This is a genomic window from Spirosoma aerolatum (assembly GCF_002056795.1).
GTDB classification, from domain to species: Bacteria; Bacteroidota; Bacteroidia; order Cytophagales; family Spirosomataceae; genus Spirosoma; species Spirosoma aerolatum.
In genome coordinates this window covers 3,119,531-3,177,201 of sequence record NZ_CP020104.1, presented here as the reverse complement: position 1 = coordinate 3,177,201, position 57,671 = coordinate 3,119,531, and the positions used below count along the sequence as shown (strand labels likewise).

At 46.8% G+C, this 57,671-nt stretch carries 42 protein-coding genes and 1 tRNA gene (2 of these 43 running past the window's edge); 13 read left to right on the top strand and 30 right to left on the bottom strand.

Translation table 11 applies throughout. The features are described from left to right. Positions 1–9, top strand: the final stretch of a protein-coding gene (locus tag B5M13_RS12840; protein ID WP_080056043.1) for a vanadium-dependent haloperoxidase. 1,329 nt of this gene lie to the left of the window's left edge; 9 of the gene's 1,338 nt are visible here — the last part of the coding sequence; its start codon lies beyond the left edge, outside the window; the stop codon is at positions 7–9. 174 nt (positions 10–183) lie between these two features. On the opposite strand, the gene B5M13_RS12835 is transcribed toward B5M13_RS12840, so the two are convergent. Continuing rightward, positions 184–1,887, bottom strand: a complete 1,704-nt coding sequence (locus B5M13_RS12835) for a tetratricopeptide repeat protein (protein ID WP_080056041.1) — start codon at positions 1,885–1,887, stop codon at positions 184–186. A 350-nt stretch (positions 1,888–2,237) separates the two neighbouring features. Continuing rightward, positions 2,238–3,155, bottom strand: a complete 918-nt coding sequence (locus tag B5M13_RS12830) for a coiled-coil domain-containing protein (RefSeq protein ID WP_080056040.1) — start codon at positions 3,153–3,155, stop codon at positions 2,238–2,240. Positions 3,156–3,314: 159 nt separating this feature from the next. On the opposite strand from B5M13_RS12830, the gene B5M13_RS12825 reads away from it, so the two are divergent. Further along, entirely contained in the window at positions 3,315–4,721 is a 1,407-nt protein-coding gene (locus B5M13_RS12825) for a chloride channel protein (RefSeq protein WP_080056039.1), read from the top strand. 49 nt (positions 4,722–4,770) lie between these two features. Here B5M13_RS12825 and B5M13_RS12820 read toward each other — a convergent pair whose 3' ends face one another. After that, complete coding sequence (locus tag B5M13_RS12820; protein WP_080056038.1) at positions 4,771–6,018, bottom strand: cation:proton antiporter; 1,248 nt, start codon at positions 6,016–6,018, stop codon at positions 4,771–4,773. A gap of 86 nt (positions 6,019–6,104) precedes the next feature. On the opposite strand from B5M13_RS12820, the gene B5M13_RS12815 reads away from it, so the two are divergent. After that, on the top strand, positions 6,105–7,499 hold the full coding sequence (locus tag B5M13_RS12815; protein ID WP_080056037.1) for a TIGR00341 family protein: 1,395 nt from the start codon (positions 6,105–6,107) through the stop codon (positions 7,497–7,499). A 20-nt stretch (positions 7,500–7,519) separates the two neighbouring features. On the opposite strand, the gene B5M13_RS12810 is transcribed toward B5M13_RS12815, so the two are convergent. The 4 genes from B5M13_RS12810 to B5M13_RS12795 all read right to left on the bottom strand — a co-directional run bounded on the left by B5M13_RS12810 (position 7,520) and on the right by B5M13_RS12795 (position 12,656). Then, positions 7,520–7,720, bottom strand: a complete 201-nt coding sequence (locus B5M13_RS12810; protein ID WP_080056035.1) for a hypothetical protein — start codon at positions 7,718–7,720, stop codon at positions 7,520–7,522. 108 nt (positions 7,721–7,828) lie between these two features. Beyond that, positions 7,829–9,196 (bottom strand): HAMP domain-containing sensor histidine kinase, encoded by a 1,368-nt coding sequence (locus B5M13_RS12805; RefSeq protein ID WP_080056034.1) that lies wholly within the window; start codon positions 9,194–9,196, stop codon positions 7,829–7,831. An 85-nt stretch (positions 9,197–9,281) separates the two neighbouring features. Continuing rightward, entirely contained in the window at positions 9,282–9,959 is a 678-nt protein-coding gene (locus tag B5M13_RS12800) for a response regulator transcription factor (protein ID WP_080056033.1), read from the bottom strand. 477 nt (positions 9,960–10,436) lie between these two features. Further along, on the bottom strand, positions 10,437–12,656 hold the full coding sequence (locus B5M13_RS12795; RefSeq protein WP_080056031.1) for a bifunctional alpha,alpha-trehalose-phosphate synthase (UDP-forming)/trehalose-phosphatase: 2,220 nt from the start codon (positions 12,654–12,656) through the stop codon (positions 10,437–10,439). A 290-nt stretch (positions 12,657–12,946) separates the two neighbouring features. Here B5M13_RS12795 and treS point away from each other — a divergent pair, with 290 nt between their 5' ends. Both treS and treF read left to right on the top strand, forming a co-directional pair. Next, the gene (gene treS, locus B5M13_RS12790; protein WP_080056030.1) at positions 12,947–16,321 is read left to right on the top strand and encodes a maltose alpha-D-glucosyltransferase; all 3,375 of its coding nucleotides are present in this window, start codon (positions 12,947–12,949) and stop codon (positions 16,319–16,321) included. A gap of 30 nt (positions 16,322–16,351) precedes the next feature. Further along, the gene (gene treF / locus B5M13_RS12785; protein WP_080056029.1) at positions 16,352–17,965 is read left to right on the top strand and encodes an alpha,alpha-trehalase TreF; all 1,614 of its coding nucleotides are present in this window, start codon (positions 16,352–16,354) and stop codon (positions 17,963–17,965) included. 66 nt (positions 17,966–18,031) lie between these two features. On the opposite strand, the gene B5M13_RS12780 is transcribed toward treF, so the two are convergent. From B5M13_RS12780 to B5M13_RS12770, 3 genes are all read right to left on the bottom strand, one after another. Next, a complete protein-coding gene (locus B5M13_RS12780) occupies positions 18,032–18,967 on the bottom strand; it encodes a universal stress protein (RefSeq protein WP_080056028.1) in 936 nt (311 codons plus the stop codon). 142 nt (positions 18,968–19,109) lie between these two features. Further along, entirely contained in the window at positions 19,110–20,873 is a 1,764-nt protein-coding gene (locus B5M13_RS12775; protein ID WP_170061125.1) for an alpha-amylase family glycosyl hydrolase, read from the bottom strand. 389 nt (positions 20,874–21,262) lie between these two features. Next, positions 21,263–21,336 (bottom strand) — tRNA-Arg (locus tag B5M13_RS12770). A gap of 480 nt (positions 21,337–21,816) precedes the next feature. Between B5M13_RS12770 and yiaA the strand changes: the two genes are divergently transcribed. Then, a complete protein-coding gene (gene yiaA / locus B5M13_RS12765; RefSeq protein ID WP_080056026.1) occupies positions 21,817–22,203 on the top strand; it encodes an inner membrane protein YiaA in 387 nt (128 codons plus the stop codon). Positions 22,204–22,499: 296 nt separating this feature from the next. On the opposite strand, the gene B5M13_RS12760 is transcribed toward yiaA, so the two are convergent. Together B5M13_RS12760 and B5M13_RS12750 are read right to left on the bottom strand one after the other, a co-directional pair. Then, positions 22,500–23,837 (bottom strand): sensor histidine kinase, encoded by a 1,338-nt coding sequence (locus B5M13_RS12760; RefSeq protein ID WP_080056025.1) that lies wholly within the window; start codon positions 23,835–23,837, stop codon positions 22,500–22,502. A gap of 196 nt (positions 23,838–24,033) precedes the next feature. Continuing rightward, on the bottom strand, positions 24,034–26,472 hold the full coding sequence (locus tag B5M13_RS12750; RefSeq protein ID WP_080056023.1) for a PAS domain-containing protein: 2,439 nt from the start codon (positions 26,470–26,472) through the stop codon (positions 24,034–24,036). A 419-nt stretch (positions 26,473–26,891) separates the two neighbouring features. On the opposite strand from B5M13_RS12750, the gene B5M13_RS12745 reads away from it, so the two are divergent. Beyond that, positions 26,892–27,863, top strand: coding sequence for an NAD-dependent epimerase/dehydratase family protein (locus tag B5M13_RS12745; protein ID WP_080056022.1), 972 nt, complete (start codon positions 26,892–26,894; stop codon positions 27,861–27,863). On the opposite strand, the gene B5M13_RS12740 is transcribed toward B5M13_RS12745, so the two are convergent. From B5M13_RS12740 to B5M13_RS12675, 14 genes are all read right to left on the bottom strand, one after another. After that, positions 27,860–28,447 carry a putative colanic acid biosynthesis acetyltransferase gene (locus B5M13_RS12740; RefSeq protein WP_155297244.1) on the bottom strand — a complete coding sequence of 196 codons (588 nt, stop codon included), beginning with the start codon at positions 28,445–28,447 and terminating at the stop codon, positions 27,860–27,862. The two genes, B5M13_RS12745 and B5M13_RS12740, sit on opposite strands and share 4 nt — an antisense overlap. A gap of 45 nt (positions 28,448–28,492) precedes the next feature. Next, complete coding sequence (locus B5M13_RS12735; protein WP_080056020.1) at positions 28,493–30,049, bottom strand: capsule assembly Wzi family protein; 1,557 nt, start codon at positions 30,047–30,049, stop codon at positions 28,493–28,495. 59 nt (positions 30,050–30,108) lie between these two features. Next, positions 30,109–31,371: a WcaI family glycosyltransferase gene (locus tag B5M13_RS12730; protein ID WP_080056019.1), complete on the bottom strand. Its 1,263-nt coding sequence runs from the start codon at positions 31,369–31,371 to the stop codon at positions 30,109–30,111. Between the two features lie 146 nt (positions 31,372–31,517). Next, complete coding sequence (locus B5M13_RS12725) at positions 31,518–32,714, bottom strand: glycosyltransferase (protein WP_080059910.1); 1,197 nt, start codon at positions 32,712–32,714, stop codon at positions 31,518–31,520. A gap of 135 nt (positions 32,715–32,849) precedes the next feature. Continuing rightward, positions 32,850–33,980, bottom strand: a complete 1,131-nt coding sequence (locus B5M13_RS12720; protein ID WP_080056018.1) for a glycosyltransferase — start codon at positions 33,978–33,980, stop codon at positions 32,850–32,852. Between the two features lie 9 nt (positions 33,981–33,989). Next, on the bottom strand, positions 33,990–34,622 hold the full coding sequence (locus tag B5M13_RS34540; protein WP_080056017.1) for an acyltransferase: 633 nt from the start codon (positions 34,620–34,622) through the stop codon (positions 33,990–33,992). Next, positions 34,612–35,268, bottom strand: coding sequence for a CatB-related O-acetyltransferase (locus B5M13_RS34535; protein WP_080056016.1), 657 nt, complete (start codon positions 35,266–35,268; stop codon positions 34,612–34,614). Before B5M13_RS34535 ends, B5M13_RS34540 begins: the two co-directional genes overlap by 11 nt. A 36-nt stretch (positions 35,269–35,304) precedes the next feature. Then, positions 35,305–36,378 (bottom strand): hypothetical protein, encoded by a 1,074-nt coding sequence (locus B5M13_RS12705; protein WP_080056015.1) that lies wholly within the window; start codon positions 36,376–36,378, stop codon positions 35,305–35,307. A 244-nt stretch (positions 36,379–36,622) separates the two neighbouring features. After that, positions 36,623–37,504 (bottom strand): beta/alpha barrel domain-containing protein, encoded by an 882-nt coding sequence (locus B5M13_RS12700; protein ID WP_080056014.1) that lies wholly within the window; start codon positions 37,502–37,504, stop codon positions 36,623–36,625. A 147-nt stretch (positions 37,505–37,651) separates the two neighbouring features. Further along, positions 37,652–39,007 carry a lipopolysaccharide biosynthesis protein gene (locus B5M13_RS12695; protein WP_080056013.1) on the bottom strand — a complete coding sequence of 452 codons (1,356 nt, stop codon included), beginning with the start codon at positions 39,005–39,007 and terminating at the stop codon, positions 37,652–37,654. A gap of 146 nt (positions 39,008–39,153) precedes the next feature. Beyond that, positions 39,154–41,490, bottom strand: coding sequence for a GumC family protein (locus B5M13_RS12690; protein ID WP_080056012.1), 2,337 nt, complete (start codon positions 41,488–41,490; stop codon positions 39,154–39,156). Positions 41,491–41,530: 40 nt separating this feature from the next. Continuing rightward, positions 41,531–42,217: a sugar transferase gene (locus tag B5M13_RS12685; RefSeq protein WP_080056011.1), complete on the bottom strand. Its 687-nt coding sequence runs from the start codon at positions 42,215–42,217 to the stop codon at positions 41,531–41,533. A gap of 56 nt (positions 42,218–42,273) precedes the next feature. Then, the gene (locus B5M13_RS12680; protein WP_155297243.1) at positions 42,274–43,101 is read right to left on the bottom strand and encodes a polysaccharide biosynthesis/export family protein; all 828 of its coding nucleotides are present in this window, start codon (positions 43,099–43,101) and stop codon (positions 42,274–42,276) included. Positions 43,102–43,448: 347 nt separating this feature from the next. After that, on the bottom strand, positions 43,449–44,570 hold the full coding sequence (locus tag B5M13_RS12675; RefSeq protein ID WP_245859979.1) for an acyloxyacyl hydrolase: 1,122 nt from the start codon (positions 44,568–44,570) through the stop codon (positions 43,449–43,451). A 301-nt stretch (positions 44,571–44,871) separates the two neighbouring features. On the opposite strand from B5M13_RS12675, the gene B5M13_RS12670 reads away from it, so the two are divergent. From B5M13_RS12670 to B5M13_RS12660, 3 genes are read left to right on the top strand one after another with little or no spacing between them, the layout of a single operon-like run. After that, positions 44,872–45,597 (top strand): hypothetical protein, encoded by a 726-nt coding sequence (locus tag B5M13_RS12670; RefSeq protein WP_245859976.1) that lies wholly within the window; start codon positions 44,872–44,874, stop codon positions 45,595–45,597. A gap of 54 nt (positions 45,598–45,651) precedes the next feature. Beyond that, positions 45,652–47,277: a hypothetical protein gene (locus tag B5M13_RS12665; protein WP_245859974.1), complete on the top strand. Its 1,626-nt coding sequence runs from the start codon at positions 45,652–45,654 to the stop codon at positions 47,275–47,277. 16 nt (positions 47,278–47,293) lie between these two features. Further along, positions 47,294–48,286, top strand: coding sequence for a glycosyltransferase family 2 protein (locus B5M13_RS12660; protein WP_080056010.1), 993 nt, complete (start codon positions 47,294–47,296; stop codon positions 48,284–48,286). A 9-nt stretch (positions 48,287–48,295) separates the two neighbouring features. Here B5M13_RS12660 and B5M13_RS12655 read toward each other — a convergent pair whose 3' ends face one another. Further along, positions 48,296–49,921, bottom strand: coding sequence for an ArnT family glycosyltransferase (locus B5M13_RS12655; protein WP_080056009.1), 1,626 nt, complete (start codon positions 49,919–49,921; stop codon positions 48,296–48,298). Between the two features lie 39 nt (positions 49,922–49,960). Next, on the bottom strand, positions 49,961–50,965 hold the full coding sequence (locus B5M13_RS12650) for a glycosyltransferase family 9 protein (protein ID WP_080056008.1): 1,005 nt from the start codon (positions 50,963–50,965) through the stop codon (positions 49,961–49,963). Positions 50,966–51,245: 280 nt separating this feature from the next. On the opposite strand from B5M13_RS12650, the gene B5M13_RS12645 reads away from it, so the two are divergent. Both B5M13_RS12645 and B5M13_RS12640 read left to right on the top strand, forming a co-directional pair. After that, positions 51,246–52,001 carry a tyrosine-protein phosphatase gene (locus B5M13_RS12645; protein WP_080056007.1) on the top strand — a complete coding sequence of 252 codons (756 nt, stop codon included), beginning with the start codon at positions 51,246–51,248 and terminating at the stop codon, positions 51,999–52,001. A gap of 317 nt (positions 52,002–52,318) precedes the next feature. Next, positions 52,319–52,597 carry a hypothetical protein gene (locus tag B5M13_RS12640; RefSeq protein WP_155297242.1) on the top strand — a complete coding sequence of 93 codons (279 nt, stop codon included), beginning with the start codon at positions 52,319–52,321 and terminating at the stop codon, positions 52,595–52,597. Between the two features lie 87 nt (positions 52,598–52,684). Here B5M13_RS12640 and B5M13_RS12635 read toward each other — a convergent pair whose 3' ends face one another. Further along, positions 52,685–54,373 carry an IPT/TIG domain-containing protein gene (locus B5M13_RS12635; RefSeq protein ID WP_080056005.1) on the bottom strand — a complete coding sequence of 563 codons (1,689 nt, stop codon included), beginning with the start codon at positions 54,371–54,373 and terminating at the stop codon, positions 52,685–52,687. Between the two features lie 42 nt (positions 54,374–54,415). Continuing rightward, entirely contained in the window at positions 54,416–57,313 is a 2,898-nt protein-coding gene (locus B5M13_RS12630) for a TonB-dependent receptor (RefSeq protein ID WP_080056004.1), read from the bottom strand. A 313-nt stretch (positions 57,314–57,626) separates the two neighbouring features. On the opposite strand from B5M13_RS12630, the gene B5M13_RS12625 reads away from it, so the two are divergent. After that, positions 57,627–57,671 carry the beginning of a hypothetical protein gene (locus tag B5M13_RS12625; protein WP_080056003.1) on the top strand. Its footprint extends 642 nt past the window's final position, so the window shows 45 of its 687 coding nt (coding positions 1–45); the start codon lies at positions 57,627–57,629; the stop codon falls past the right edge of the window.

The following is a 57,671-nucleotide window of genomic DNA, read 5'->3' as shown; positions in this document are numbered from 1 at the left end:
AAACGATAACCGAATCGAAAACCAATTGAACCGCAAGGGCGCAATAGACGCAAAGAATTAGTTCACCTTGCGTCTATTGCGCCCTTGCGGTTCAATGGAATCCTTGAAACAAAACCGCTACCGGAGATCAATGCTCTGGTAGCGGTAAGAATAAGGCATAATGAACCAACATAGAAAAAACAATTACTGAGAACCGGACGGTGGCGTAGCAATAGCGACCAGGTCTTTATTGTCGGGGAACCAGGTCAGTCCTTTTTGAAGCCATTCGTTGCGGGCAGCTTCATCTTTGGTGACCAGTTCGTTAAAGGAAATGAGGTATTTGAAGGCCAGCACCAAGTCATTTTTATAGCGAGTTCGTTCTTCGGGTTTATCGGCTATCATATTGATAAACTGCTCAAAATACGGTTTCGCTTTCCCATTCCGCACAGCCTCTTCAGGGGCATAGGCGTAATAATTCGCTTTGGCCCGGTACAGAACCGTAGGCGCATAGTCGGGAGACCCTTGCTGCGCCAGCGCCAGCGCCGAATCGGCCAGGGCAAACCGGACGGTATCGCGAGTAAGCTTCCCTAAGCTATCCCGTTGAAAGCCCAGCGTATAATTGCTCATGCCGTAGCGGAACAAATCCTGAACGTCGGCTTTGAAGCCATGCTTAGCGGCTGAATCGAGCGCGGCAACAGCTTCGGGGTGTTTTTTGGCTCGGTAATAATAGCGGGCAATATCGCTGTACAGGTTTTCGCTGGTATCGGCAGGAGCTGCTTTTTCCAGATAAAGCACACCCAGCGAATCGTCGTCCGTTGCTTCGGTTGCCAGATAGGCCTGCCCAAGGTATTTATAATCGTCGGGCATAGCTTTTTGCGGAGCTTTTTCCAGGAATGTATTCAGATTTTCGATGGCTTTCTGTGGCTGTTTCAGCGATGAATACGCCCAGCCTTCAATCCGGTACACAATTGGGTTTTGGCCCAGGGCCGTTCGGTTACTGTCGATCAAGCTGATGGCCCGTTGATAATCCTTCGCCAGGAAATGAAACTGTGCCTGCCGAAGCAATGATTCCTGCCGTTTATCGTTCGATACGTTTTCATATTGATCGATGTAGCTGGCGGCTTCCTTATACCGGTTGACCAGGAAGTATAATTCGGCCAGCTGGTTATAGGCTGGCGCATAGTTAGGGTTGGCCTCTATGGCTTTCTTGTAATTCTCAACGGCCAGATTCAAGTTGCGGCCCTGCCAGTAGATGTCGCCAATACGCTGATACACGCGCGAGGGATTCATACCTAATTCAATGGCACTTTCGTAGCGTGATACAGCCGTACCTGCGTCCCGATTCTGGTAATAGGCATCACCCAAAGCTAACTGAATAGCCGGGTTTTTCTTGTCACGGTCGGCTGCCCGATTAAGGAAATCGATAGCTTTGGCCGTATTGACAATGCGCGGATAAATAGGTTTGATAGATCCATTTCCTGGTGTCAGATAACCCGTATAGGCCTCCCCAATCCGATATAGAATCTCTGCGTTTTTACCTTTGCTTTTCGAAACAACCTCGTCAAGTTTGGGCTTGGCATTCGCGGTATCCTGTTTGACCAGATACGTTAAAGCAGCCCCCGTCTGATTCAGCGGCACACGCTTTTCATCCATCGGGATGCCTTTCTCAAACCAGATTCTGGCTGAGTCGGGCTGACCGGTTCGCAGGTACCCATAGCCCGTTTCGAAATAGGTTTGAGCAGACGGGTTTTGTTGTACGTTCTTTAGTAAAAGTTGTTTGGCCTCATCAAATCGGCCCAGGTTGAGTAAGGTATTCGCATCAGGGGGCGTTGTTTGGGCTAGTGCTATACCAGCCGGCGCAGCCGTCAGCGTAGCGAGTACCATGGCTAATTGAACATGCGTTTTCATAATCGTCGTTGTTTTAGGAATTGTGTCAATCCACTCGTTCTGGATTGCTTTTCTAAACTACAACGGAGGATTAAGAGCGGGCTTAAAGATTGCTTAGAATTGCCTTAGAAGGGCTTTTTATGATCGTATGCCTACCTGTTCGACAGCGCAAATGACCCGTTCTGCAACCCGATTGTCGGTGGTTTGAACAGGCAGCAATCCACTGGGATTTAGGTTCCAGCCATCGACAGGTTCGCTGTCGTTTAGGTTCAGTTTACAGCCGCCACATCGTCGGATGTCATCAGGTTTGTTTTAAAAGTAAGCGGTTCCCTAGATTGACGTATTGACTGATTTAGAACGGCTCATCGCTTTCAGAAGAACCAGAAACTATCCCGCAACCGAAACTCAACGGTGCCCAGGAAAGCTTCCCGGGTATAGATCGAGGCTCGGTACAGACCAGCCCGCCAGGTGTTGGCCGGACTGATCTGAAAGACAATACGCTGGGGAACCTGGGTGAACGATACCATTTGTGCAGCATGAACGGGTATAACATCGTTCAGATCAGGCAGTTCGACAGTTGTTGTTCGAATGGCAGGTATCATCGTTTCCCCTTTTTCATCGGTCAGGCTTAAAAAAACTTCCTGGCGCCCCTCCAGTTGAAGCTCAGCCGGAACCATACACGAAATAAGCAGGCTACGTGTTTTCCTGGCTTTGGCCGTAACCTTTGTATTGGCTTTTCGAGGTTCAACCAGAAAGGCGTTGCCCGTGAGCGTTGTGCGCGGAACTTTGCCCGCCATATCGGTAGTCAATTTCCTTACTTCCTGCTCCAAATCCTGATTCTGGCCAATGAGCAGCTTATTGGCATCCGTCAACCAGCCAATCTTATCCCGCGACGCTGCCAGTTGGTTCTCCAGACTATCGCGTATAAGGGCTAAGGAATCGCCTTGCTGTTTCAGCAATCGAATCGAGTTTGTCTGACTAAGTCGGGCTTGTTGAACTTTGTCTAGCTGTTGATCTTGCCGACTTAGCATGCTGTGGAATTGATTCAGCCGTTTGTCGAAATAGACTTTATCGTCGGCAGCCGTTTCAAGCTGACTCTTCAGATCGCGGATATCATCTTCGAGATGGAATTTGACTGACAGTAAAGAGTCTGCCCGTAATTCAATCTGATTATAATGAGTAGCCCAAACTCGATTGGTTCGCCAGTAAAGGCCACCAGCCAACCCGACAACGATAAGCAGCGCCAACGTCCAGGCCAGATTACTTGAATTGTGTCCAGTTTCCTGCATAAGTGGGTTGTTTAAGAATGGATAAATGGATGCTCAAAGCTCCGTTGGCCTGGTTACAGACGACTTAAAGAGATATTAGAATTTGCTTAGACCTGTGGGTTTCGTAAATCAACTCGATCAAAACAGCGTTACCTATTCAATAAACCTGTTTATAGCTGCATGCTTCCTAAATTAACTCGGTATGCTCTTGTGCTGGACTGGCTGGACCAGCATCTCATTCGCCGATTGTATACCGAACGGGTTCGTCGGGTCATTTTACAAAGCTTACCGTTTTGGGTGGCGTCGTTGCTGGTTGGTCTGGTAGCTGTTGGCTATGAAGAATTGTTTCTTTGGGCCGAACGAATCAGCTTTACGTGGTTGAGCCGACAGCCCTATCTGGTATTTGTCCTGACGCCCCTGGCCTTCGTAATGGCCTGGCTCACCGTTAGCCGATTAGCTCCAGCGGCACGGGGAAGCGGTATACCTCAAGTAATGGCCGGTATCGAATTATCAACCCCAAAAACACACGGGCGTCTTGCGTATTTACTTAGCCTACGAGTTGCTCTCGTAAAGGTACTGAGCAGTGTAGTGCTTTTACTTGGTGGAGGGGTAATCGGCCGTGAAGGGCCAACCATCCAGATTTCGGCGGCTATTTTTCGGGCTATTAACCGTTTACAACCTGCCGGATGGCCGCAACTATCCCGGCAGATTGCTTTAGTCACCGGAGGAGCGGCCGGGCTGGCGGCTGCGTTTAACACCCCATTGGGAGGGATTGTATTCGTCGTCGAAGAACTCACCCAAACGCATATCACCCGCTTCCGAACGGCCGTTTTTACGGCCGTCATCATTGCCGGAATGACAGCCCAGGCGATTCTGGGACCCTATCTGTACCTTGGTTTTCCAAAGATTACCTCAACAACAGGCTGGTTTTTAGGGATAGTCGTACTTGTGGCGATCTTCTGTGGGCTGGCCGGAGCTGCTTTCGCCAAAGTGCTGTTGTGGGCCAATACCTACCGCCGACGGTTTACAACGCTACCTGCCCAGGCGGGTTGGGTAGCTGGTTCCGGGCTGCTCTTAGCCGCACTGGCCTTCTGGGTTGGCACGGATGCATTTGGCACCGGAAAGCCTATCATTAACCGTTTACTGTTTCAAAACGACCATCTGACTCCCTGGTATCTGTTTCCGGTTCGCTTTGCGGGTATGACCCTTAGCTACTGTAGCGGGGCAGCCGGAGGGGTCTTTGCTACATCGCTTAGCGCGGGGGCTATCCTTGGCGATGGCTTGTCCCGACTGGTTCACGTGCCCCCTTCCGATACGAACTTAGTGATTCTGGTCAGCATGGTTAGTTTCCTGACGGGCGTTGTGCGATCACCCTTTACGGCCGCCATTCTGGTATTGGAAATGACCGACCGCCATTCGGCAATTTTCCAGTTGTTGCTAGGTGGACTTATGGCCCAGGGAGCAGCCTCACTGATAGACCCGGTGTCGTTCTATGAGCACCTGAAAGCCGGTTTCGTGACTGAAGCCCTGGCGCAGCCCGAGTCGGAACCTTCCCAGCAAACGTCCGAGGAAATCCAGGCAGACTAACGACCAGACTACTCGCCAAGGTTAATGAGTAAACTGATCCATTATACGACTAGGGAGACGTGGGATATAATCTTCGGATTAGCCGTTCCATCGTTAGCCCCTGTCCAATTACGGAGAAAAGCACAACCGCATACGTAATGGTAACCAGTAAGTCCTGGTTCGGAAGGTTGATAGGAATGGAAAGCGCCATGGCAATAGACAAGCCGCCCCGCAAACCACCCCAGGTAAGCATGACTGGCGCGTATTTGTCCAGATTAAGCCATCGATGGGCTACTACAAAGGGGAACCAGATCGATAAAAACCGGGCGCTTAGCACCAGTATGATAACGGCGGCACACAGGGGCCAATAGGCCATACGGAAATCGATTAGTAGAAGCTCGACACCCATCAACACGAAGAGTATGGCATTCAGGATTGAATCCAGTAGCTCCCAGAATTTATCAACATATTCTTCGGTGACATCGCTCATCGCTTCACCACGGGCTTTACCTCCCATCAGTAAGCCCGCTACGACCATCGCTAATGGCCCGGAAATATGAAGTTTTTGCGCCAAAAGATAGCCCCCCATAACTCCTGCTATTGTAATGAGTACTTCTGTTTGGTAATGATTGATCGACCGTACTAACCGAAATAGCCCATAGCCCAGAATCAGGCCAAACAGGATTCCTCCTCCCGCTTCTTCCAGAAACAACAAAGCGATGGTGCCCGCACTGATGCTTTCCATACCATCGACAGCAATCCGATAGATGGACGCAAAGACAACTACCCCTACACCGTCGTTAAATAGCGATTCGCCTACGATATTGTATTTTACGTTCTCTGGTAGTTTAAACTTGGCCAGGATGCCCAAAACGGCAATGGGATCAGTGGGAGAAATCAGCGCACCGAACAGTAAGCACAAGGGCCATGAAATCGCAAAGCCAAACCATCCTGCTAACCCATAAAGCCCTAGGCCGATGAGGGCAGTACTGATCAGGACGCCAACCAAAGCGAATAAGATAACCGATCTACGAACCTGCCGAAGCTGATCGATATTCGTATGAAATGCCCCCGCAAACAACAGGAAGCTGAGCATGACATCGAACAAAACCCGGCCAAAATCAATTTGAACCACTGCTTGCCGGACCTCGGTGAACCAGACAGGGCGAATCGTATTCAACCCAATAAGCAAGGCCGAAAAAGCCAGCGAAAGCACCATAATGCCAATAGCATCGGGCAATTTCAACAGCCGGGTATTCAGGTAAGCAAAGAGCGCCGAAGCAACAATCAGTAAGGTAGTCAGGGTAAATAGATCCATCGACAAAGCAGAATTACACAAGGATACATTAACTTTTGATTAAAAACCAGGTTGATTTAACTAATCCCTTAACCCACTACACGAAAATGATTACTGAAAATCAAAACAACCTCCGAGCAAACCGCTCTGACGTGTCTGCTCAGTTTAGTCGAATTCTTCGTGAACGATTTAGCCTGGACGAGGATAAAGCTGACGAAGAAGCCATAACGCAGTCGATCAGTAAAGGCATTGAATTTCGCGGAATTAACCTTTGGACACTCATTTTTGCCATTTTTATTGCATCCATCGGGTTGAATGTTAATTCGACGGCTGTTATTATCGGAGCCATGCTCATTTCGCCACTAATGGGCCCGATTATGGGCATCGGTCTGGGTATTGGCATTAATGATCTGACGCTGATCCAGCGAGCTATCAAAAACATCAGCATTGCCGTCTTTATCAGCCTACTCACCTCGACCATCTACTTTTTAATCAGTCCACTACACATTGCACAATCCGAACTGCTGGCTCGTACATCACCTACCGTTTGGGACGCCTTTATTGCTTTTTTTGGTGGGCTCGCCGGGATTATTGCCGGATCGCGCCGGGAAAAAGTAACGAACGTGATTCCGGGAGTAGCCATTGCTACGGCCCTGATGCCCCCACTCTGTACGGCAGGGTATGGACTGGCAACCGGCAATTTCTATTACTTCGCCGGAGCTTTTTACCTGTTTCTGATCAACTGCATCTGTATCAGCCTGTCTACATTCCTGATGGTGCGCTTTCTGAATTTCCATAAGAAAGAGTATCTATCCCCCGATGTTGAGCGCAGGGTTCGAAATACTATCTGGATAGCCGTCCTGATCGTTATTGTACCCAGCACGTACCTCGCCTATCAGATTGTCCGTAAAACCATCTTCGAGCAATCGGCCAAACGGTTTGTGTCCAACGAATGTGAATTCCAATACCGGCAGGTCATTAATTATGCAGCCCGGTATAATCGCCAACAGAGTAAGCTGGAACTAACCCTAGTAGGCGAGCCGCTACCAAAAGACTCCATTAATGAACTGAAGAACAGAATGGTGGCTTATGGAATCCAGGATGCTCAACTAGTGATTAAACAGGGGAGTTTTAAAGATACCGAGGTCGATATGAACGCGATTACAAATACCCTGGCCGACCAGATGATCAAATACAGTCAGGGGGCCATAGCCCGAAAAGATCAAACCATCGACTCACTTCAAAACTACATCAGGCGAAATCAGATTGCAGGTCTTCCAGTAGCTGACCTTCGTAACGAGCTCAAAACACTTATGCCCGATGTACGCACGTTTACAGCGACCAAAGCTCTGGTGATGAACACATCCAGTAGCCGACCCGACACGGTTACCCTTGTTTATGCGCAGTTTTCCCGGAAACATAAACCTACCGAAAAACGCCGAATCGAACGCTGGCTGCAGAGCCGCACCAAAAGCAAAAAAGTTAAACTACTGATCGAATGACGTAGTAGTTCGACAACCGGTTAGTGCAATAAGCGCGGAATATCGACGTACCAGGCCAGAAACAGGGTCAACAAAAACAGGGCGCACATCAGAATAAGCAGCCAATCGGGCTGAGGTGGCCGATCATCGTTGAACAAAGGATCGTTCGTCGGTCGTTTTCGGGTTGGCGTTGCGGGCCCTGGTGGGAAAAAAGGGGTATAAGGATGTGTTGTATGGATCATGTGTCTGGTTTATTTACAGCTAAGGGTAAGTTAGTAAACAACCAAATCTGCCTTCTTCGAATTAGTATTCGCTGATAAACTCCTTAGAATATCCTTAGAAACGGGTGGCTATTGCCGGGGAAGAATAATACTGAATACGGTCGGTTGACCTGCCGATGAACTGACCTGCACATGCCCCCGATGCAACCGAACGATACGTTCTACAAGCGACAGACCAATCCCATACCCGCGCACCTCAGCCGTTTTGCTGCTTCGGTAAAAGGGCTCAAAAATATACGGCAAATCAGCCGTAGGGATTGGCTTCCCCTGGTTCTGGATGCGGATGGTAACAGCGGCATCCTGGAAATCTACATTTACCTCTGCCCTACCATCATCCGAGAATTTACAGGCGTTTTCAGTCAGGTTTTTCAGGGCTGTTTCCAGCAACGTTTTATTGCCCTGAACGGATAATTGATCAGGCTCTTCGGGCAATGCGCCGAGTTGAACCGTGACAGCATACAATGGATTGATGGTTTTTACCTGGGCACGCACATCCCAAACAATTTCATCAACGCGAACTCGATCGGTCAGTAAGCTAACAGCATCATTTTGGTTTAGCTGTGAGAGTCGAAGCAGTTCATGCGTTAAACTGGCCAACTCAGTAACATCCTGCAACACGGAGCGAATGGTCTGCCGATAGGCTTCAGGGCCTCGCTCATTCAGCAGGCTAACTTCCAGTTGTGAACTGATGAGGGTAAGCGGGTTTTTAAGTTCATGCGACACATTGGCGACAAACATCCGTTGCAGTCGAAACGATTCGTTGACTCGGTCCAGCAGTTGATTGATGGTTTGCGATAAACGGCTTATTTCGTCATTGTCGTGGTGCAACGGCAATCGTTCGTCGCGGTTTTTGGGAAAAATGGCATTGAGTGTGCGGTCCATAGCCTGCACCGGGCGTAAAGCATCGTCGGCAAAAAACCAGCCTGAAAAAGCCGTAATAGCTACAATCAGGCAGAAAAGGCCCGTCAGCGACCAGAGTAACCGCCGTAAAAATTCATCGCCGTACATGTTCTCCGCACTGGCAATGACTACAAATTGGCCAGATGCCGTCATGAACCGGGTACCAACCACATAGTACTTATCCTGGCGGAATGCCTTCTCCCGAACCTGACGAATATCGCTCAGTATAGCTTGAGGAAGGGGTAGTGTAATCGCTTCGTTAGTCGATAAAATAATGGAATCCCGCTGGTCGAACGCAATGATCTTTTGGTTGGGTAGCTGATCTTTCCGAATTCGGGTCAATTGCCGAATCAGATCAGTATTCAACCGATGCCGAATCAGCATATCACCAATTGTGTTGGCTTTCCGATCGAGTCGACGGTAAAAGTCCGACGAAATGAAATACCAGCAAAAGGCGTATATACTCACAAATGCCAGCAATAAAATACTGGAAACCAGTCCGGTAAAGCGTATCGTCAAACGGTTTCGAATAGTCATAGGGCGTGGGGCGTGGGGCAGGGAGCGAGGAGCAAGGTATTACGGCCCTCAAACGCCACCTCGCTCCACGCCCCAACCTCCCTGCTCATTCTTCCTTAAACATGTAACCCATGCCAAACTGGGTATGGATCAGCTTCTTAGGGAAGTCTTTATCGATTTTTTTGCGGAGGTAGTTGATATAAACTTCGACGACATTGGTCCCCGTGTCGAAATTCAAATCCCAGACGTGTTCGGCAATGGCCGGTTTGGAAAGTACCCGTCCCTGGTTACGCATCAGAAACTCCAGCAACGCAAACTCCCTCGCCGTCAGATCAATCGGTTTGTCGTCGCGGGTAACGGTTTTAGCATCCAGATTCATTTCGATACCTCCATAGCGTAAGGTCTGGGCGGTCATGGCAACCTGCGTACCCCGCTTGGTCAGTGCCCGAACTCGGGCCAGTAACTCAGTAAACTGGAAGGGCTTGGTTAGGTATTGATCGGCTCCGGCATCGAAGCCCATAACCTTATCATCCGTTTCGCCCAGTGCCGTCAGAATCAGAATGGGTGTAGTAAGTCCTTCAGCCCGAAGCTGACGACAGAGTTCATAGCCATTAAGACCAGGCAAAATCAGATCTGTAATTATGGCGGCATAGTTGTTTTTTAACGCCAACCGTTTGGCAATCAATCCATCATAGGCAATATCGACCTCAAACTGGCTTTCTTCCAGTCCCTGTTGAATGGCCTGAAGTGTCTTGGCCTCATCTTCTACTACTAATAGTTTCATAGCTCAATAGACCACCGATGAGCAGCCTGTATGAAGTAGTAAACCACGAAACGAATTCATTGGTTAAAACTCTTCCATTTAATTCACTGACTAACAATAGCTTACACAATTCTAATTAAATTCTAAGGTCTGTTTAAGTAATTCCTTATTCGTTGCCACCACTTTGCCCCTACAAAGCGGTGAACATGCGCTTTCCCATGCATTGATCCATACCCTGTTTTTTTACTGGCAGGGTATGGTCAATGTTGTTTGGGTTGTTCACCTTAACGTTAGCTATCCTATGCTGCTATTTTTGATCGTAACCCTAGTCATATTGGCTATAGGCGTTCTTAGCTATTTTGCCAGCGCCTGGTACGGACTCAGAAGCTCAACTCTCGATAAGCTTCCACCGCACTACAGGCATTTACGCCAAAAACTAAATGAATCGCATACGATAGAAAATCGAGTTGATGACTCCAACCAGGTAAATAACTGATTTTAGGGCATTTCGACTACAACCTCACTCATTCGCTCCAACAGCATTTCGACATCGCGTTGCCGTGCCAGGCGGTAACGGGCAAATGAAATTCCAGCGCCTACTTTTACGGTATACGCCCAGTTGGGTAACTGCCGAAACATATCCTCATCGGTGGTATCGTCGCCAATACTCACGATAAAATCATAGGGTTTTTGCTCAAAAATGGCATTGGCAACGGTGCCCTTGCTATGTTGTGCGGTTTTAACCTCTACCACTTTACTCCCCTGAATAATCGTCAATGGTATTGAATAGGAAGCACTTCGCAATTGAGTAACCAAATCAACCGCCTGATTTTCAATATCATCAAGTTCACTTTTTCGATAATGCCAGGCAATAGAAGTTTCTTTTTCCTCGATGAATGAGCCGGGGGCTCGTTCAACATAGGGAGCCATCATCGCCCGAACCGAAGCGACCCAGTCATCACTTGATAAATCAAGTCGTTCCCAGGGCTGGTCTGGTTTTTGAAGAAAAGCGCCGTGTTCGGCAACCAGGTAAACTGGAATACCCGCGAATGTTTTTTCCAGAAACGCCCGATTACGACCACTGATAACAACCACATCGCTGGTTTCGGCCAAGCGCTGAATGGTTTTCTTTAAGGCATCAGAAGGACAAGCCAGCGCTGGATCATTTACAATGGGTGCCAGGGTACCATCGAAATCGAACAGGAGCAGACGCTGCTGAGCCTGTTCGAACGAACTGACAAATGAAGCAATTGGCAGATCCGTTTCCAGCTCAGACTCACTTTCGCGAGCACTCTGAAACGCCGATAGAAAATCATGACTCCAGCGGAACACATTATTATTTTGCAGGTGCTTACGCATGATTATCAGCCGCTGCTCCTGCTCGGCTTCGGGCATGGTAAGCCCCTGCTGAATGGCATCAGCGACTTCCTGTGTATCGGTCGGATTGATAATGATAGCCTCCCGAAGCTCCTGTGCTGCTCCAGCCAGCTCGCTCAGAATCAGTACACCCCGATGGTCGTGCCGACTGGCAATGAATTCTTTGCAGACCAGATTCATTCCGTCGCGAAGAGGGGTAATCAGGGCAACGTCACAGGCAGTATAGAGCGCCATTAGTTCGGTAAACGAGAGCGACGAATACATATAGACAATAGGTCGCCAGCCTATGGTACCAAATAGCCCATTGATCCGGCCAACTGTTTCCTCGATTTCGCGTTTAAGTTCCTGGTATTGACCGATTTTATCGCGCGAGGGCACCACCGTCATCACAAACGTAACCTGGTCATGCCATTCGGGATGCTGGACCAGAAACCGCTCAAAGCCCCGCAATCGATACATGATTCCTTTCGTATAATCGAGCCGATCAACCGAAAAAATAAGGCGGTTATGACGAAGCATAGCCTGGTCGCGCAACCGGGTCTGGATAACATCGTCATCCTGGCTGCTTTGATCGAACTTATTGAAATCGATACTGATGGGAAACTCTTTGACCAGCAGCGATCGATCGGCTAACACAATCCGTTGACCAATAATGGGCAGCTCCAGCACTTCGGCTACGCTCTGCATAAAGTGCTGCACATAATCGGCCGTATGAAACCCAACGACATCGGCACCCAGAACCCCTCTTAACAACTCCTGTCGCCAGGCACGAGGTAGGAGCTTGATGATTTCATACGTTGGAAATGGGATGTGGAAAAAATACCCAATCGACGCGTCGGGAATTGCCTGACGCACCTTATCAGGCAATAGCATCAGTTGAAAATCGTGAATCCAGATTAGGTCGCCGGGTTCGATCAGGTTATTCAGAACATCCATAAAACAAGTGTTGGCCTGTTGGTAGTGCTCGAAATCACTTTCCCGAAAGGAAGCATACGACGGAAAATAATGGAATAAGGGCCAGACAAGATCATTGCTAAATCCGTAGTAAAAGCCCGTGTGAACCGTTTCATCGATAAAAACCGGATGAGCCACAAACGTTTCGTTCTCAAAAACCGACGCATCCACATCCTGAAAGGCCGAATCGGCATGGCCTACCCAGTGAATTTTGGTCGGTAAGCCATCGGACGACTGACCCATCTGCCCGGCCATCGACAAAACGGCCGATACCAGACCTCCCGAATTCTGGACCAGTTCATAACCTTCCTGCTTTTCCCTGACGGTAAACGGTAATCGATAGGAAACAATAATCAGGCGTTTAAACGGAGTTTTAGATGTTGTCATGTAGGCTTGTTGCGTTACTGAACGCGCAGTGTGTACTACAAAAGACGTCTATCAGGCTTAGAACCGACTTAAGTAAATCTTAGAAACTTCTTAGAGAGGTTCTATCACAAGTTTGCTTTCCTGCTAAACAACAAAGCCTCAAAAGCGTTCTAAGTAATTTCTAAGCGGTCTATAAGCAGATTCTTAGCTCGAATCAAGAAGTTGCCAAAATACTGTTTGCCGATAGAGCTAGATTCAGCCCCAGTCTGGCTAGCGCTATCGACCATTCGAATCGTTTACTTCCAGAAATCATGACAGAAACGAACATAGATCTTCAGGGCAATCTCCAGTGGTATAAGGATGCCATTATTTACGAATTGCACATTAAAGCCTTTTGCGATGGCAATGGCGACGGCATCGGTGATTTTCAGGGTCTGCTTCAGAAACTGGACTACCTTCAGGAATTAGGCGTTACGGCGATCTGGCTGTTGCCCTTCTATCCGTCGCCCCTGCGCGATGACGGCTACGACATTGCGGATTACTACACCATTAACCCGTCGTATGGTACTATCGACCAGTTTAAAACGCTACTTCACGAAGCCCATCAGCGGAATCTGAAAGTTATTACAGAGCTGGTCATTAACCACACCTCCGATCAGCACCCCTGGTTTCAACGCGCCCGAAAAGCGCCAAAAGGATCGCCTGAACGCGATTACTATGTGTGGACCGACAACCCTACGCAATACAACGATGTCCGCATTATTTTCCAGGATTTCGAACACTCAAACTGGACCTGGGATCACGAAGCGCAGCAATACTACTGGCACCGCTTTTTTCATCACCAGCCGGATCTGAATTACGATAACCCGCTTGTTCAAAGCGAGATTTTTAACATCATCGACTACTGGTGCGAAATGGGTGTGGATGGCTTCCGGCTCGATGCCGTTCCGTATCTGTTCGAGCGGGAAGGCACCAATGGCGAAAACCTGCCCGAAACACACGCTTTCCTAAAACAGCTACGCCAGCACGTCGATGATCATTTTCCGGGGGTAGTGTTTCTGGCCGAAGCCAACATGTGGCCCGAAGATGCCGCGTCTTACTTTGGTGATGGCGATGAATGCCACATGAATTATCACTTCCCGGTCATGCCGCGTCTGTTTATGGCGTTGCAGATGGAAGATCGATACCCCATCACCGACATTTTCGATCAAACCCCCGCTATCCCCGAAAACTGCCAGTGGGCTATCTTTCTCCGCAACCACGATGAGCTGACACTGGAAATGGTTACCGACGAAGAACGGGACTATATGTACAAAACGTACATCAAAGATCCCCGATCCCGTATTAACCTCGGTCTCCGCCATCGACTGGCTCCCCTTCTGAGCAACAACCGGAAGAAAATCGAACTGATGAATTCTCTGCTCTTCTCGTTACCCGGTACACCCGTTCTGTATTACGGTGACGAAATCGGAATGGGCGACAACGTGTATCTGGGCGACCGCGATGGGGTTCGCACGCCCATGCAATGGTCACCTGATCGGAATGCGGGCTTTTCGGCTGCCAATCCGCATAAGCTGTATTTACCCACTATTCTCGATTCGGAGTACCATTACGAGTCCGTTAACGTTGAAACCCAGCGTCAGAATACCTCGTCGCTGTTCTGGTTTATGAAGCGGATGATGACGCTGCGGAAGAAATACAAAGCATTTGGCCGAGGGGATTTGAGGTTCCTGAACGTCGAAAATCCGAAAGTGCTGGCGTTTACCCGCACCTACGAAGAGCAGACTCTGCTGATTATCATCAACCTGTCGAAGTATGCACAACCTGCCGAAATTGAGCTGGATGGGTTCGGTGGGTATATACCCGTCGAGTTATTCAGCCGTAATGCGTTCCCGGCCGTTTCTGAACGGGAAATGTATTTCTTCACATTAGCTCCTCATGACTACCAATGGTTTGTACTGGAAAAAGCACCTGTAAATCAGACTAACCCGCTCCAGTTGCCCGAACTACACGTTGCTCTCTGGGGCCAAATTCTGAATCATAATACCCGCGAACGACTGGAAACGAAAGTGTTACCCGACTACCTGCTCCGAACCGACTGGTTCCAGGAAAAGAGCGTAACCATGCGAAGTGTTTCGATCCTGAACCATGCCCCACTGATGTTGCCGGTTGGATCGGCCTATATCCTGTTGCTTGAAGTGTCGTACGAGCGCGATCTGCCCGAAATTTTCCAGTTGGTCGTTGCCTTTGCCGATGAATTACAGTCCGCTCTTCTGCTGCATAGCTGCCCTCAGGCTGTACTGGCCGATCTGCATCTGGGTCATGAGTCGGGCGTACTCTGTGATGGGCTGTACTTACCTGACGTGCAGCAGGCATTACTCCAGAAGATAGCTGGGGAAAACAGGCCTGCAGAAGGTAACCTGGTACGCCAGAGTAAGCCAATGCTAACGGATTACGTAGTGCAGCACAACGCAATAAAGTCGAAACTGGCGGCTTCTGGCCCAGCCTATGCCTCTATTGTCTACGACCACTGTTACGTTCTGAAAGTATACCGGAAAGTAGACCGATCCATCAACCCGGATGCCGAGATGAGCTGGTTCCTTTCAGAAAAGGCTGGTTTTTCAAATGTCCCTCCGTTCGCGGGGATGCTTGAAATGCTTGTTTCTGGCGAACCAATCATGCTGGCCGTTATGCAGAAACTGGTAGCGCAGCATGGCGATGGCAAACAGTACGTACTGGAACGCATCAACAATTTCATTGAGCGGATTCTGGCCCGCAATTCAGCACAGTTGGCCGATGCGGTGAATGCCAGCCTGGGTACATTGAGTCAGCCCGTCTCCTTCGCTGAGCTTGGGCATGAAACCCAGGAGTTGATCGGGCATCGTGCCGCCGAGCAGGTGCGCCTTTTAGGGAAACGAATCGGACAGATGCACCGGGCACTGGCGTCTGACAAGACACTGGGAGATTTTGCCCCGGAAGAGTTTTCCCTGCATTATCAGCGCTCTTTATATGCCGGTTTTCAATCGCTGGTTCGCGAAAGCTACCAGACGCAGAAACGGAATCTTCAACGCCTTCCGGAAGATGTACGGCAGGATGTGGAACGAATACTAGGCCGAAAAGAAGAGGTTTTAGCCCTGTTCAAACGCATTTATGGTAAAAAACTGGTCAGCACAAAAATTCGTATTCATGGCGATCTGCAATTGGAAAAGATTCTGCTGACAGGAAAAGACATCGCTATTCAGGACTTCGGTGGCGAGTCGGGCCGGAGTTACAGCGAACGTCGATTGAAGCGGTCGCCCCTGCGCGATGTAGCATCCCTGATTCGCTCGTTTTACTACGTAGGCTACGAAGGTTTTTTACAGACAAATCAGGTTACGGCCAAAGACACGGTTCCCCTACTACCCTATGCCGAATTCTGGGCGCGTTGCATGAGCCGGTTTTTCATGGAAGCGTATCTGGATACAGTTCGGGGCAGCTCGTTCATTCCTGACGATCCCGACGATTTGCAAATGATGCTGGATACCTATCTGCTCGAAAAAGCCATCTCGGATTTAAATCGGGAGTTGAGTCATCGTCCCGATTGGGTACGCGTGCCGTTGCAGCTTATTCAATCGATTATAGACCGGTCGGGCACGCCAACGAAAGAGTTTGTGCCTGAGACAGTTGATGGGATAGGGTCGTTCTAATTGAACGCCCCTATCCATAAACGGAACTTCATGAAACAATACCATCGGATTCAATACTTTTTATTACTTGTTTTCTTTTTTGGTGGTCTACCCGCCAGTCAGGGGCAGCAGGTCCTCAAAAACTCCAGTCTAGAGCAACGATCCTTACCAGGTCCCGACGAGCAATTCGGTAAGTTATTTGAAGCCGTTCAGCTAAAAGCGGTTTTCCCCGATTCGAAAACATTTGCCGACTGCATTCCCAACTACCCGCCAGAAGCCATTCTGGCCAGCTACGAGAAAGCCCGGCAGCGTAACGACTTCAACTTAAAAACGTTTGTTTTACAGCAGTTTACGCTACCTACCAAGCCCGCATCGGGCTACACAAGTCGTATTGGTCAATCAGCGAGTCAGCACATAACGGATTTATGGCCTGTACTCACTCGCCCGGCCACGCCCCGGTCTAAATCAGGGGAACAGGTAGGATCGCTGATTCCCTTACCTAATCCGTACGTCGTGCCCGGTGGGCGTTTTGGGGAGATTTATTACTGGGATAGCTATTTTACGATGATGGGCCTTCGGGCTTCGGGCAAAACTGCACTTATCAGAAATATGGTCGATAACTTCGCCCACCTGATCCGTACGTTTGGTTTTATTCCCAACGGAAACCGAACGTATTTTCTGAGTCGGTCACAACCGCCGTTTTTCTCGTTCATGGTCAATCTGCTCACAGAAATTCAAGGGCGTCGGGCGTTACTCACCTATTTGCCTGAACTCCAGCAGGAGTATGCTTTCTGGATGGATGGCAAAGACCAGTTAACAACGCAACAACCGGTTTACCGACGGGTGGTACAATTGGCCGAAGGTGTGTATCTGAATCGTTACTATGACGACCAATCGACCCCGCGCCCGGAATCGTATCGGGAGGATGTTCAACTGGCCCGGCATGCCAAAAACCCATCGGTTCTTTTCCGACATCTTCGGGCTGCGGCTGAGTCGGGTTGGGATTTCAGCAGTCGGTGGTTTCGCGATGGTAAAAATCTACGCACGATTCATACGACCGATTTTATTCCTGTCGATTTAAATGCGCTACTGGTCAATCTGGAGCAAACATTGGCAGATGGGTACCGGCTAAAAGGCGATCTGACTCGTTCGAAAGCCTATGAGCAACTGGCCCAGCAGCGTCGTATGGCCATCCAACGCTATTGCTGGAATCCTAAAAGCGGATTCTTCTTCGATTATGATTTCGTTACCCGCAAACCATCGTCGGTTTATTCGCTGGCAGGCGTGTACCCTCTTTTTGTAAAAATTGCTACGTCGGCCCAGGCTGTAGCGGTGGCCCGCAGACTGGAACAATCGTTTCTGAAGCCAGGCGGCCTAACGACGACACTGCAAACTACGGGGCAGCAGTGGGATGCCCCCAACGGCTGGGCACCGCTGCAATGGATAACCATTCAGGGACTTCGCACGTATCATCAGGTTCCGCTCGCCAACAAGATCAAGACGTATTGGGTGGCCGAAAATCTGCGCGTCTACAGAGCGTCGGGCAAGATGGTCGAAAAATACGATGTGATTAGTACAGCAGCGGCCAAAGGCGGAGAATATCCCAATCAGGACGGTTTCGGCTGGACTAACGGCGTGTTAGTCAAGTTACTCAGTGAGAAATAGGAGGCCGTCAGGTCGATGTAGGAGTATTACTTAGGAATAAGCTACAGGCCTGTATCGACCTGACCACTAAGCGGGGTTTAGGGGGAAACTCAATTGATCCATTATCGGGAATAGTGGTATGGTTGCGCCACGGACCGGTTGACCAGGAACTGGGGTTTCTGGTTTCACGCATAACACAGGTCGTTTGGACTGACTGATAATCTGTTTAAAGAAAGGCCCGACGAACAGGTGTCGAATGTCGGCGGCCCGATCAGCCGTGATAACGATTAAATCGGCATTCTGTTCCTCAGCATGCTGCAAAACGGCCTCTACGGCATTGGTTTGTGCCAGTAGTGAATCTGTCTCAAGAGCGTCGTCTACGATCTGACTTGTCAACAATGCCATATCAACATCAATGGCTTTACCCGCTTCGGTATCCAATCCGTCGGCTATGCCTAGAACGGTAATATGCGCCTGATTTTCAAGCGCAATAGCCCGGGCAAATTCATATTTCACAATAGCCTCAGGAATAGGTCGAACTGGAAAAAGTAGTTCTTTAAACTCACCTACACTGGCCTGCTCGGGTATGGTTAGCACAGGACAAGCGCTCTGATTGATCACATGAAAGGCTTCGGAGCCCATGACGTAGTGTAACAAACCTGCAGGGCCATGTGTACCCATTACGATCAGGTCTGCCTTAAATTCGGTAGCCGCTTCTACAATTCGCTCAGCGATAGCTCCGATACGGCATTCGACAGAGTACTCAATCGAAAACTCACTCAGTAGGGCATCGGCCTGTTCCTGTAATCGCCGGGTTTCTCTATCAACTATATCCTCACGGGGCATCGATACCATGAAGCTATTTGTAGAAGGAAAAGTGTAATGCTCAGGGCTAATGACATACAGTAGCCGGATGTGAGCGTTGTGTCGTTGGCTCATGGCGACAGCCAGATTCATGATTTCCTGAGAACTATGATCCAGATCGATGGGAACCAGTATTCGCTTTATAGTTAAATCTTTCATACGTATAGACGTAATTAGGTACTATTGACAATATGCTGCCTCACCCTTAACGACGGCTTAATACCTACTTAGAAACTGCTTAGATTGGCCTATACCCCAAACGACTATGGCCGGATGGGTGGCTTCCGTACATGGTATTCCCTTAACAGTTTTGGGGCAGCACTTTATAAATTACGATTGATTCGGGCTGTAGTGTCAGCGTTGTAGTATTCGTCACCAACTCGGGCGACGGGCCCGGACCACCCCAGACCGGATCGGCCGAATCGAGCAGTTTCTGCCAGCCGTTGCCCAGATCAGGCAACGTAACAATCTGCTTTTCAGGCGAAAAATTCATCAGACACACCACCTCATTGGCCTTAAATGACCGGTGCATACGAATGGTTGGCTCTCCCTCCTTGTGAATTGTCCGGGTTTGCTTCGGATTGAGGTGATACAGGGCTGGTTGCTGTCGCCGGAGCGCCGTAAGCGACTGATAATACTGATACAGGGTGCGGCAGGGTTGTTCGCTCAGCATTTCCCAGGGCAACGCAGAAACCGACTGACTTTCCTGATCGATGAGCAGCGATTCAGGAGCCGAATCCATTGGAACCGGCTCGCCAGGAGCCAGTGTCTGAAATGGATTCATAGCCCCCCATTCTTCACCCATAAACAGGGTAGGTATACAGGGACTGACCAAAATATAGCCAGCCATCAGCTTCACGAATTCCGTAGAAAGTGACTGACCAGCATAGGCCTCCAGCAGGCTATGCTGTGCTTTATGGCCTTTCTGCGAAACAGACTTCAGCCCTTCTCCTACTCCATCACCCTGATCAAATAACTCGTTGAGTGCCTCCGAAAAGTGTGAATCATACAGATACGATTCCTGATAATGTCGGGTTTGACACCGCTTGGCGACCATCTCCAGATCAAAGGATATACCGGTTGCCTCAGCCATTTTTTCGGGCGATACCTGCTCTACAGGCAGATCCCAAGTCTGTAGATCGTTAACCGACAGACGTTGCGTCATATCGTGTTCAGCCAACAGGTAGTATTGCCGTCCGGTAATGCGGGTCAACGCACTCGTATGTGTTCGCATCTGATGGAGCAATTGGTCAGCATTGGACAAGGTTTGACTACCAGTCAACTGGAGCGCGTCGATATGAAACTCCCGGAACCACATGAGCATATTTTCGATGAGATAGCGCTCATGAGCCTCATAGGACAAAGCCGGTTTACGATTAGGCAAACGGGCCTGCGAATTGGCCAGCAAGCCAAAGTTTCCAAACTCTTTTGCAGGTTGTTCGACCCGATGATACACCAGATCCAGAATAACCGCAATTCCTTCAAAATGGCAGGCATTTACCAGTTGTTGCAGATGAGCCGGGCCACCGCAGGACGTCTGAATAGCGTATAAAAAAGGCGCTCCCTGCTGTCGATTGTTAGGATTCAGAAACGGGGTAACCGGCCTGAGCAGAATAGCCGTAACGCCCAGCTTCTTCAGGTGATTCAGTTTACGGATCAGCGCCTTCAAAGTACCTTCCGGCGTAAAGGTACAGATATCGAGTTCGTAAATGATGTATTCGTCGATAGGCGGATTGATCCAGTGCGCATCTTCCCAGTAAAAAGCTGAGGTATCAAAAGCCTCAGATGGGCCATAAACCCCCTGGGGTTGTATGAGCGACGCTGGGTCAGCGAATTCCTGCTCGTCGTTAATAACAAACGTGTATAAATCACCGGGCTTGATCTGATCGGTTTCGGTATACCAGTACCCGTCAGTATCCTTTTGTAACGGTAATTCCGATAAATTCGCAGGGCTGGTAACGGCTACCTTGGTGGCAAAAGGTGCCCATACATATATCCGGGCCGTATGCTCTGGGGTGAAGGTAAGGCCAAGCGATCGTTGCTGATAATCTATCGTGTTACTCATAGAAAAAGATGTTACGAGATGCTGGAGAAGCCTTCCAACCATCTACTGGCAAATTCTTCCTAACCACCGCACAGCTACCGGTAGACCGGGTGTCGATACACCCGGCATCATGGCATTGACACAACTCAATATGAATGACAATTTGAGTGTTTTCAACCTTGCCCCATCCGATGTCGGCTCGTTACGAACAAAGCAAATAACACCCCAACAGCTTAGAATCGCCTTAACCAGATCTTAGAAACTTCTTAGAAACAATAGCAACATAGCTTCAAAACAGATATGCCTTTTGTGCGAGATAATACCATTCACACGCGACTGAACACTTGCGTTGTTGTACCCAAAAGCAAATCAGCCAGTCAACATTAAAGTTAACTGGCTGATTACCTGAGTGATCCCGAAGCGACTCGAACGCTTGACCGTCTGCTTAGAAGGCAGATGCTCTATCCAACTGAGCTACAGGACCCTTATAGCCAACCTGCGAACGAGCACTATCCGAAAGGTTCGAAGTAGACGCTAACGTATCGTTGCGGTTGTAACTCATTTATTAGATGCGTCAAAAATACGTGCATTTCTATTATTTTACAAAAATGCCTATATGATTATGCTGCTGGGAGTCATTTTCGGGAATCATTCATCCAGCGCGTCATTTATTTACCCATTCCTACCGATTGTTGATTAGTCCTATCTTTCGTAGTCCGTCCTTTCCAACTTTGCACCAGTAAAACAAGGTGGTTTTATGCTACAACAAAGTGATTATCTATTGATTCCTCCGGCAACACCTCTCCTGGTGGCACCGGTTGGAAACGACATACCTGCTCATGGTCAATTTTAGCCCCATACATCCGGCCCATCACTTTTAATAAAACCCTAAAAACCAGCCTATTCTAAACTAGCCTGATAGCTATTTACTTTGCAACGTATTCACCATTAAATCACTACGAAAATGACTCAAAAACCCTCAATGGCCTTTGTTGGCGCTTCCTGGGTAGCGCTGGGCGCCGGTATGTTTGGTTTCTTAATTGGCCTTTGGCGATCCGACATGCTGCTCAATGAAAAAGGATTTTACTTCACCGTACTCATGTACGGTTTATTTTCAGTCGTATCGGTACAGAAGAGTGTACGGGATCGATTGGAAGGGGTACCGGTAACGGATATTTATTACGGATTAAGTTGGTTCTCTACAATTTTAGCCATCGTGCTGCTGACCGTCGGGCTTTGGAACGCGACCCTATTACCCAGCGAAAAAGGGTTTTATGCCTTTGCGTTTTTACTCGCGTTGTTTGGTGCCATTGCCGTACAGAAAAACACACGCGATGGCCAATCGGCCTAATCTGTCGATTCGTCTGGGATATATTTTTAGTCAGGCCTACTGGCTCATCTCAACCGCTTATTAATCATCCTGTTCGGCCTTATAAAGTAGGCCGTAACAGCGACTTTTGGATTGCCGTCCAATCAATAAGTTAACGATTGAGACAATTATTAACTAAAATGGCCCCGATTGCAAACTATTGGTTCAATAGCTAGCAAGCTCTTATGGGTTAGATTTAAACGCTGGGCTCGCCATGAGGTCAGCGTTTTTTGTCCCCTCATTTGGAGATCGCCCCTATCCTGTTCTATAGCCTGCCTTCAGGCACGCTCTATAGCTGACGGCTGTATGAGTGGAAGTACAACCCAGAACTTCCCATCTGCCTCCTGAATGACGGGGGCAGGTTGGCCCAGCATTTGATATTTAGAGAGAATATTTGACAGCCCCACCCCGTTGGATACGACACGGCTGGTTTTTCGTTGAATCGTATTACTTACCAGCAATCGACCCTTTTCGTCGGTTGAAATGTCAATAAAAAGGGGGTGATCTGGTAAAGCGCTATTGTGTTTTACTGCATTTTCGACTAGCAACTGTAGGGTCAGTGGTGGCAATTGATAAGTTTGGTAACGCTCCGAAATAGTAGTCATTAGCTGTATTCCATGACCGTGACGCGTACGTAACAAGTGATAGTAGGACTGAATGAACGAAAGTTCAGTAGCCAGATCAGTTAAGGGCTGCTCATTGGCCCGTAATAAATACCGATAAACGGTACTCATTTCTTCCAGAAAGACTCGAGCCCGATCAGGGTCTTCCTCAATTAAGGTGTCCAGCACATTCAGGCTATTGAACAAAAAATGGGGATTTACCTGCCCTTGTAATGCCTGAATTCGCATTAAGGCCTTTTCCTGCTCCAGTCGTTGTAATGACAATTCTGCCTCCAGTTGCTCGCGATGATGCTGTTCACGAGCCCGTGTAAATTCCTGCTCCACCAACGCATGACGTACGGCAAGTTGTCGTTGCCCATAGTTCATCCCCAGCGAAAAACAGATCAACTCTAGAATAAGCCCTACCTGTAGGTACACCAGGGAAATCGTCCAGAAAGGCCCCGATATATCATCTGCGGGATGCCCAAAGGTTAACCCCTGGCTTATCAACGAGCCGATCTGCATGAACAGGGTACCGGCCAGAAAATAGCGGGCTACCACGTCTTTTAGTTTCAGCAACTGATATACGGCATAAAAGCCACCTATTGCCAATAAAGCCCGAATCAACGAAAACGCTGCCTCATACCATTGGGGATGCCATTGGGGTAGTACAAAACAGATTATCAACTGAATGAGCACGTACAGAATGATCACGGCTCGGGCTATAGGGAACAACTTATACAAAGCCGGTAACCGCTGTCGAATATTCAGAAATGCATCGCCAAAATCGAAGTAGATATAGAAGGCAATCATCGAAGCTGTAGCCCGGATGAATAGGTGTAGTTGTGGAAATACGCCGTTATCGAACGTTTGCACCCGCAACAGCCACGCCAGCATATATAAGGTGTATAACCCATATATGCGCGTACGATAGGTAATCCACTGGATAATATTCAACAACAGGATGGCCGTAACCATCCCGGCAAACACAAACCCCCAGCTATGAAAAGTCATAGGGAAATTAACCAAAAGAGCAGTAAAAGCAACCCGTATAGACACCCTACCATCGCATTCAGCGACTCGGCAGATTCCAGTATACCCTACTACTTCGACCTACAAACATTGAATATACAGGCAATTATACAACCTAAATACGACAGGAAAGCCAGGTGGTTCGTCGTTTCTTAATCCTGTGCGATACGGTGTTACATTAAACCGGCAGATAGACACTAAATGTAGCCCCCCGGTTAGGCTCACTGGTAGCGGTAATTGCCCCTCCATGATTAGCAGCTACTTTCTGACAAATAGCCAAACCTATTCCAGTACCCACAAACTCCCGCTTGCTGTGCAATCGTTGAAAGACCTGAAAAATTCGGTCTTTGTATTTCTCATCAAAGCCAATCCCATTATCGGCTATATCAAGGCAATAATAGGCTTTCGACTGCCGCAGTACAGGCAACGAAAGTGGTAAATCTCTGGCCAATAACTGGCTGATCCGTATCTGAACAACTGGCCTGACACCCGGCTGATGAAACTTAATCGCATTGGAAAGTAAGTTCTGAAATAATTGTCCCAGCTGTAAGGCATCCCCCTCAATTACGGGTAACGGATCAATCTGAATAACTGCTTTTGATTCATCGACCGCAATCGACAGGTTTTCCAGAACTTCGCGAAGTACATCGTTCAAATCGACTCGTCGGTGCGTAACCTGCTGAGTCGAAATACGGGAGAAGGTAAGCAGATCTTTTATGAGCATCGACATCCGCGAACTGGCCGACGTTAGCCGATCCAGAAAGTCTTTTCCTTTATCGTCCAGCGACGCAGCATATTCCTGTTTGAGGAGCGTACTGAACTGCTGAATTTTGCGAAGCGGTTCCTGCAAATCATGGCTGGCCACATACGCAAACTGTTGCAGATTATCGTTCGAACGGATCAAAAGCTGGTTGGCTTCGGTAAGTTCTTCGTTGATGGCGGTTAATTCTTCATTGGTCGATTCCAGTTCTTCTGTACGCTCCTGTACCTGTCGCTCCAGCGTAAGTTGAACCTCCCGTTGCTGGGTAATGTCCTGTGCAGTACCGCTCAGTACGGCCGGATTTCCGTCGGCATCATAAAATACACGGCCCTGTGCATGAATAATCCGAACCTGGCCGGTGAGTTGGTTGATGATCGGGTGTTCATTCTCGTAATAACCTGATGATCCAGGCTGTATAGCCTCTTCAATGGCCTCAATTACCTGCTGTCGGTAGCGGGCAGGTAGCGGGTTAAAGTCCTCATTTTGCACTTTTGCCTTGTCGGAGAGGCCCAGCCAGTCCATAAATCGTTCGGAACATGAAAACGCCCGGGTAGATGCATCCAAACGCCAGGTAGCCAGCTTGGCCAGTTCAATTGCTCCCAGTAGAGTAGCTTCTGTATCCTCTAACTTTTGTTTGGCCTCAATCAGATCTGTCACCTCGGCACCCGTATTCATGACCCCATATATCTGCCCTTCGGCATTGTACAAGGGTGTAAAACTGTAGTTGAAATAAAAAGGCTGTAACCTACCATCTACGTCCAGATCGACGCGCTGATGTCGGGCGTGAAACGGAATACCTGTTTCATAGACGCGGTCTAGCTGAGCATAGATACCCTGGCTTTCCAATTCGGGCAATAGGTCGGCGTAACGCTTCCCCACTACATCAGGGCCCTTTCCCCAAATGGTAATAATAGCAGAATTAGCAAACTGAATCTGCATCTGTGGCCCTACATAAATACCGATCGGAAAAGGGGCACTTTCGATTATACTCCGTAACGCCTGCGCACTAGCGGCTACTTCCTGCTCCGCTTTTTTACGATCTGTAATATCCTGCAAGGTTCCATTAAATCGGTAGGCTACCCGATCAGGTGTAAACCAGGCTTTCCCTTTTGCCCGTACAATCCGTTCGTCTTTCGTGACGGGATGGACCAGCGTGTAGTCTATATCGTAGTGCCCTCCTGATGCATATTGTAAGGCCCACTGAATGGCTTCGTCGACGCGCTGTCGATCTTTTTCGGCAACAACGCTGGTCGCCAATGGTAAGGCAACCTGCCCATCAGCAGGTAATCCAAACCATTCCTTCAGACGTTCATTGGCCGAAAAGGCATTCGAAGCCGGGTCCAGATCCCAGGTTCCCAGTTCGGTGGCATCAATAGCAAAAGCAAGCTGGTCGTTGGTTTCTTTGAGTTTGTGGATGGTTTGAACGTTCTCAGTGGTTTCGGTGCAGGTTACAAGAACGCCATCAATGTGGCCCTCATCGCCATAAACCGGGCTGTAACTGAATGTCCAGTAAATATCTTCGAGTTTTCCGTTTCGATAGAACGGAACCAGTTGATCTTCGTACCAAACCGCGTCGCCAGTTGTCATCACCTGATCGATCAATGGACCGATAAAGGGCCAGATTTCTCCCCAAACGTCTTCGCCCCGTTTACCCAACGCCGGGTGTTTTCCTTCATGGCCAAAGCTGGGCCGGTAAGCGTCGTTATAGAAACAGATGTGCTCGTCGCCCCAAAAAAGAAACATTGGGAATGCCGAATGCAAGACAATACCCAAGGTAGTACGCAAACTCTGGGGCCACCGATCAGGGGAGCCTATGGCTGTTTGAGGCCAGTCATAAGTCCGGGTGAGCGCCCCCATTTCTCCTCCACCCTGCCAAAAGGCCCATTTATGTTCAGAATTCAATTTATTCACAGTACAGATGTCGTTGAGTCATAAACCCTTGTACCAACGGGTATGTTTTTTCAAGGCATTAATTAGCAGGTTACACAACTTCGTGACAGGCTATTCCCTAAGTCAATGCAGAAACAGGCATTTATTTGCCTTATTAAAACGCCGAAGATACTTCATTGTAGACTCCTAAACCTACTTCCATAAAAACTCCTATCTAGGGGTAAAATTTATTTTTGTTTTACAGTCTATTGAAAATAAAAACACTATATTTATTTAAGAATATTGCTTTATGGTATCTAATAAGATATATTTTTTAATAAAGATAAATATTCCCATCTGGCTAGTAGTTACGTTTCGGAGGACCGCAGGGTCGGTCAATTTCACTTATGAATGTACTGATTACGGGGGGGGCGGGGTTTATAGGGTCGCATGTAGCCGATCATTTACTCGCTATGGGTTGCCGGGTGCACGTACTGGATAATTTTCATTCGAATTATTCGCGTGAACAGAAACTCCTGAACATTCGCTCAGGAATGAGCCATCCGGCCTATTATCTGCACGAGGGCGACATACGGGACGCCACTCGTCTGACTGATCTGTTTCGGCAGAATCCGTTCGATGTAGTGGTCCATTTAGCGGCTTTACCCGGTGTTCAGGCTTCGCTCCAGCGCCCGGACGTGTACACGGATGTAAACATCAATGGCACCCGTACCCTACTGAACGTCATGCATCAGTTTGGTGTTCGGAAACTAATCTTTGGCTCTTCATCGTCGGTTTATGGCGATCATCCCGCTATGCCCCTTCAGGAAGACTGCCAGCATCTGTTCCCGATTTCGCCTTATGCGCTCACCAAATATAAAGGGGAGCAGCTCTGCCGACAGTATCACGAACAATATGGCATGGAGATCACCTGTCTACGTTTTTTTACTGTCTATGGCCCCCGCCAGCGTCCTGACATGGCTATTTACCAGTTTTTAGAAGCCATCCGCCAGCAGCATCCGCTGACCATTTATGGTAAAGGTACTAGCCGTGATTATACCTATGTAGCCGATATTGTACAGGGAATCAGTAAAGCCATGTTTCGGATCGATGGTTTTGCGATCTATAACATTGGCAGCGGGAGCTATGTATCGTTACGTCAGTTGATTACCTTAATGGAAAGCGTGTCCAATCAAAAAGCGCTTATCATTCAAAAACCAGACAGACCTGGCGACGTAGCCCATACCTGGGCCGATTTAACGCTATCGAAGCAAAATCTGACTTATCAGCCTACCACGAGCCTGTCTGATGGTCTCCAGCAAATGGTCGACTGGTTAGCCAGCCGAAATGCACAGGCTACACTAAGTTATAGTAGCTAAACAACCCAGGCTTTTTGAATCTCTTCCGGATAAGTGGCCAGTTGTTTGCGGTCTTTGAGCGGTTTGGCTGGGGTACCAACACATACTTTATTGGCTGGTAACGACTTCAATACGGATGATCTGGCCCCAACGACCGTACCTTTTCCAATCGTTACACCGGGTGCCACGTACACATCGGTTGCCAGCCAGCATTCATCTTCAATAACGACGGGTTCGGTAAAAATGGCAAAATCAGCATTCAAATAGTCGTGCGAACCGGTGCAGATATAGCTCTTTTGCGAGATAATTACATTAGCTCCAATCGTAATAGGTCCTAAACTGTATAGTACGACATCATCACCGATGCGGCTCGAATCGCCAATGGTTACTTTCCACGGAAACTGCGTATGTACGGAAGGTCTGACCTGAACCCGCTGGCCTATATTAGCCCCAAAAATTCGAAGCAGAAACCGACGCCATCCATACATAAACTGAGGGGAAGTCCTGAAAAATAAGGATTCAACTATCCACCATAGCTGTACATACCAACCGGGTCTCCCTCGGAAGCCAGGAGGCAATTTAAAATTATCGATCTGTTGATACATAATATTGTCTATTCACTTAGTAATACATCAGTTATTGCGTCGGCTTCACCTGCTGGTTAGCTTTCGGGGCAATAAACCCGTCTTACGAATCGTGAGCATTCCACCGAGGTTGTTAGCGAAAATAGCTCCAGTATCATACGCCAGTTTAAGGCCCATAGTTACACTGCCCGTCACGAGAAGATTAGTTAGTTCCAGGCTCATGGAAAGCTGGTCGTAGGTTCTGGTTGAGTAATCAAACTCATAATACCGACTACCCGTCGCCAGGAGCACAGCCGAAATTCGTTGAAACAATACGGCATATGCCCCCACATGCACCGACTGAACATCATTGTTGTTGATGGGCAACCGCCTATAGGCAAAACTCCGGCTTAGCCAGGCACTCTTTTTCAATAATGCAGCCGGTATATCGGCCGTGCGGGTAAAAATTGGGGTACCAATAATAGCGCCCTGGTGTGTCCATCCGTCCAGATACTGACCATGAAAGAAATAGTCATCCCGTCCGTAAGGCAGTTTGGTGCCGCTTCGGTTGCGTGTGGTTATGAGTTCAGCCGTCAATTGCTTTAGCTGAACCACCGCCCCTGCATTCAACACGCCAGCTTTCCACCGGATACCAAAAAGACCATCCGGAAAATTCTTGAATGTCAAGCCCGAGTTATCGTCAAAAATATGCTGGGTGTACAGTAATAGCGATGCGTTTTTAAGCTGAATATCAAGGCCCGCATCAATAGAGCCCAGGTGATTGCCAACCTGATTGATGGTGTCAATTGTTGAGAATTGATCATCACTTCCTGGCTGACCAATCGGCCATACTACCGATTTATAGGCTTTTAGCGAACTGGGCAAATAGCCATTAGCTGACAAGAACTTGGAGACAGGGCCATCGGCGAGGGCTTTTGAGTAACCTCCCCATTGAGCAAAATGATTAATCCCTCCATAGAATCGGACTTTCCAGTTGGGTTTCCCCACCCGCACAAATACGGCTTTGGCGTGTAGCATGACATGTTGCATCGAATCGGTATCCGAGAACCAGCCATGACTGAAAAAAGCATTAACGGCGATCAGGCCTCTCGTAAATTTCAGCGGAGCAAAATCACGGGTTCCCAGTCGGATTTGTGTAATTGGTACGGCATTACCCGACCAGGCAATAGACCCAGACGTGAGCAGGGTATCGACCAGTCCATGAATCTCTTTCTGCCGGCCAATATAAAGCTCCCCATGCCCCAGACGAACAGCGACATAGGCTTCCGGCAACACCAGTCGCGAAGCCGAATTCAGATTACCAACAACCTCAATACCTGCTTTAATATAGGGTTTTCGAGTCTGTTGAGCATTGCCCCATAGACCCGTAGCACCTATTGTCCCAATTCCAGCGGGTAATTGCCAGGGAATTGTCCCAAACTGATTCGACCGCATCCAGAAGGGCGTACTTCCATTTGTGGAAGCCACACCACTGAGTTCAGCCCGATATTGAATTCCACTAGTTGTCGTTGTATCGTACGTCGGTCGATTCTGGAACTGAGCCACTACAACCGAAGGCATAACACCCAGTAATATACAAGCGAGATGAACTGCCCGAATAAGAAAATGCTGCCGATTCATCATGAGGCTTGATACACTGGTTATTGGTTCATTTCGACAAATGGACTCGCGGTCGTGGCCACCTACACTTGCTCGACAATGAGTTGTTCAGATACCGGGTTGACGATATTGATCATCTGAGCTTCAAATTGCTGAAGAATCTCGTTTTTGCTAAGATTTCTTCGGGCATACGCCCTGGCGTTTTTCCGGTAGACTGTCAAATCAGAACGAAAGGCCCGGTCGATCCCTTCAATCAAAGCCTCCAGCGAATCAGGCTCAATCAGTATGCCCATCTGCTCACTGGCTACTACCTCGTGCAGGGTGGTTCCTGGCACAGCCGAAACTAAGGCACAGCCACCAGCCGCCAGTATTCCAGTCAATTTAGAAGGCAACACCAGGTCGGAAGCCGATTTTTTCTGAAGCACCAGGTGAATATCGGCGGTCGCTAAAAGGGCCGACAATTTCTCATAAGGCTGTAACGGATAGAAAAATACGTTGGTCAGTTTGTACTGCTGTACCAACACTTCCAAACGTCCCTTACCCCCACCCGACCCAAAGATCAGAAATTTCATTTCTGGCTTATGAGCAAAATGCTTAGCCGCTTCAACGATTAACTCCAGCCCCTGTTTTTCGCCAATACTTCCCGAATACAAAATCACCTTATCCGTTTCCGTTAAGCCTAATTCATCCCGCAACGATTCGTGTACTGGCAATGGTTTAACAAAACCTTCATCTACCCAATTAGGGAACATAACACAATCCAGTTGCGTACTCTTTTTTTCGGTTACTTTCCGAATCATTCCCTCACTTATAGTCGATACGACCTTACAACGTTTTAAAATAAAGCGTTCTGCCTTAAATAATACATTCAGGAATTTTTCACTTTTTATCATCCCCATTTCTTTGGCAATATCAACCTGCAAATCCTGAATATGAAGCCAGACGGGTACATTTCGTACCATTGAATAGAGCACAGGAAAAAAACCAATATGAAACGGAGGAGCTACACAAATAACTACATCATAACGTTTCGAAAAAAACAGACGAATCCAGTAAAAAAAACTGCTCATCAGAAAAGAAAAATCGAGCAGCATCCTGCCAGATGCCGTTACTTTTTTAGGGACATAAACCGGGCACCGATGTACCTTGACCCCATCGACTACTTCCGTAAACCAGCCCTTATTTTTATAGTCGGAACGTACTTTCCATTCAGGATAATAGGGCATTGGCATAATAGCATCGACCTCGTGGCCCTGCTGTACCATCCAGGCAGCCATTTCGCCCGTATATTTACCAACACCCGTCAGCTCAGGTGCATATAAGATTCCATAAATTAGTATTCGCATAAATAAGAGTTTATGAAATTTATCAGGCGAAAAATATCTTAATTAAGTTTAGTACTAGGTTAACCAGTTTCTAAAACAAGCCTGCTAAGTGATTCCTGATAAATGAAGGATAGTCAGGCTAGAAAATAAAACAGGCTGGGAGTGGATTAGAAAGCGGTAATAACATCCGTAAAACGCCGGACTGAATTTTTAATGGAAAAGTTTTTCTCAAACGTACTACGGGCATTTCTTCCCATCGCTCGTCTGGCCAAATCATCAAGGGCTAAAAAGTTACTCAACAGTTGCTGTGTCCCTTGTAGTGTATCTTCATCAATAAAACCAGCAATACCTTCAGCAATTTCCCGCCATATATTCACCTGATTTGTCGTTAGAACAGGCTTACTACAAGCTAATGCCTCAACCAAAGCGATGCCGAAATTTTCCTGGTGACTGGGTAGTACAAAGGCTTCGCATCCATAAAAAGCGCCCCATTTAGCTGCCCCAGAAAGCATACCTGGAAAAAAAACCTGCCCTTTCAAACGAACGTCTTCCGAAACCAGGTTCATCATTTTTTCTCCATAGGCCGTATCTAAGCCCGGACCAGCAATAACCAGCTTAGGAATATCTTTCTTCTTTGACGAATATTCGTCAACCATCGCCGAATACGATTTAATCAATAGATCAATACCTTTTTTATAATTAATACGGCTCAGAAAAAGTAGATAAGGTTTATTTTTAACTTCAGGGCATTTGTTATAAAAGGCAGCTGCCATACTGTCTGAAAAAGCAGGAGGTTCTTCTATTCCGTAGCCTACATTTTTTGTATTTTTAGGCTGATATGAGTTAAATGTGTCTCTCGCTAATCGAAGCTCCTCCTCACAGGTAAACAATAGGCAGTCGGCATCATTTACGACATTTTTCTCCAAAAACTCCCAATAAAACCAGTTACGGATCGCCTTTAATTTTCGGCTCGATGCTTTTTGAAAATAGGGATCAAGCATCCCATGCGGCATTACAAATGTTTTTAACTCCTTATTGGTCGATTTCTTATAGCTTTTAATTGCCTTCCAGGCACCATAACTCGGATACAACCATAAACCATTTATAATTACCGCATCAAAACGATCGAGGTTTTCTTTTAACCACGGAATCAGTCGGGAACCATATTGCCAGCGGCCCACTTTAGGACCAAGCGCATGAATCCGGAATGAATCTTTTCCGAGGTAATCGGCCGAAGGGTCGTCAAGACAGGCAACCTCTCTAAAAATCCCTAATCGCTCCGATTCTTCAATAACATTTCGAATTCCCTGGCAGGGTCCTCCCATCGCCGGGTCCATACTATTAATTACATGGAGAAGTTTCATAGTCTGGTCAATGGTAAATGCCATGCATTACGAATAATGCTTCCTATTAATTTATCTAGCTTAGACTAGTTCAAAACCTGTCAGGATTGCTTAAATTGGATCTTTTCCTGTACTTGCTAAGTGTAGGGCTTACCTTTATAAAGCCTCTAAAAATTTTATTAAATTACTCGCCTGGCTATCCCAGGTTTTTTTCTGAAGAATTTTGGTACAGTCAGAAGCAATTTTTTTCGTTTCTTTCTCAGTCAACCGCAAGGTATTTTGCATTACTGTAACCCAACTTTCTGGCGATGAATCGGCTGGTTGAACTAATAAACTATTGTATTCTGGTGCAATACCTGGCATAGTAGGACCAATAATTGGCTTACGGTATTTTATGTAGAACAAGAGTTTAGAAGGGAAAATCATGTTATTAGTTTGATGGCTCAGATCCCGGGGATTCAGGAAAGCGGTAGCTTTACTACAGGCTTCATCCAGTTGCTCATCAGGAACAAAGCCATGAAAGCGAACTCTGCTATCTTCGGCAGCCAGTTTGTCTAATGCCGTGTTACTACGCTTGCCATAAAAATCAAAATAAACATCTTTATCAGGCATAATTTTTATGGCCTCAATCAACTGATTAATGCCGCCGTATTCTTCAAGCTTGCCTGCGTAGATAAAGACTTTTTCCGATGCTTTAACTGTATTGGGCAACGTACCGCTCCAACCGGCATCCAAATGAAGCTTATTCTCTAAAGGCGCATTACAATAGCCCCACCAAGAAAGAAAAACACTACCTTTTGACCGTCGGGTAGCCTGAAGAAATGTAGCCCAGTTATCCACTGTTGGGTCATTAAGATCCAGTACAATATTAACCCAAGGAATATCTGGATACTTCCGGCTAATTTTATCTAAGGCTTCAGAATAATAAGAGAGTGGATTATAATTTAATATAGCTATTGGCCTTGTTCCTTTTCGAAGCTCATCTTTAATGGCTTTTTCCAAAGAAAACGCAATTGATTTCGGGCGAATCCAGGGCAGGTTTACATAGCGAACCAAGGTTTGGTCAAAACTCTGTTCCAGATAGGTCGATTTTCCGGGAAACAATTTTCCTTTGGGAAAGGCTGAATCCCAGATAGGTGCATATGTCTTTACATCAACATTATTTGCTGATAAAGCCGACAGAAGCCCATACGACCATTGAGTTGCTGCTGCCGATTCACCAACATAATGTTTTAACCCTTCATAATTCAGGATCGATCCACACCAAAAAATCAGAGGTTTCTTCATTGTCAATTTCTATTTTAGTACAAGCTCGCCCGCATATTTTTCGTCTAGTACACTACCGACAACACGGGCTGGATTTCCAGCTACAATACTAAAAGCAGGTACATTTTTTGTTACGATAGAGCCCGCTCCTACTACAGCGCCATAGCCTATTGTTACACCTTTCAAAATAATTGATCTTGCTCCAATAAATACCTGATCTTCAATAGTTACCGGAGCTTCTGAGATATGATAGCGGGAATGTCGTAAATCAGGATGAATGGCATGTGAATCATTGTCGGTAATTAGAACACCACTACCCAATAAAACCTGGTTACCAATCGTAATTGTATGGCCGCATGAAATTGTAGCGCCCGACATACCTACTCCATTTCCAATGGTAATAGTAGCTCCTGGCCGAACGGCTTTGATAATAACTTTTTGCGATACGCCCAAAGAATTGTATCTGGGATCACTACAGGCAATCCAGTTTTTACCTATAGTTATTTTGGCTTTTCTATGTGCCTGAATCAATGGTGTACCATATATCCTCCAGGAAGAATGCCAAGCATTCAATTTCCAGTAACAATACATAATGTCCCTTGGAAATCGCCAGGCATAAAGAATTGTCCTTATTTTTTCTTTGGCGTTGTCGCTAATAGCCATGACTTTCTGCTAATTTTTCAACAAAAACAGATGGTTCTGCTACATATTTTGCTAGGGTACGGAGTTTATCATCCGGCATATTCCACCAATTGGAATCCAGTAATTTGTTCAATAAAGTTGGCTCAAACCGATAACGAATTACCTTACCCGGAACGCCCCCTACAATTGAATAGGCGGGTACATCTTTAGTGACGACAGCCCCGGCAGCAATAATAGCCCCATGCCCAATTTTAACCCCTCCTAAAATGATCGCTCGTGCCCCAATCCACACATCAGACCCAATTTGAACGGTGGGTTTATCTGCAAATGCATGGACACTTCCAAACCAATTTGCGCCTGATGATTCAGAAGAATAAAAACCAGGATAAGTAGATACAAAATCGACTGGATGCGAACCTAACCCACAAATAACCTCAGGGCCGATACTGGTAAAAGCTCCAATCTGCGTTCGAGAAAATTGACAGTTATTTCCAACGTAAGTATGCCGGTCAATCTTGCAATCGCCTACCATACTACCTGGTAATATTTTTACACCATTTGCCAGCACACTATCCAATGAAACAGTTGCCGAAAAGGCAATCTGGGCTTTCGGATATTTATAATTTAAATAAACGTAGCGAACGAAGCGTTTTAAGATAGTTTTCATCAATCTCACCAATTAGATTTATCTCGTAGGCTCTATTTAATTGGCAACCTGTAATTCCGTTGGCTTCTCTACATATCTATTTTTAGTATCAATAAGCACCGGCACTAAATTGACTTTAACACAGGTTATCATCAATCCCCAAAATACCAACAAACTATATACATGAAAATAGGGTAAGCCAAAAATAAAACCATCCAATACTTTTACAAGTATTATTTCTGAAAGCGATTTATAAATCGGGTCATTTGTTTGCAAATACAAATCTTTCAAATAGCTACGGGCTCGCATGAGGGAATATAAAAAGAACAGAACATAGGGCAATCCCCAGCGAAAAACTTCCTGAGCCCACCCAATTTCGATGGTGCTTCGTCGAACCAGCATATTGCTACTTACTTCAATAGTTGAATCGTAGGTACCAAATAAGCCATGACCTATGAGCCAGTCTATATAATTTGCTTTCCCAAATGCGTCGACCAATAAGGTAGACCTTGAATTACCTTCCCAATAAAACAGCTTTGTAACATCAAAATCTGTAAGAAAGTCATCAAACGTTTTCATCAATGATTCGATTTGATACTTCTCAGCCACCGATTGATCACGAACTTCGGAATTCTCAGTAAAAAAAGAGAATGCACCGATTGAATAGCCAACAACGAGAAGTACAAATAGAGTTACGCCTAATTTGCGTTTACCTAAATGAAAAATAGATCGATAAGCAAATAAAGCAATATAAAATCCCACCAACGTGTACGAGCGAGACCAAATTTTGGCGGCCGTAAATAGTAAAAGAAATATAGCTGACCAACCCCAAAGCAAATATTTTTCATTTCTGGGATAAAGCGCCAGCATTGAAATTGGTATCAGGCAATTATTTAATGACAGATGACCAATCCAGATATTATAGTCTGGTATAAGCACTAAACTTGTATAGATTAGCACCACACCTGCTGGAAGTGCAATAATTGAAAATTTAAATAATTGTCTAAATGAAGCTCCCATCCGCGTAGCGAGCGCCATATTCAACCCATATAATAACAAAAGGTAATAGCTTCCCTCAAGAATGAACCCATCTGTGAATGTTTTAAACTGAAAGTCAACAAATACGTCCATTGTTATTCTGATTATTGGATAACCCAGCGTAATCAAAAGTAATGGAAGGGCTTTGGGCCACGTTATTACATTTTTATATTTATAAATATTTACAGAAGAGATAATAGTTATTATAATAATACCAACGGCCGCTATATACTTCAACGTATTAATACTCAGAATAACACCAATCCATGTGAACACTGAGCACAACAAAATGCTGATTAAGAAATAATAGATTGATTTATTTTCTCTTCTCATATTTTTAGCAGTTTTCCAGAACTTTCGGCTGTACAAAAAATCCGGCGTGCGCATTCTCGTACTTACCGCTCAACACATTCAAATAGCTTCCAATATCGATGACTGGGCAGTTCAAATGTTTCAAATCAGCGACCACTCTTGCAGCACCAATACCGGCTGCCACCAATACAATGTCAGGCTGTATACGAGGCTTTATTAATGTATAATCATCTTTTAACGCAGCGGTTGGAGAGCATCTATAAAAATCATAATTAGCAACGCCAATTCTATATAACCTTTCACCTAATGCATCCTTTTCACGAGTGTCTAGCCCGGATATTACCAATACATTTTTACCGCTTAATAATTGCTCACTATGATTAGCAATAATAGCCTGAGCGAAGTGAAAAGGAATATAATTATTTCGATTTAAGCTGACACCTATTTTATTAAATAGGTCCTCCATATTCTTATTATATTCGATAAAAGCATTTAATCCATTATTATTCCAGTATATAGCCAGCTTCCCTTCTTCTGATACAGTTTTAATGCATTTCTCTAGAATAGTCTGTAGCTGTTTTTTCTCTGCACGGGAGTAACTCTCTCCCCAGGAAGTTTTCCAGGGTGATTTAAACAATTCGTATTTTACATATTTTAGCAAACTCAGGAAGGGCTTATTTTTCCAGTTTATCTGATAGCCAAATAAGAACCGCATTTCACCATCGGCAATTCTGTAAACTGGGAAGTATCTTTCACCAATTGCAGAAGAAATCTCTTCAATAAAGTCAGAAAACCAAGCCTCGCAGGTTGTCTCATAAAACGAAATAGCGTCTAAGCGATTTCCATAAACAACCTTACCTTCGCCGTTACTAAGTGTATCAAGATCGATGAAATTTCTCTTATTCATCTTATATAGAGTTAAAAGCAAGGGAAATAAAGCCAACTAAATTGTATACAATTCGTACCTGACTCTCTAAGGTGGAGTTGAAATAAATTTTTATCAGGTTTACTACGCTTAATCCATTAGTGCGTTATATAGCAAGATCAATCGTAGTTATGCCATTCGTTTTACTAGTAGGTTTTTAATGGAATTTATTTCAAGAAGTATACCTCGGGAAAATGACTTCCAGGTGTCTTCTGTCAGTATGAGTGAATTCTTTAATACATAAGGGATTAAAACAAGATCAGCTACAATAGTCGATAAGGCTGCTCCTTCAATTCCTTGAAAATAGCATAAAACAATACAGGCAATGAAGCCGACTAACGTAGATAGTAAGTATCGGATCGCTAATCCTTCATGTTTATTACTGGCAAGATGGACAACGCTGCTCGTAAACCATACGGCATTAAATGGAATTGGAATAAGGAAAATAATTAACAAGTGATTGGAAATCGTTATATTTTTTCCTACCCACAGCCCATACAGATCTTTTCCAAAAAGCATCAAAAAGATAGTACCAATACAAGCCCCAATTATAGAAACTCCTACACCCAATCGATGCAGTTTAGAGGCCCTACCCATGTCATTACTTCCAAATAAGTGGCTCATTTCAGGCCATATGGCCTGATTAACCAATTCCATGGCCTGATTAATGGTACGTATTAAGGTTCGGGTCGTGCCAAAAACCGTAACCGCATAAGGCCCCAGAATAGCTTGTATGATCAACAGGTTACCTTGAAATACGAGCGCATTTCCTAATGGAAAAGCCTGAAATGCCATGCCTTTCCAGAATAAATCCCTGAATCGGGATGGTTGCACATCCTTTAAGGAAAATGTTAGGAGCGGCATACTTTTTCTGCTTAAAAACTGATACAGTCCCAGAAAAAGCACCGTAGATCCCAACACTGCCAAACCAAGATAATCGAATCGGGTTGTGTATCGTAAAACAATGACCATCAACAGCAATTCCACCCACGGCATAAAACTTCCGATCAATACCGATAAATGGGCTTTCCGGGCAGCTCGAAATCGACTATAACTTACATCAATCAGAAATGAGACAAAGACAGAAATAGCTAACCAGTATACCGCTTTTGATATTTCACTTTGGCTTTTTTGCCCTATGAAACCTTCCCATGGAATCATTGGCACCAATATGGTTGCCAGTATACCTCCAACTATACCAATTATCGTTGTTAACGTCAACGTTGTCGAATAGACTTTTCTGGCGTTATCAACTTCATTCGCTGCCAGTAGCATCGACATTTCATTCGCTGCTACATTACCAAATCCAAAATTTGCTAACCGTATCCAGGCCGGAAGAGATGCCAGCACTAACCAGCGACCATAATCTTCTACCCCTAACGCTGAAATAAGTAGCGGCACCTGCACTAATCTAAATAGTACATTTGACAGTTTACTCCAGGTACCAGCGCCTATATTTTTTAGAATACTTCCTTTAACAGACATTGTCCTTAATAAATTATAGGCTAATAAGAATTGGCTTTTCCGGGCGATAATACCCAACAACCAACTACTCCAAACCTGCTATTTTATACAGTCTGAGCACGTATTATAAGAAGTTGGCTTTAAGCTGGCAGGTCATTTTAGATTCTTTAACTCAGCCATTTTTTAGAGCTTTTTTTCTCGCCGTAGGCATAATTATAGCCATAGCTATAACTGTAGTATTCTTCATCGCCCCCACCGACTGCATTTAACACAATGTTGAGTTTGTTAAAGCGCTTCTCCTGGTGAATGGTCTCCACCATTTTCATATAGCTTTTGGGCGTTAAATCATGGCGAACAATAAATAGCGTAGCATCTGCAAATGGAGCAATCAACTGTGCATCCGTTACCAGCCCAATTGGTGGCGCATCGATAATCACATAATCGAAATGCTGACGCAACTCCTGAATGAGCGTTTCCAGACGTGGGCTGCTCAATAATTCAGATGGATTAGGCGGTATCGGCCCCGACGTGATGATGTAATAGTTTTCTGTGTTGGGAATTGGCTGTATGATATCCTCGATCCCAGCCTCACCAATCAAATAATTACTGATGCCTGTTCCGACCGGGAAGTTTTCCAGGGAATGGCGCAGACGGGGTTTCCGTAAGTCCATTTCAAGAATAACGGTGCGTCGGCCAACCAAAGCCAGACTGGCACCCAGATTTAAGGAAATGAATGACTTGCCTTCGCCACTAATACTCGACGTAAATAAGAGGGCCTGACTTCCTTCCCGACTCTCCCGCAAAAACTGAAGGTTGGTTCGTAAAGCTCGAATCTGTTCGGCAATAACCGACTGATTTCGTGCTTCTACGATTATTGCCTGAGTGTTTTTATTCTTGATCACCTCGCCAAGAATCGGCACGTTCGTTCCTTCTTCTACGTCTTTCCGGCGCATGATGCGATTATTCATGGCATCGCTGGTGGCAAGTACACCTACGGGCAATAATAAACCAAGAAAAGCGAACAGAACGTAGGTACTCGGCCGATCGGGCTTAACGGGTTTTGCATCGCTACGGGCCACATCTACAGTGCGCGAGTCTGAAATGGTCGATGCAAACGATACAGCCGTTTCTTCCCGCTTTTGGAGCAGATACGTATACAAGTTGTTCTTGATGGCCTGCTGACGGGTAATATCCATTAGGGCCCGTTCTTTTGTCGGAATACTCCGAATGACGCCTTCCATTTTGGAATTCGTTGCTGCATATTGCTGCTTGGCTGTTGTCAGCATGGCTTTCATCGTAGCCACGTTGTCAAGAATACTGTTTTTGGTAGCGTGTATCTGGCTATCAATTGTTTGCAGTACAGGGTTTTGATCCGAAGTCGTCCGTGCCAACATATCCCGTTGCGCTTCCAGTTTGGTAACGTTTTCGATCAATGCCAGTAGCGTAGGATCGCTAAGGCCCAGTGTAGCTGGCGTACCTGCTCTATTGCCTGGTTGTTGCTTTATATAATGCTCCAGATCGTTTAAGGCACCTAATTGAATGGTTACCTGATTGAGCTGAGCGTCATTTTCCTGCACTGTTTTCAAAAATTCTTCTGCCTGTACCCCCAGGTCGGTAATACCCTGCGCCGATTTATAGGCTTCTACGCCACGTTCAACGGATTGCAGTTCGCTTGAGATAAGCTTCAGCCGCTCATCAATGAAATTCAGGGTATTAGCTGCAACCCGGTTTTTATCCAAAATGGCAGCTTCGTTATACACTTCGATTAACCGATTCAGTATCGCTTCGCCTTTATCAGGAACAGCCGTTTCCAGAGTCAGCATGATTACGGTCGATGCTTTACTGGTGGGTTCAGCCTTGAGTTTCTTGACCAGATCACTCACCAGCTTCGTCTGTCCCACTACTGATACATATACGGGCTCGCTCTTACTGGATACGGGTCGGCGGGTAAAAAGACGAATTCGACCATAAGGCGTCTGTACACTGCTATTCAGAGGATATGGCTTGTCGTTCAGCGTAAACGTCTGATTATCGTTAAAACGGATCGTCAGATAGTCGTCGTTATAAAGCGATGGTGTTGCCTGTTCTATAATGAACCGTATCGGTGATTTTTCGTAGATCTCACGCTTCCCATAGGGTGTGTCCTGATAGTAAAAAACATTAAGATTCAATTGTTTAGCAACCCGGTCCATCAGGGTATACGATTTTAGAATCTCAATTTCATTTTCGACTACCTTTTTGGGGGCGAAGATCTCCAGCTCTTTCAGAATGTTTTCCTGATCAAGCCCTTTCTTTTCGTCCTTGATCAACAAACTGGACTGGCTTTTATAACTGGGAGCCTGATAACGTAGGTATATATACGCACCAGCCAGCATCAAGCCAATAGACAGTACAAACCAATACCAGTTGCGCAGATAACGAAAAACAATCGCTCGTAAGTTAATAGCATCACTATCAACGTTCTGATACGATACGTATGAGTAATTATTGACTGGATTGTTCATTGGCGTTGAATATTTTTAGATAACAGTATTATGAATAAGATCACCATGCATTCACGTTTTCACTGCCACTCAGCATGGGTTTGACAGTCAGCCAGCACAGTTTTAAATCGACCAGCAGCGATTGCCGTTTTGCATAATGCAGGTCGTAGCGAACCCGATGTCTCATCTTGATTATGGCCTCAGTCTGACCACGGGCACCACGTACTTGCGCCAATCCCGTAATGCCGGGGCGGATGGCATACCGTTGCGGATACTTATCGATCTCCCGCCAGAACATATTGTCTAATTGAATCGGGTGCGGCCTGGGCCCTACTACACTCATATCCCCCATCAGTACATTCCAGAATTGCGGCATCTCGTCCAGGTTCGTTCGACGCAGAAAAGCACCCATTGGAGTTACGCGGGGATCGCCCATTTTAGCCTGCTCGAATTCCGAATTCTTCTTGAAATACATCGTTCGAAATTTCACACACCGAAAAACCCGACCATTGCGCCCTGTACGGAGTTGGATATATAAACCGGGGCCCGGCGATGTTGCCCAGATAATGAGGCCAAGCACGGGAATTAGCCAGGAAAGAACAAACATGCAGACCAACAGCGCTACAACAATATCAAAAACCCGTTTACCGTACTGGGCATACCAGGTTTGGTCTGTCATCCCGATCACACGATCTCCGACCTGTTCGGGATCTACTTTTGGAAAAATAGAGGAGTCTAACGAAATCATGTATAGGTTGAATTAGCATGGAGATATACTATCAATACCTTCAAGTACAACTCTTATTAACGCGTAACGATAATTGCGATAAAAGAAAGCGCACTCAGAGCCATGGGAATAATCTGGTAAGTCCGATCGGCTGAAGCAGCTCGCGATTGACCCGGCTCTACATAGACCACATCGTTGGGATGCAGGTAATAATAAGGAGACTGAAGAACGCTTCGTTTGGTTAAATCAAGTTTATTATAGGTGCGCTTCCCGTTCTCCTGACGAATTACCAGAACGCTGTTTCGGCGACCAAATATGGTCAGATCGCCAGCCAGTCCCAGCGCTTCGGGTAAGGTAATCTGCTCATTGGTAATATTATACAGTGATGGTCTGCTTACCTCACCTAATACGGTTATGCGGAAGTTCAGGTTTCGAATACTGACCGTTGGCTCTTTGAGGTAAATCTTAAGCTTTTCCTGAATCATATCGGCGGCCAGGGCATTCGTCTTACCGGCTACCAGTACCGGCCCGACCATGGGCAATACGATAGTTCCGTCGGCAGCTACCAGATATCCTGCATTAGCTGGTAACGGGGTTGTCTGTTGGTAACCGTAGGTTCCGGTACGATCAGAAGCCGTAATAGGCGCATAAGGGTTGAAAAACGTAGTGGCTTCTGGATTTAAGCTGTTTACCTGAACCGATAGTAAATCGCCCACCTGAATAGTCGTTACATATGGTTTGGCAAGCACACTATCAGCCAATGTTGACTCCCCCTGAAAGTAGGCTAGTTTCTTCGGTGTTACACAACTTACTAGCGAAACCAGTACGAAAAAGGCGATTAGTCGGGCTGGAAAAATAACAGAGCTCCCTTTAAAATCAGGAAGCGTGTACAGTCTTTTCATCACAAGCGAGAGTAAGGTTGAAAAAGGATGCATTCATAATTTCTATTTGTTTATGTGGATGTACAGTTCAAAGATAATTTGTTACCAAATATAAAAAAAGTTTTCTTGAATATATTTTTAATAAAAAATAATTTACAATGGTTTTATCAGTAAAATTAAGAATATAATTCTAACTATATCTAAATATATAAAATATTATACTGATTTAAAATGCAAATTAAAATTAATTATAATATAAATGTTTTTAATTAATATAAACTTATTTTTTATTAAATATTTACAATTTCCATACTTCGTAAACATAAATGACACTCATTACGGCTACTTCAGGCAACCGATTTTGGGGCGAATTATAGTGTCATACCTACTAATGCCTGGAAATTTTTAGTGTTTTCGCCATACGCTTTAACAGCTACTCCTGTGGTCAACCCGTTAGCAAACCGATAGAGCAATCCATACTTCTGATAGGTAGCGGGTTTATACCCAAAGGGCCGAACTAGATTCCATCCCATATGGGCCGTAAAGGCAAAATGCCCTTGCCAGAATTCGTACCCCCCCAACACGGTGACCTGTCGATAAGGCTGATAATGGCCTGACCAACGTAAAATCTGCTCTTTAAAGTACCGATCATCCAGTAGCTCGACACCTCCTGAGATAACATGTGTGCGTGTCAGATGGTAGCCTCCTATCAGATTCAGGCCAAAGATTGGGTAGCCTCTCTCCGGTTCTTTATCGGTCGCTTCAAGTACCTTAACCGATGCCAGAGCAAGGCCTCGAACCATCCAGCGCTTAACCGGCTCCGAAACCTGTTTATAGTGAGGGGGACGTACTATTTTACCTGTGTAGTACGTCAGCCCAACCGTTGCCGATGGAATATTCAACCCTTCATTGGGCAGCCTCACCCCTGCATTTGATATGTGTTTGTAATCGAACCCGGCTAGTAGCTTCCAGTGAGTAGAAATAGCATAGCGGCCATATAGGCCCGTGCCAATAAGGCCATTGACGGGTGTTCCAAATGCTCTATTACCCGGATTTGTTACTTCATCGTAAAAACGAGAAACATACGCAATCCCAGCCAGGGCTCGCACCGACACATCCCATCGCGTGCGATGAAGCAGTATTGGTTCAAAAAATAATCCTGCTCCAATCGACTGGCCTAGTGCTACAGGGTTCCGAAATGAATAGGCGTTCAGAAAAACACCGGATCGGTACAGGCAATGACACTGCTCCCATGCCTGCTGGCTCGTGTGCATCCGGTTATAGCGTACCTCAAACCCAACCGGTGCCTGCGTAGACACAGGAACGATTCGATTGGAGGCATACAGGCCAGCCAATAGATTGAGCCCTACTTCACGTTCATCCGACGCTTGATTCATCTGGCCTAACGCTACAGGTATATACAAGCTATACAAGGCCGCATTGACCCCAATAAAGGCCAGCCTACGCATGTATGCATTTCGCTGAAATCGCATCGTTAAGGAAGACTCTGACTACTTATTTAGATTATCTGCCCTGTAACTGGGAGCGCGAAAGCTGCAATACAGGGCTCAATTTTTTTGAAGATGTACTTTAAACCACTAAACTGGACTTACTCATGAAATAGTTGAAGAAAATACATTTTTTCATACTTGAAGGTACATAATAGAGAACCGTTTTTGAATATTCTTTGCTATATTCGAACAAATAGTTAACAAATCAAATTTTTAATCTATTATTTATTAACTAATATCAAATTTAGTAACATAAATTCAGTTCGTATTTAACCAATAGACTATGCCTTTATCTATAGTAGTAATGACCTATTTATTGGGGCTAGGCCAACCAGTATCTGCGACTCCTCCAGACTCGTTGCGCCGAGACCAGCCTCAACAAGCCATTAGCGGGTACTTAGGCACAACGGGACCAGGTATTTTATACAACCGGGTACTCAGTCAGTCTAATCGGTTGATCCTGCGTGTTGGAGGCCAATATGCTGCGTATCGGCAAACAGTCCGTTTGAAAGCCTCGTCCGATTCCTATATACAGATCAACCCCGACATTACGATTGGCATGGCACTAGCCTCGTTGAAATGGCATCCTTTTCAGAAAAGTTCGTTTTTCGTTACGGGTGGCGTGGGTTATACCTGGCATCCTGACATGCGCTTTATACTTAGCGCAGAAAACAAACTGGACTTGGATGGGCTCGTAATGACGCCTGAGGATGTGGGCACTGTCAATATTGGTTTTCGCTGGCACCCGGTAGTGGGTTACTTAGGCTGGGGATTTGGTCGTAGTCTACCTAATAAACGGTTTGGTGCAGGAATCGAAATGGGCGTCTTTTACCTGGGTAAGCCATCGGTTAGCCTTGACTATGAGGGCTTCCTGGAAACTACCACAATCGATGAACAAGTCCCCATCGTGGAGCGCAATTTATCGAACTATCGCTATCTCCCCACAATCAACCTGACCCTTTCGTATACCCTTACCAACGCACGGAAGCGTACTCAATCGGTTAATTAGATCACATTAGACCTTGCGTATCAGATCGTTCATACTATCCTGCTCGCTTTATCCATGTACATTCGATATCTCCTTTATTGTCTGCTGGTAGGCCTGATGAGCCTTGAGGCTTGTAAAAACCCACTCGATGGCGTTAAACTTGGTTTGAAAGATCCTATTGATGCTGGTGTGATCGAATGTCGCTTTTACGATCCGGCCAATAAACCGCTTCCAACCAATACTCAGGTGAAGATGGCAGGACCAGATGCAGGCCAGGTTGTAACAACCGTAAATACGACCCGCTACAAAATCAACAGCGATGGTATTTTGCTGGCCGCCGTATCGCCCGATGCTGCGGGTGCGGTTTCTTCCCAGCATCCTTTCCGCTTTTCGGTGGTGGCCGAAGCTCCCGATTACTTAACGATTATACAGCCTTTCGTACTAACCAACCTGAACCGGCAATCCCGTTCGCTACGCTGGATAAGCTTGCAAAACCCACCACCCACCCTTGCAGCCGCCCGAACCACTGGATCGGCCAATTCCGACGGAACTGTTAAGGCGGCCTTTACCACTACCACCACGCAGCGAACCAGCGATGCCGACCATGCTACAGTAACAATCCCAACCGGAGCGAAACTAACCGATCGTGATGGACAACCCATAGGTGGCGACCTAACCCTGGCGGTTATCCATACAAATGCTCGCAGCGATTACGCTACGGCTTACATTCCCGGAGGTGGCGTGATGACGAACGTTAACGGCCGTAATGGTGGGCCATCGCTTGGTAACATTCGCGTTTTATCCATTGCCGGTTCGGTAACAATACAACTGTATAACAACCGCTATGATCTGGTCCGAACCAGCTCGCAACCGCTCCCCTTGACTATGGAACTGAATCCCGGCACGTATAACGTAACGGCTGGGCGGGCGATCCAGGCAGGTGACTCCATCCCATTGTATAGCTTTGACGACTTTACGTACCGATGGCAGGAAGAAAAACCGGGCGTCATAAAACGGAATCCACAAACCAATCGGCTTGAATATCAGGCTACTGCCCCTTACACAGCCGGGTATGTCGTAGGTTGGGGCGAATCGATCTGTTCAGTAGGACCTGTCTTTAAGGTGAGCAGCAAACTGGCGAATGTCGATGTAAATTATCTCTGCAAACTGATCGATGTGTCGACGGGTCAGCAGACAGCCAGTTTTTACGCGAATGTCAATAATGGGTCGGTCATCAGCATTTACAATCAGTCACGAAACCGACGGCTGAAGCTGCAAGTATTCGATGAAACCGATGCCTGGGGCAAAGGTGCCAAAGGGGGATTGATAGCGGAATCAGGTCCTGGCTCAACCTGCGATCCGACCCCAGTGGCTATTAACCTGGCCCCCCTCCCAGTGCCTCCGGTTATGGATTTAGAATTTACCTTTTCCTGCCCGGGCGGCACTAAACTGGACGAATCCTCGCTGCCATCTTTGATCAAAACCCAGTACAGCGAGGTCGGAAAGGAAAACTGGCACGATCTGATTACGGCAACTCGTTACCAGCGAAAAGTAACATCATATAAACTGCAAATTGGCCGATATTATGATTTCCGGGCCAGTACCGATGGCGGAGCAACCTGGCCACTTCGTCAGGATAACTACCTGGTTGATAAGCCCGACTGGACGCTTAAAATCAAAGCCGAAATGTATTGTAAATAAGCCAACATTCCTACTTATGCAGGCCTCCCCCTATCTATCGATTGTTGTTTGCGTGTTCAATGAAGCGGGCAACTGCCAGCCACTAGTTCGGCAAATTCAGCAGGCTTTATCGGTATTTGATTATGAATTAATCTATGTGAACGATGGCTCTACGGATCAAACCTTACTCGAACTGCGAGCCCTGGCACAGGATCGACTGCGCATTCTAGACTTACAGAAAAATTACGGGCAGAGTGCAGCGCTCCAGGCCGGAATCGACGCGGCCCGTGGGGAATATGTTGTCACGATGGATGGTGATTTGCAGAACGATCCCGCCGATATTCCGCAGATGCTGACACTGGCTATTGAAGGTGATTACGATCTGGTAGCGGGTATCCGTGCACACCGGCAGGACCATGCTATTCTGCGAAAATGGCCCAGTCGGCTCGCGAATGGCTTGATAACCCGCACAACCGGTATACGCTGGACCGATTATGGATGCACGCTGAAAGTATTCCGGGCCGATCTGGCAAAGCGGCTGAAAATTTATGGCGAGTTGCACCGCTTTATCCCGATTCTGGCTCATCTGGAAGGAGCCCGGATGATGCAGGTACCTGTCCGGCACCACGCCCGTCAGGCTGGCAAGTCGAAGTATGGCATGAACCGTACCCTGAAAGTAATAAGTGACCTGATGCTTATACTTTTCCTGAAAAAATACCTTCAGAAACCCATGCACCTGTTTGGCGGTTGGGGTGTCCTAAGCTCATTGTCAGGCCTTGGCCTATTAAGTTATTGGCTGATTCAGACAGCTTTCGGCCATAGCGAAACGGGGAACTCACCCCTGGTCATTGGGATAGTCTGCTTTCTGGCAGGGTTGCAATTTATAGGCTTTGGGATCATGGCTGAGCTTCAGATGCGCACATACTTTGAGTCACAGCATAAAAAGCCCTACACGGTACGAAAGATCTATTCGAATGAGGTGGCTGTTCTTCCTTCCATATCAACTGTCTTTCATAGCCAGGCCGGCTAATAATCGGTCCTAGTTCAAGAATCGAACAACATAGGCCGGATGCCGGTCAAATAGAACGATCTGTCCAACAACCTGGTAGCGTTGCCCCACTAGGTTCAGCGAATCGGCGATGTAATAGGCGTTGGGCTGTTTGCGTTTGGTTATCCGAAGAATATCACCACGCAAAGCCGCAATATGAAACGAATTAGCATCGGTTGGCGAATCGTTGCCGATTGTTGTACCGTAGCTGTATAGGGGATACCCGCGCGTTAATCTGGCTGCCTGCTCCGAAGTGTCCTGATAAAATTGACGCTTGGCCACCCGCCCTGGCAAAACCAGCCAGTTGAATCCTAAACGTACGACGACCATCACAGCCAACATTAGCCCTAACCGATTCGGCGAAGGCCGGTACAGTAGCCAGGTCAGAGCCGCCAGCAATCCCGATACAAGGGTCGTTTTCCAGATTACTCCCGGCAATGCCCGCGTGGCAGGATAGAACACGGCCGTCCAAACTCCCACCGCAACGATGCCTGTAGCCACCAGCCAGATCCGTTCTATCCACCAGCGTGGACGATCCGTTGGGGACGAGTAGTTGTAATACAGATACGCCAGCACCGTCAACAACAACGGTACCAACCCAATAAGGTAACGCCCATACACTTGTGGCGACGACCAGTAGATCAAGACTGTCGTACTGAATGTGAGTGCGTTAAACAGGACAAACGAATTCGCTTTCAATACCCTCAGCAAGTTGCGACGGATCAGAAGCACAACCAGTAACAGATAGGGCAAAAAATGATAGATAGCCTCAACTGGAAAGGTAACCAGGTGAAGCAGCGTTTCGGCAAGTCCAAATTTCAGGCCGGTTCGTTTCGCACTTTCTCTGAACAATACCGTAGCGATATCACTAAACGGAATGGCGTTTCGGTTCAGATACGCCAGATAATAACTACCTGTTATCAGCAAAAAGAGTGCGATTCCCGCCAAATGAGCCGGGTGTATAAGTCGCTTTAGCTGACGTGTATACAAAAACCATCCGACCAGGGTTAACCCCTGAAACGCAATCGGCGGCAATCCTTTCAATAAAAAACCAACCGCTGTGAGCGTATAGGTCGACAGATACAGCCACCAATACTGGCGTTTCTGATCGAAATGATACACAAGCATCATGGCCGTGTAGGTGATCCAGGCAAACGTAATCTCGATCAGCCCCAGCATAGAATCATAGAGCAGTACCCGACCCGTCGTCAGCGTCATCAGTGAGGCAGCAATGGCAATAGTTGGGGTAGTGTATCGTCGTACAAAAGCGCCAATCGTTAGCCCGAAAAGCAGCAATGAAACAAGCATGGGGAATCGGAGCGCAAACGACGAATAGTTGCCAAACAGGCTGTACGATCCAATAATCAGCCAGTTAAAAAGGGGTGGTTTATTAAAATACCGCTCGCCGTTTAGGGTAGGCGTGATATAATCGCCCGATAAAATCATTTCCAGCGAAACGAGCGCCCTACGCGACTCATCTCCCATATCGAGCGGAATTAAGCCCAGGTGCGAGACGAGCACCACGACCAGCCCGGCAACCAGCACGCTCGTCCAGCTGGTCGAAAAAAAATTGCGATCATGTAGTTTCAGCGTTTGCCGGGAAGGAGTTGCAAGCATAGTAAGGGTGCTAATTGATCTACGATTGTTCGCCAGTCACTAAGGAGTCTGAACCAAGTTTTCTGTCTCCGACCAAACCGATGAATGAACGGATTCCACCGAATCGAACGACAGATCATTCATACATCGAAAATGTTGTTTTGGGCACTGATTATGTCCAATCTTCGAACAGGGCCGACAGGCCAGCCCTTTGTTTTCGATCAGCACGTAACGAGTTTTATAGGGATACATCCCCAATTGGGGCGTTGTACTTCCCCAGATGGAGTACACTGTTTTTTTCAGCGCGGCTGCCATATGCATCAGCCCCGTATCGTGGCTAAACACAACTCGAGCTTGTCGCAGCAGGGATGCCGATTGATTCAGCGAATACCGTCCGCAGGCATTATAAATTAACCGGTCACCCAGTGCCTGCACGATCTGATCACCTACAACCCGATCTTCGGCATCACCCAGTAAGACGATGGGGGCATCAATTTTTTTACAAAGTTCAATCATAGGCCCCACTGGCAACCGCTTGGTTGCATGCTGTCCGCCAATGGCATAGGCTACATACCCTGACTGGTGCGTTAAGGGCAACTCCGTTTTACTGATCTGGTCCCGATCTGGCACAAAATAATCCAGCCCAGAACCATCTTCAGCAACGCCAAGCGGCTCAACAGTCGCCATATACCGATTGACAATGTGCTCATCGGGCATAACATTCCATTTCCAGCGCACGTATACCCATTTTCGGATATTCAATTTATTGACTGTATGGGCTTTCGTCAATAAAGCCGCCTTGATAAGAGTGGTACGTACATTATTGTGCAGATCAATAATCAGGTCGAATCGTTCAGCCTGTAACCGTCGAACCAACACCCACAAACTGCTGTCCAGATAATGACACCGATCAATAAAGGGATTGTGTTCAATCAGCGGAGCATAAGCTCGTTTGGTACAGAAATGAATTTCCGCCCCTGGTAGTTGCTGTTTCAGGCCCCTGACAACGGGGGTTGTCAGAATAATATCACCTATCGAGGAAAACCGTAGTATCAGTACTTTCATCAACCCTGCCCATCTACGTTAATTATAACTTTAGCGATCAATCGTTTACCTACAAGTCTTTCAAATCCATTCCATCATATTCTACTCAATCGCAGCCGTCGGCATCCGGTCAGGTTTCATTTACGCCCAACGATTGTTAACTTTGAATTAAAACAAGTAATTTGTTGACTTATATTAAGTAGACATATTTCGGAATAAAAGAAATTGTCACTTATATTTAGTTTACTTATTATCAAAAATATAAATTATTTCTTTATTATAAAGAGTATTTGCACACTTTATGTGGAAAGACTTCACAAATTGGCTTACCAATAAACACTCAACTGTTCAGAAAAGCTTTGCAGACATTTGGCCCGTTGACTTACACAACCACATTTTACCTGGCGTAGATGATGGCTTACCTACGCTGGAGGATACCCTGGCCTGTCTTCAGAAATATGTGGACTGGGGCATAAAAGGCGTTATCTGCACTCCCCACATTAGTCAGGATTATTATCCGAATGAGGTACAACGGTTAAAACAGGTCACCCTCACTGTGCAACAGGCCATTGCAGATGCTAACCTCCCCATTCAATTCTCGTTAGCCGCTGAATATCTTGTCGATGAATGGTATTACACCTTGCTGGAACAAGATGAGGTACTCTGTTTCGGAAAAGATCGGTTTGTTCTCTTTGAGACTGGCTGGGCAAACTCTCCCCGGCAATTGGATCAGTATTTGTTCCTGATGCAGCTAAAGGGCTATAAACCTGTATTGGCCCACCCCGAACGCTACCACTATTACCAGAGTTCGCCCGAGCAACTAATGGCTCTGAAAGATAAAGGGTGTTTGTTTCAACTCAATTTAATGTCTTTAGCGGGTCACTATGGCAAACGGGCTCAGCAGCTTGCGCATAAACTCCTCCAATCAAAGGATATTGATTTTATCGGAAGCGATTTGCATCGTCTGACTCATTTAACAACCCTTGAGCAGGTCTTCGACCAAGACACACTCGATCTACTTAGCCAGCAACCCTTGCTCAACAGCCAGCTTTCGTAGGTATCGATGCTGTAATTTTTTGTCGGTATCTTTCCTTAATCTTTGAGTGATCGTGCCTGTAGTGGGAAACCTCACCTCTGACCAAACGTTTGGATGCAATACCGTTATGATTGGCATTTTTTTTGCGTTGAATAACTATATGGTAATGAAAGCCTTATACCTCTTTCATTACCATTCGAGAAAGTAGTCAGCCAGATATAAACCCGTTGCTTCTTCAGATCGCACAAAGTCGTATATTTTCGTAAAAGTTGTCGATTCAGTCGAAGTATGACAAAATTTCATTGATTTATTTAGCCTTTTACCTGTTCTGCTCATCCATGAATAAATCTACACTGATCTTTATTGGTCTCTCGGCCCTGTTTACAGCCTGCAAAAAAAAGGAAGATATTGAGGCTAGTCAGTGCTATGATTGTTCCATTCGATATAGCTACAAAGGCGCAGCTGGGGTTTATGTTCCTACTTCGAATTCGGTAACCTACGAAGTATGTGGCATGGCTGATCGTGATTCGCTGATCAAGCGAAACGGGACTTCCGATTACGGCCCCGGTGGTTTCAGCACGACAGTCACGCAGGCTATTAGCTGCTCATCCAGATAAACCGCTTTCAATTAGCCAGCAGCCATAAAAAATAGCCAGAGTAAAAACCCTGGCTATCTGATCGACACCTATGTGGCAACTGAAGGCTTATTTGTCGTAGTTTGCGTTTTGTGGGTCCCAGTTGGTCCAGCCTTTCGTCCAGTCGGTGGTCCCAAAAGCACCCTTGAACGTTTCTTTGGTGAAGAAAGCATCCGCTCCCTTACCGTCCCAGATAGCTCCTGTCAGCAGTGGAGAACCCGACTGGGGCAGGAAGTTGGGAGTGGTCAGGTTGAAGGTAGCCGAGTTGAGCAGCAGCTTGCTCAAATCCGTGCTGGCAATGATCTGGTTCTGGTAGGCAGCCGTACCAAAGAAAGCCGTCGCCTGATCGTTCGTAATCGACTGAGCCCCCCGAACTGGCGTCGTGCAGTTTGCAATCACAATACCACGCAGTTGCAGGTTGCCAGCCGTGGCGTTATCGAGCGTGTTGGTTGTACCTGTCTGAGCGTCTAACCGTAAGCCTTCTGGGTAACCAACTAACAGTGAATTGAAAATGCTGATCGACGTATTCCGACGCAGGTGCATACCCGACTGGAAGGGACCACTACCTTTGGCCGACGCGGCATTCGAAGGTGTACCAGTTGTTACAAAATTGCTCATGTTGGCAAACACAGGCGCAGTAAGAGGCAATCCGTTGTTAGCAGCCGTTGCTGGGGCACCTGGGTTAAAGTTATCTGACTCAAATCCATTAGAACCCGATTGGTCGGCTACGTCTGGGTCGCGCAGCGATACACCATACTGTACTTTACCCACATAACCCCAGTCGGTATCCCAATCGTCGTCCCACCCCCGGAAAGCGATCAGGTTCTTCATATTTACTGTACCACCGAACCATTCGTAGGAATCATCACCGCTATATGAAACCTGGATGTGGTCAATCGTGGTACCAGCACCTACTCCATATAAAGTAAGGCCGTTGATTTCGCTGTTTGCCAGGTTACTCAGGGCAATACCGCCAAATTCGATCCGGCAATACTGCATGACACCCGAGTTGTCATTCACATCCGTATAGGCACCAATCGTACCCGGAATGCCGCCTTCAAATGCCGTTACGCTGGGCTGGTTATGGGGAGCTTTCCCAATAAGAACAACACCACCCCAGTCGCCATAATTACGGGAACCGGCGGCTTTGCTGGAAGTGAAAATGATGGGCGAATCAACCGTACCTACCGCGTTGATCTTAGCCCCCGCCTGAATGATCAGCGTTCCGCCTTTGCCCTGTCCTGAAGGGTCCTGCTCTTTGGGAGCCCCTTTGATAATCGTTCCCTTTTCAATATTTAGCGTCGCTCCTGACGTAACACTCACAAAGCCCTGAATAACGTAAATATTACCCGCCGTCCAGTTTGTTGTGGCTGTAATGTTGCTCGCAACAGTAATTACGGGTTTGTTACCCAGTTGGAAGGCCGTTGTGCTGCTTACCGTTGCTCCGCCTGTAGTTACGGCAATAGGTGTACCTGCATTCGCCGGAACAATTACAGTTAATGACGTCGTGTTAGCACCGGTTACCTGTGCGGGCACTGTACCGAAGGTTACCGTGTTGCTGGATGGCGTGGCATTGAAAGCTGTACCGGTAATCACTACACTAGACCCAACCGGTGCCGACGTAGGCGAAATAGACGTAATACTCAGTACCGGAGCCGGGGTATCATCATTCTTACAGGCCGAAACGGCAGCAAACAGTCCGACACCCGTCAGTAGCAGATAAGCCCAGCCAGCCATTCGACGGCGCACTTGATGCATTTGCATAAACAGTTAATTTAGTTGAATTGGATTGGTAAACACTTAAGGAATTATCGTTCGGCGACCAAAGGTGTACACGGCACTAAGGGTGTAGTAGCTACCCCGTTTGAATCGACGAATCGTTTGGTCAGCATCAGCAGTTTGCGAAGTAACATCGCTACCGATTTTGCCATCATGACTGAAATCCTGTACAAACCGGACGTATTGGTTCAGCAGGTCCTGAATACCCAGCCGCAGTTCCAGCTTTTTATTGACCAGTTTGGTTACATTCAGATCCACTACGTTACGCGGCATCTCGTAAATAGTGGGGTTGTTTCGGTTGCCTACGGCGAAAATCCGCTGACCAAAAACGTTGTAGAGAATATTGGCCTGCCAGCCGGAGTTTGGAGCCGCATAATACAGACCGGCATTGATCAGGTAAGGCGACTGGCCTGCCAGTGGGCGCTGGGTATCGGCAATACCCCGAATATCATATTCCCGAACTTCGCCACTCAAATCTGGAGCCCGGACAATATCGCCCACATTAACCTGGCTTTTAATGAGCGATACGTTACCGACTACCGACAGATTTTGCAGAAAGACACTCGATGAATTTGAGAATCCTTTGCGTACTTCCAGTTCAACGCCGTAATTCTGAGCAGAATTGGCATTGGCAAACGTATAAGCCAGCCCATTCGCCTGGATCAGCAGGAACGATTCGATGGGGTTTGTAAAATGCTTGTAAAAACCCGTCACCGAAATCAACTCGTTTGGCGTTGGGTAAAACTCCCATTTGGCGTCGATATTCTGAATGTTGGCGGTTTTCAATGCCGTGTTCCCACGAATATCGGCCAGCAGATTAAAGTCGAAATAGCTGAAGGGGGCTAACTCACGAAACTCAGGTCGGTTTACAGAGGATGAATATGCCAGCCGGAGATTGGTCCGATCGCTAAGCTTATAGGTGAAATTCAGCGAAGGCAGCGGGCTAAATACTTTATTGGAAACCAGTTGTTCTTCAACCGTTGTCCGGGTAGCCCGAATACCCTGATCATTGTATTCGCCACGGAAACCAAGCGTCAAATTGGCCTTCGGTCCAAAGTAAACATCACCCGTAACATAGCCAGACAGATAAGTATTGATCCCTTTGTATGAATCCAGCGGTTTCGTGCCATCCAGCAGCGAGAACCCATTTTGACCGTTTACGTTAGCCGGACTAAAGGCATTGTTAATATCACTGGATTTGGCGACTGAGCTATTACCGACGCTTTGATAGCCATAGAAACGGGCCGAATAATCCCGATTTTTTTGTTCGGCATACACCCCAAACCGAATCCGATTCGGTTCCCGATCGGTCGGGTTGCCAAAAGTGTGTTCACCATTGCCGATTGCCGATACCACATACTCATGTAACTTCGAGTAGAATCGACCCACGTCAATAGGGTTTGGGTCGTTCGGTGTGGCAATAGAGAAGGGTTGAAGTTGTCCGTCGGTACCACTAGCGCCCGTTACCCGCTGATAGCGAACCCGTTTCCAATCGGGCTCCCAGCGCCCCGTATACCCAAAGCTGGCAATCCAGTTGAACTTGGTCAGTTCACTAATCGAATGTTCACCCGACACTTGCGACGTTAGAATACTCCGGTTTTCGAACCGCTCCGAGAAACTCCGAACGTCAAATCCATCCTGAATACGCTGACCGCTACGCACCACGGTTTCGGTAGTACTCAACTGGTTGAAGAGTGTTTTCCACTCCAGCGTAAAGCCGGACGCGAACCGGGCCGTCCAGTTATGCAGTACCCCCAGCCGTGACTGCCGTGCGTAATTGGCATCATTATATTGTTCAGCTACGGCGTTGGCAATAGTACCGTTATCGTACAATTTGAGATCGATGTTCGAAAACTGATTGGTCGAAGCGTAGTTGATACTGGTCAAATTACTAAACCGAATAGATCCCACATCGAACCGACGACCCAGGTTCAAAGCAAACCGGATATCCGGCGATACCGAATAATTTTTCAATCCCCAGGAATTGGGCAGCAACTGTGCATAGGCAGCCCGTTGAAGTGGATTCAGTGAATTGAACTCACCAAATTTTGTAGGAAAGCTGCTCGGAATCTGCTGATCGGCTCCCCAGAGCCCCAGCCAGTTCAAGCCGCTTCGGGTCTGGGTCTGTACCGTCTGAAACGTCGTATTGGCGCGATACCCCAGCGTTAGGCCCGCATCCGTAAAATTCTGGTCGGGCCGACGCTTGGTATAAATCTTAATAACACCCCCAGCGAAATCACCGGGTAATTCAGCCGATCCGGATTTGAATACGATCATCCGGTCGATGATGTTGCTGGGCACCAGATCGAACGAGAACGAACGGGTGTCTACCTCGGTCGATGGTGTAATCACATCGTTGATAAGCACCGAGTTATACCGGGCGGCCAATCCCCGGATCAGTACAAATCGGTTATCGACAATACTCACGCCCGGAACCCGACGAATAGCGGCAGCCGCATCACGGTCCTGCGATTTTACAATCTGCTGAGCCGAAATCCCTACGGCTATCGGCTTCATCTGCTTGATCTCGGTAATAACGGCCACTTCGGTATTAGTAGCCCGGCTACCCCGAACGACTACTTCCTGAAGCGCTTTTCCTTCGGTGAGCAGCTCCGTTTCAATGGCCGTTGTGTTTCCTGATTCAACCCGAACATTCGGAATTTCCTTCGTCTGGTACGAGATGTAGGAGATAATCACCTTCTGGTTTCCGACGGGTACGTTGGCGATTAAAAAGTTGCCCTCCACGTCGGTGGTTACCCCCAACTGCGTCCCGTCGACTCGGATCGTACAGCCAATTAAGGCTTCCTTGGTTTGTCCATCCCGAATGGTGCCGCGAATGGTACCAACATTTACCTGTGCCCTGGTGGTTTGTATTGTTAAAACAAGAGAGAAAAAAAGAAGAACTAGCTTGCGGTTCATAAAGATAGTTTGGGTGTCGCTTTTTGCAGCGCAAAACTATCTGGCTAATGTTACCCCAGGATTAAGCCAATATTATCATTGTTTAACGTGTTTTTAATCCCAGAGTGGTTTTTGTTTATTTGTTCCACCGATTAACCAGCAAACTCACGTTATTAAGTTAACTATCTAATATTCTGACACTTATCCTCTATTGTGAATATTAGGAACGTATTATGAGCGGGGTTTAGCGGATAACAAAATGTTTTTCATACCAACTGCCGGAAATCAGTTTCGAGTGGTGGTGTAAACGTATGTATTCAGAGCGAGACGATTCATGACACCTTACGAAGGCACGCTGGCCAAAAAACTGACCCAGGCT

What these genes read in the sequence shown, in the direction of transcription:
- B5M13_RS12835 (WP_080056041.1), bottom strand. Translation starts at nt 1,887, where the DNA reads ATGAAAACGCATGTTCAATTAGCCATGGTACTCGCTACGCTGACGGCT.
- B5M13_RS12830 (WP_080056040.1), bottom strand. Translation starts at nt 3,155, where the DNA reads ATGCAGGAAACTGGACACAATTCAAGTAATCTGGCCTGGACGTTGGCG.
- B5M13_RS12825 (WP_080056039.1), top strand. Translation starts at nt 3,315, where the DNA reads ATGCTTCCTAAATTAACTCGGTATGCTCTTGTGCTGGACTGGCTGGAC.
- B5M13_RS12820 (WP_080056038.1), bottom strand. Translation starts at nt 6,018, where the DNA reads ATGGATCTATTTACCCTGACTACCTTACTGATTGTTGCTTCGGCGCTC.
- B5M13_RS12815 (WP_080056037.1), top strand. Translation starts at nt 6,105, where the DNA reads ATGATTACTGAAAATCAAAACAACCTCCGAGCAAACCGCTCTGACGTG.
- B5M13_RS12810 (WP_080056035.1), bottom strand. Translation starts at nt 7,720, where the DNA reads ATGATCCATACAACACATCCTTATACCCCTTTTTTCCCACCAGGGCCC.
- B5M13_RS12805 (WP_080056034.1), bottom strand. Translation starts at nt 9,196, where the DNA reads ATGACTATTCGAAACCGTTTGACGATACGCTTTACCGGACTGGTTTCC.
- B5M13_RS12800 (WP_080056033.1), bottom strand. Translation starts at nt 9,959, where the DNA reads ATGAAACTATTAGTAGTAGAAGATGAGGCCAAGACACTTCAGGCCATT.
- B5M13_RS12795 (WP_080056031.1), bottom strand. Translation starts at nt 12,656, where the DNA reads ATGACAACATCTAAAACTCCGTTTAAACGCCTGATTATTGTTTCCTAT.
- treS (WP_080056030.1), top strand. Translation starts at nt 12,947, where the DNA reads ATGACAGAAACGAACATAGATCTTCAGGGCAATCTCCAGTGGTATAAG.
- treF (WP_080056029.1), top strand. Translation starts at nt 16,352, where the DNA reads ATGAAACAATACCATCGGATTCAATACTTTTTATTACTTGTTTTCTTT.
- B5M13_RS12780 (WP_080056028.1), bottom strand. Translation starts at nt 18,967, where the DNA reads ATGAAAGATTTAACTATAAAGCGAATACTGGTTCCCATCGATCTGGAT.
- B5M13_RS12775 (WP_170061125.1), bottom strand. Translation starts at nt 20,873, where the DNA reads ATGAGTAACACGATAGATTATCAGCAACGATCGCTTGGCCTTACCTTC.
- yiaA (WP_080056026.1), top strand. Translation starts at nt 21,817, where the DNA reads ATGACTCAAAAACCCTCAATGGCCTTTGTTGGCGCTTCCTGGGTAGCG.
- B5M13_RS12760 (WP_080056025.1), bottom strand. Translation starts at nt 23,837, where the DNA reads ATGACTTTTCATAGCTGGGGGTTTGTGTTTGCCGGGATGGTTACGGCC.
- B5M13_RS12750 (WP_080056023.1), bottom strand. Translation starts at nt 26,472, where the DNA reads ATGGGGGCGCTCACCCGGACTTATGACTGGCCTCAAACAGCCATAGGC.
- B5M13_RS12745 (WP_080056022.1), top strand. Translation starts at nt 26,892, where the DNA reads ATGAATGTACTGATTACGGGGGGGGCGGGGTTTATAGGGTCGCATGTA.
- B5M13_RS12740 (WP_155297244.1), bottom strand. Translation starts at nt 28,447, where the DNA reads ATGTATCAACAGATCGATAATTTTAAATTGCCTCCTGGCTTCCGAGGG.
- B5M13_RS12735 (WP_080056020.1), bottom strand. Translation starts at nt 30,049, where the DNA reads ATGATGAATCGGCAGCATTTTCTTATTCGGGCAGTTCATCTCGCTTGT.
- B5M13_RS12730 (WP_080056019.1), bottom strand. Translation starts at nt 31,371, where the DNA reads ATGCGAATACTAATTTATGGAATCTTATATGCACCTGAGCTGACGGGT.
- B5M13_RS12725 (WP_080059910.1), bottom strand. Translation starts at nt 32,714, where the DNA reads ATGAAACTTCTCCATGTAATTAATAGTATGGACCCGGCGATGGGAGGA.
- B5M13_RS12720 (WP_080056018.1), bottom strand. Translation starts at nt 33,980, where the DNA reads ATGAAGAAACCTCTGATTTTTTGGTGTGGATCGATCCTGAATTATGAA.
- B5M13_RS34540 (WP_080056017.1), bottom strand. Translation starts at nt 34,622, where the DNA reads ATGGCTATTAGCGACAACGCCAAAGAAAAAATAAGGACAATTCTTTAT.
- B5M13_RS34535 (WP_080056016.1), bottom strand. Translation starts at nt 35,268, where the DNA reads ATGAAAACTATCTTAAAACGCTTCGTTCGCTACGTTTATTTAAATTAT.
- B5M13_RS12705 (WP_080056015.1), bottom strand. Translation starts at nt 36,378, where the DNA reads ATGGACGTATTTGTTGACTTTCAGTTTAAAACATTCACAGATGGGTTC.
- B5M13_RS12700 (WP_080056014.1), bottom strand. Translation starts at nt 37,504, where the DNA reads ATGAATAAGAGAAATTTCATCGATCTTGATACACTTAGTAACGGCGAA.
- B5M13_RS12695 (WP_080056013.1), bottom strand. Translation starts at nt 39,007, where the DNA reads ATGTCTGTTAAAGGAAGTATTCTAAAAAATATAGGCGCTGGTACCTGG.
- B5M13_RS12690 (WP_080056012.1), bottom strand. Translation starts at nt 41,490, where the DNA reads ATGAACAATCCAGTCAATAATTACTCATACGTATCGTATCAGAACGTT.
- B5M13_RS12685 (WP_080056011.1), bottom strand. Translation starts at nt 42,217, where the DNA reads ATGATTTCGTTAGACTCCTCTATTTTTCCAAAAGTAGATCCCGAACAG.
- B5M13_RS12675 (WP_245859979.1), bottom strand. Translation starts at nt 44,570, where the DNA reads ATGCGATTTCAGCGAAATGCATACATGCGTAGGCTGGCCTTTATTGGG.
- B5M13_RS12670 (WP_245859976.1), top strand. Translation starts at nt 44,872, where the DNA reads ATGCCTTTATCTATAGTAGTAATGACCTATTTATTGGGGCTAGGCCAA.
- B5M13_RS12665 (WP_245859974.1), top strand. Translation starts at nt 45,652, where the DNA reads ATGTACATTCGATATCTCCTTTATTGTCTGCTGGTAGGCCTGATGAGC.
- B5M13_RS12660 (WP_080056010.1), top strand. Translation starts at nt 47,294, where the DNA reads ATGCAGGCCTCCCCCTATCTATCGATTGTTGTTTGCGTGTTCAATGAA.
- B5M13_RS12655 (WP_080056009.1), bottom strand. Translation starts at nt 49,921, where the DNA reads ATGCTTGCAACTCCTTCCCGGCAAACGCTGAAACTACATGATCGCAAT.
- B5M13_RS12650 (WP_080056008.1), bottom strand. Translation starts at nt 50,965, where the DNA reads ATGAAAGTACTGATACTACGGTTTTCCTCGATAGGTGATATTATTCTG.
- B5M13_RS12645 (WP_080056007.1), top strand. Translation starts at nt 51,246, where the DNA reads ATGTGGAAAGACTTCACAAATTGGCTTACCAATAAACACTCAACTGTT.
- B5M13_RS12640 (WP_155297242.1), top strand. Translation starts at nt 52,319, where the DNA reads ATGAATAAATCTACACTGATCTTTATTGGTCTCTCGGCCCTGTTTACA.
- B5M13_RS12635 (WP_080056005.1), bottom strand. Translation starts at nt 54,373, where the DNA reads ATGCATCAAGTGCGCCGTCGAATGGCTGGCTGGGCTTATCTGCTACTG.
- B5M13_RS12630 (WP_080056004.1), bottom strand. Translation starts at nt 57,313, where the DNA reads ATGAACCGCAAGCTAGTTCTTCTTTTTTTCTCTCTTGTTTTAACAATA.